The sequence below is a fragment of the Bacillus sp. J33 genome, from assembly GCF_000518885.1.
In the GTDB taxonomy this organism is placed as follows: Bacteria; Bacillota; Bacilli; order Bacillales; family Cytobacillaceae; genus Cytobacillus.
Genome location: NZ_JAEL01000036.1, coordinates 1 through 49160, shown reverse-complemented (window position 1 = coordinate 49160; position 49160 = coordinate 1). Strand labels below are relative to the sequence as shown.

The 49160-nt window shown below is 39.9% G+C and carries 48 protein-coding genes and 3 pseudogenes; 37 read left to right on the top strand and 14 right to left on the bottom strand.

Translation table 11 applies throughout. From position 1 onward, the window contains the following. Window positions 1-570 precede the first annotated feature (570 nt). Complete coding sequence (locus tag L634_RS0112815) at window positions 571-1512, top strand: LysM peptidoglycan-binding domain-containing protein (protein ID WP_026582794.1); 942 nt, start codon at window positions 571-573, stop codon at window positions 1510-1512. 50 nt (window positions 1513-1562) lie between these two features. Here the strand turns inward: L634_RS0112815 and L634_RS0112810 are convergent, their stop codons facing one another. After that, window positions 1563-2339, bottom strand: coding sequence for a hypothetical protein (locus L634_RS0112810; RefSeq protein WP_026582793.1), 777 nt, complete (start codon window positions 2337-2339; stop codon window positions 1563-1565). Between the two features lie 158 nt (window positions 2340-2497). Between L634_RS0112810 and L634_RS33850 the strand changes: the two genes are divergently transcribed. Further along, complete coding sequence (locus L634_RS33850; RefSeq protein WP_198029764.1) at window positions 2498-2650, top strand: hypothetical protein; 153 nt, start codon at window positions 2498-2500, stop codon at window positions 2648-2650. A gap of 328 nt (window positions 2651-2978) precedes the next feature. Here L634_RS33850 and L634_RS0112795 read toward each other — a convergent pair whose 3' ends face one another. Next, complete coding sequence (locus L634_RS0112795; protein WP_026582792.1) at window positions 2979-3881, bottom strand: aldo/keto reductase; 903 nt, start codon at window positions 3879-3881, stop codon at window positions 2979-2981. Between the two features lie 195 nt (window positions 3882-4076). Between L634_RS0112795 and L634_RS33395 the strand changes: the two genes are divergently transcribed. Continuing rightward, entirely contained in the window at window positions 4077-4220 is a 144-nt protein-coding gene (locus L634_RS33395; RefSeq protein ID WP_157452394.1) for a hypothetical protein, read from the top strand. A 33-nt stretch (window positions 4221-4253) separates the two neighbouring features. On the opposite strand, the gene L634_RS0112780 is transcribed toward L634_RS33395, so the two are convergent. Beyond that, entirely contained in the window at window positions 4254-5183 is a 930-nt protein-coding gene (locus L634_RS0112780; protein ID WP_026582791.1) for a 3'-5' exonuclease, read from the bottom strand. Between the two features lie 282 nt (window positions 5184-5465). On the opposite strand from L634_RS0112780, the gene L634_RS0112775 reads away from it, so the two are divergent. The 4 genes from L634_RS0112775 (at window position 5466) to L634_RS0112755 (ending at window position 9266) form a co-directional block, all read left to right on the top strand. Continuing rightward, entirely contained in the window at window positions 5466-6047 is a 582-nt protein-coding gene (locus L634_RS0112775; RefSeq protein ID WP_026582790.1) for a TerD family protein, read from the top strand. A gap of 74 nt (window positions 6048-6121) precedes the next feature. Continuing rightward, window positions 6122-6700: a TerD family protein gene (locus L634_RS0112770; RefSeq protein WP_026582789.1), complete on the top strand. Its 579-nt coding sequence runs from the start codon at window positions 6122-6124 to the stop codon at window positions 6698-6700. Between the two features lie 306 nt (window positions 6701-7006). Beyond that, window positions 7007-7708 (top strand): hypothetical protein, encoded by a 702-nt coding sequence (locus L634_RS0112760; RefSeq protein ID WP_026582788.1) that lies wholly within the window; start codon window positions 7007-7009, stop codon window positions 7706-7708. Window positions 7709-8003: 295 nt separating this feature from the next. Continuing rightward, window positions 8004-9266 (top strand): LysM peptidoglycan-binding domain-containing protein, encoded by a 1263-nt coding sequence (locus L634_RS0112755; RefSeq protein ID WP_026582787.1) that lies wholly within the window; start codon window positions 8004-8006, stop codon window positions 9264-9266. A gap of 7 nt (window positions 9267-9273) precedes the next feature. Here the strand turns inward: L634_RS0112755 and L634_RS33845 are convergent, their stop codons facing one another. After that, complete coding sequence (locus tag L634_RS33845; protein WP_198029762.1) at window positions 9274-9447, bottom strand: hypothetical protein; 174 nt, start codon at window positions 9445-9447, stop codon at window positions 9274-9276. A gap of 217 nt (window positions 9448-9664) precedes the next feature. Here L634_RS33845 and L634_RS0112745 point away from each other — a divergent pair, with 217 nt between their 5' ends. The 5 genes and pseudogenes from L634_RS0112745 (at window position 9665) to L634_RS0112725 (ending at window position 15481) form a co-directional block, all read left to right on the top strand. After that, entirely contained in the window at window positions 9665-11911 is a 2247-nt protein-coding gene (locus L634_RS0112745) for an AAA domain-containing protein (RefSeq protein WP_026582786.1), read from the top strand. A gap of 213 nt (window positions 11912-12124) precedes the next feature. After that, window positions 12125-12344, top strand: a pseudogene (locus L634_RS32680) (ring-cleaving dioxygenase); the annotation flags it as partial. A gap of 131 nt (window positions 12345-12475) precedes the next feature. Next, complete coding sequence (locus tag L634_RS0112735; RefSeq protein ID WP_026582785.1) at window positions 12476-14554, top strand: transglycosylase domain-containing protein; 2079 nt, start codon at window positions 12476-12478, stop codon at window positions 14552-14554. A gap of 172 nt (window positions 14555-14726) precedes the next feature. Then, window positions 14727-14921 (top strand): hypothetical protein, encoded by a 195-nt coding sequence (locus tag L634_RS0112730; protein WP_026582784.1) that lies wholly within the window; start codon window positions 14727-14729, stop codon window positions 14919-14921. A gap of 35 nt (window positions 14922-14956) precedes the next feature. After that, window positions 14957-15481: an HD domain-containing protein gene (locus L634_RS0112725; protein WP_026582783.1), complete on the top strand. Its 525-nt coding sequence runs from the start codon at window positions 14957-14959 to the stop codon at window positions 15479-15481. Between the two features lie 275 nt (window positions 15482-15756). Here the strand turns inward: L634_RS0112725 and L634_RS34655 are convergent, their stop codons facing one another. Together L634_RS34655 and L634_RS31090 are read right to left on the bottom strand one after the other, a co-directional pair. Beyond that, on the bottom strand, window positions 15757-15882 hold the full coding sequence (locus tag L634_RS34655) for a hypothetical protein (protein ID WP_269521545.1): 126 nt from the start codon (window positions 15880-15882) through the stop codon (window positions 15757-15759). 143 nt (window positions 15883-16025) lie between these two features. Then, window positions 16026-16675 (bottom strand): annotated as a pseudogene (locus tag L634_RS31090) (MtnX-like HAD-IB family phosphatase). Window positions 16676-16836: 161 nt separating this feature from the next. Between L634_RS31090 and L634_RS0112710 the strand changes: the two are divergent. From L634_RS0112710 to L634_RS0112685, 6 genes are all read left to right on the top strand, one after another. After that, on the top strand, window positions 16837-17274 hold the full coding sequence (locus L634_RS0112710) for a peptidylprolyl isomerase (RefSeq protein WP_026582782.1): 438 nt from the start codon (window positions 16837-16839) through the stop codon (window positions 17272-17274). Window positions 17275-17382: 108 nt separating this feature from the next. Beyond that, entirely contained in the window at window positions 17383-17574 is a 192-nt protein-coding gene (locus L634_RS0112705; RefSeq protein ID WP_026582781.1) for a YbxH family protein, read from the top strand. A gap of 134 nt (window positions 17575-17708) precedes the next feature. Beyond that, window positions 17709-18221, top strand: a complete 513-nt coding sequence (locus L634_RS0112700; protein ID WP_026582780.1) for a mismatch-specific DNA-glycosylase — start codon at window positions 17709-17711, stop codon at window positions 18219-18221. A gap of 641 nt (window positions 18222-18862) precedes the next feature. Then, a complete protein-coding gene (locus tag L634_RS0112695; RefSeq protein ID WP_026582779.1) occupies window positions 18863-19828 on the top strand; it encodes a S8 family peptidase in 966 nt (321 codons plus the stop codon). After that, window positions 19825-20634, top strand: coding sequence for an endonuclease I family protein (locus L634_RS0112690; protein WP_026582778.1), 810 nt, complete (start codon window positions 19825-19827; stop codon window positions 20632-20634). Before L634_RS0112695 ends, L634_RS0112690 begins: the two co-directional genes overlap by 4 nt. A gap of 76 nt (window positions 20635-20710) precedes the next feature. After that, a complete protein-coding gene (locus L634_RS0112685) occupies window positions 20711-21031 on the top strand; it encodes an MGMT family protein (protein WP_026582777.1) in 321 nt (106 codons plus the stop codon). Between the two features lie 60 nt (window positions 21032-21091). On the opposite strand, the gene L634_RS0112680 is transcribed toward L634_RS0112685, so the two are convergent. Beyond that, window positions 21092-21349: a YpbS family protein gene (locus L634_RS0112680; protein WP_026582776.1), complete on the bottom strand. Its 258-nt coding sequence runs from the start codon at window positions 21347-21349 to the stop codon at window positions 21092-21094. 256 nt (window positions 21350-21605) lie between these two features. Between L634_RS0112680 and dacB the strand changes: the two genes are divergently transcribed. After that, entirely contained in the window at window positions 21606-23090 is a 1485-nt protein-coding gene (dacB, locus tag L634_RS0112670; protein WP_026582775.1) for a D-alanyl-D-alanine carboxypeptidase/D-alanyl-D-alanine endopeptidase, read from the top strand. A gap of 56 nt (window positions 23091-23146) precedes the next feature. Here dacB and L634_RS0112665 read toward each other — a convergent pair whose 3' ends face one another. Continuing rightward, on the bottom strand, window positions 23147-23680 hold the full coding sequence (locus L634_RS0112665; protein WP_026582774.1) for a YceI family protein: 534 nt from the start codon (window positions 23678-23680) through the stop codon (window positions 23147-23149). A gap of 217 nt (window positions 23681-23897) precedes the next feature. Here L634_RS0112665 and L634_RS0112660 point away from each other — a divergent pair, with 217 nt between their 5' ends. Then, window positions 23898-26474 carry a helicase-related protein gene (locus tag L634_RS0112660; RefSeq protein ID WP_026582773.1) on the top strand — a complete coding sequence of 859 codons (2577 nt, stop codon included), beginning with the start codon at window positions 23898-23900 and terminating at the stop codon, window positions 26472-26474. Window positions 26475-26592: 118 nt separating this feature from the next. On the opposite strand, the pseudogene L634_RS31085 reads toward L634_RS0112660, so the two are convergent. Then, window positions 26593-27725 (bottom strand): annotated as a pseudogene (locus L634_RS31085) (zinc-dependent alcohol dehydrogenase). Window positions 27726-27896: 171 nt separating this feature from the next. Between L634_RS31085 and L634_RS0112650 the strand changes: the two are divergent. From L634_RS0112650 to L634_RS0112640, 3 genes are all read left to right on the top strand, one after another. Further along, a complete protein-coding gene (locus tag L634_RS0112650) occupies window positions 27897-28100 on the top strand; it encodes a hypothetical protein (RefSeq protein ID WP_026582772.1) in 204 nt (67 codons plus the stop codon). 18 nt (window positions 28101-28118) lie between these two features. After that, entirely contained in the window at window positions 28119-29111 is a 993-nt protein-coding gene (locus L634_RS0112645) for an LLM class flavin-dependent oxidoreductase (protein WP_026582771.1), read from the top strand. Window positions 29112-29196: 85 nt separating this feature from the next. Further along, a complete protein-coding gene (locus L634_RS0112640; protein WP_026582770.1) occupies window positions 29197-29658 on the top strand; it encodes a CoxG family protein in 462 nt (153 codons plus the stop codon). 48 nt (window positions 29659-29706) lie between these two features. Here L634_RS0112640 and L634_RS0112635 read toward each other — a convergent pair whose 3' ends face one another. Further along, complete coding sequence (locus L634_RS0112635; protein WP_026582769.1) at window positions 29707-30231, bottom strand: ribonuclease H-like YkuK family protein; 525 nt, start codon at window positions 30229-30231, stop codon at window positions 29707-29709. A gap of 207 nt (window positions 30232-30438) precedes the next feature. Here L634_RS0112635 and L634_RS0112630 point away from each other — a divergent pair, with 207 nt between their 5' ends. The 4 genes from L634_RS0112630 to L634_RS0112615 all read left to right on the top strand — a co-directional run bounded on the left by L634_RS0112630 (window position 30439) and on the right by L634_RS0112615 (window position 33885). Next, window positions 30439-30882, top strand: a complete 444-nt coding sequence (locus L634_RS0112630) for a YndM family protein (protein ID WP_026582768.1) — start codon at window positions 30439-30441, stop codon at window positions 30880-30882. A 210-nt stretch (window positions 30883-31092) separates the two neighbouring features. Further along, a complete protein-coding gene (locus L634_RS0112625; RefSeq protein ID WP_026582767.1) occupies window positions 31093-32481 on the top strand; it encodes a DEAD/DEAH box helicase in 1389 nt (462 codons plus the stop codon). A gap of 25 nt (window positions 32482-32506) precedes the next feature. Continuing rightward, entirely contained in the window at window positions 32507-33094 is a 588-nt protein-coding gene (locus tag L634_RS0112620; RefSeq protein ID WP_026582766.1) for a hypothetical protein, read from the top strand. 146 nt (window positions 33095-33240) lie between these two features. Further along, window positions 33241-33885: a spore coat protein gene (locus L634_RS0112615; RefSeq protein WP_026582765.1), complete on the top strand. Its 645-nt coding sequence runs from the start codon at window positions 33241-33243 to the stop codon at window positions 33883-33885. Window positions 33886-33939: 54 nt separating this feature from the next. Here L634_RS0112615 and L634_RS0112610 read toward each other — a convergent pair whose 3' ends face one another. After that, the gene (locus L634_RS0112610) at window positions 33940-34227 is read right to left on the bottom strand and encodes a hypothetical protein (protein ID WP_026582764.1); all 288 of its coding nucleotides are present in this window, start codon (window positions 34225-34227) and stop codon (window positions 33940-33942) included. A 778-nt stretch (window positions 34228-35005) separates the two neighbouring features. Here L634_RS0112610 and L634_RS0112600 point away from each other — a divergent pair. The 3 genes from L634_RS0112600 to L634_RS0112590 all read left to right on the top strand — a co-directional run bounded on the left by L634_RS0112600 (window position 35006) and on the right by L634_RS0112590 (window position 37893). Continuing rightward, complete coding sequence (locus L634_RS0112600; RefSeq protein WP_026582763.1) at window positions 35006-36052, top strand: fatty acid desaturase; 1047 nt, start codon at window positions 35006-35008, stop codon at window positions 36050-36052. A 108-nt stretch (window positions 36053-36160) separates the two neighbouring features. Further along, on the top strand, window positions 36161-37297 hold the full coding sequence (locus L634_RS0112595) for a sensor histidine kinase (protein WP_026582762.1): 1137 nt from the start codon (window positions 36161-36163) through the stop codon (window positions 37295-37297). After that, window positions 37294-37893: a response regulator transcription factor gene (locus tag L634_RS0112590; RefSeq protein WP_026582761.1), complete on the top strand. Its 600-nt coding sequence runs from the start codon at window positions 37294-37296 to the stop codon at window positions 37891-37893. Before L634_RS0112595 ends, L634_RS0112590 begins: the two co-directional genes overlap by 4 nt. A 32-nt stretch (window positions 37894-37925) precedes the next feature. Here the strand turns inward: L634_RS0112590 and L634_RS0112585 are convergent, their stop codons facing one another. Next, a complete protein-coding gene (locus tag L634_RS0112585; protein ID WP_026582760.1) occupies window positions 37926-38237 on the bottom strand; it encodes a hypothetical protein in 312 nt (103 codons plus the stop codon). A 457-nt stretch (window positions 38238-38694) separates the two neighbouring features. On the opposite strand from L634_RS0112585, the gene L634_RS0112580 reads away from it, so the two are divergent. The 3 genes from L634_RS0112580 to L634_RS0112570 all read left to right on the top strand — a co-directional run bounded on the left by L634_RS0112580 (window position 38695) and on the right by L634_RS0112570 (window position 41141). Next, entirely contained in the window at window positions 38695-39792 is a 1098-nt protein-coding gene (locus L634_RS0112580) for a branched-chain amino acid aminotransferase (RefSeq protein WP_026582759.1), read from the top strand. A gap of 109 nt (window positions 39793-39901) precedes the next feature. Next, on the top strand, window positions 39902-40168 hold the full coding sequence (locus L634_RS0112575) for a DUF1292 domain-containing protein (RefSeq protein ID WP_026582758.1): 267 nt from the start codon (window positions 39902-39904) through the stop codon (window positions 40166-40168). A 61-nt stretch (window positions 40169-40229) separates the two neighbouring features. Further along, window positions 40230-41141 (top strand): CBASS cGAMP-activated phospholipase, encoded by a 912-nt coding sequence (locus L634_RS0112570; RefSeq protein WP_034262631.1) that lies wholly within the window; start codon window positions 40230-40232, stop codon window positions 41139-41141. Between the two features lie 108 nt (window positions 41142-41249). Here the strand turns inward: L634_RS0112570 and L634_RS0112565 are convergent, their stop codons facing one another. After that, window positions 41250-42419, bottom strand: a complete 1170-nt coding sequence (locus L634_RS0112565) for a glycosyl hydrolase family 18 protein (RefSeq protein ID WP_026582756.1) — start codon at window positions 42417-42419, stop codon at window positions 41250-41252. Between the two features lie 256 nt (window positions 42420-42675). Between L634_RS0112565 and L634_RS0112560 the strand changes: the two genes are divergently transcribed. Further along, window positions 42676-43707 carry a DUF438 domain-containing protein gene (locus L634_RS0112560; RefSeq protein ID WP_026582755.1) on the top strand — a complete coding sequence of 344 codons (1032 nt, stop codon included), beginning with the start codon at window positions 42676-42678 and terminating at the stop codon, window positions 43705-43707. 35 nt (window positions 43708-43742) lie between these two features. Here L634_RS0112560 and L634_RS0112555 read toward each other — a convergent pair whose 3' ends face one another. Then, on the bottom strand, window positions 43743-44534 hold the full coding sequence (locus tag L634_RS0112555; RefSeq protein ID WP_026582754.1) for a hypothetical protein: 792 nt from the start codon (window positions 44532-44534) through the stop codon (window positions 43743-43745). Window positions 44535-44667: 133 nt separating this feature from the next. Here L634_RS0112555 and pepF point away from each other — a divergent pair, with 133 nt between their 5' ends. The 3 genes from pepF (at window position 44668) to selD (ending at window position 48716) form a co-directional block, all read left to right on the top strand. After that, window positions 44668-46455, top strand: a complete 1788-nt coding sequence (pepF, locus tag L634_RS0112550) for an oligoendopeptidase F (protein ID WP_026582753.1) — start codon at window positions 44668-44670, stop codon at window positions 46453-46455. A 155-nt stretch (window positions 46456-46610) separates the two neighbouring features. Beyond that, window positions 46611-47639, top strand: coding sequence for a glycosyltransferase (locus tag L634_RS0112545; RefSeq protein ID WP_026582752.1), 1029 nt, complete (start codon window positions 46611-46613; stop codon window positions 47637-47639). A 27-nt stretch (window positions 47640-47666) separates the two neighbouring features. Next, the gene (gene selD / locus L634_RS0112540; RefSeq protein ID WP_198029760.1) at window positions 47667-48716 is read left to right on the top strand and encodes a selenide, water dikinase SelD; all 1050 of its coding nucleotides are present in this window, start codon (window positions 47667-47669) and stop codon (window positions 48714-48716) included. Window positions 48717-49160: the final 444 nt, after the last annotated feature.

Below are 49160 nucleotides of genomic sequence, written 5' to 3'. Positions count from 1 at the left end.
TCCTGCGGGAGAAGCGAGTCAGCGGGAGACCCCGCAGGTGCGAATGCACCGAGGAGCGTCGGACCGCCCGCGACAGCTTGAGTCCCTGGAGCGGAAATCAACAGGCCAATTTTTTAGATCATATTTCAATTTAAAATCCTGTTGTTTATGGAGGGATATGTTCATTATACGCCAGGAGAATCGGTCGAATGGGGACCCAGATGAGCGTCAAAAGCGGGGAAAATACATGCGGCAACAGTTGAAATCAACATTGGAAGTTAACATTTTTAAAAAAATCCATTCCAATTTTAACCTCGACTGTTAGATGACTCCTATTTGCCTAGAAATTAAACAATGATCTATTTATTTCTCTATAACCATCAAAAAGCCTGATCTAGAGGTATCCAAAGGAGATTTAATACATTATGCAAAAGGCTGTTGATTGAGTATTCAGTCAGTTCGATATACCGCTGTTATATTCCTGTTATATCCGTAACCTGATTATTAACTCTTTGTTCTTTTATTGAAAAAAAACCATGTTATTATTAATCTCGTTAGCTCAAGACAAGCTATACAGGAGGTTTTAACTACATGAAAAAATCGATTTTATCTTTTGTAGCCGCTGCTGCTATCACAGGGACAGCAGGTGCAAATGTTCAAGCAGAAGAAGTAACAGTTAAAAAGGGAGATACCTTATGGGGCTTTTCCCAGCAATATAATACTCCAGTTGAAATGATTAAAGAATGGAATGGCCTATCTTCTCATATCATCCATCCTGAAGATATACTTAATATCTATCCAGAAAAGAAATACATAGTATCAAAAGGTGATACTTTATGGGATATTGCAAGAGAGCATAATGTAACAGTAGATGCGATCAAGGAATGGAACAAATTAAAGTCTGATTTGATTTTCCCAGATCAGGAATTCACATTATATCCAAACGCTGTCTCTATTACACCAGCTGAAGCAGCTTTACCTGCAGTTTCAAATGATAAGCCAGCTGAGAATGAGGCTCAGCCAGTTGAAGAAACAACGCCTGCTGAGCAACCCAAACCGGCTGCTGAAACAACAGCATCTCAATCGGATTATGCGCCAGCTGCAGAAACTGCTAAACCCGAAACAGAACCTGCACCAGCTGTGGAAACTGCAAAACCTGAAACAGAATCTGCACCGGCTGTGGAAACTGCAAAACCTGAAGAGTCTAAACCGGCTGCTGAAGCAGCAACTGAAGAAACCTCACAGAAAGTTTTTACAATGGAAGCAACTGCATATACGGCTAATTGTGAAGGCTGTTCAGGGATTACAGCTACAGGCATTAATCTGAAGGAAAATCCAAATCAAAAAGTGATCTCTGTTGATCCCAGCGTTATTCCACTAGGAACAAAAGTTCATGTGGAAGGTTATGGAGAAGCGATTGCAGGAGATACTGGCGGTGCCATCAAAGGCAATAAGATTGACATCTTTATACCTTCTAAAGAAGATGCCGTCAACTTTGGCAGACAAACAGTGAAAGTAACAATTCTTGACTAATAGAACATAAGAAAGGAAGGCTCTCTGCTTGGGCCTTCCTTTCTTATTACTCAATAATATTCTGTTTCTTTTTCTTTATCTTCTTCGCTGACAAAAAACCTGTGTACAGGCTTGGCAAGCTGTTTAAAGCTGTTTTCAAACTTTTCCGAAAGATGGGAGGCCCGTTCATAAAGAATAGATTTAAGATTATCTAATTGCCTTGTTATTTTTTCAGTTATTGCTTCCTGCTGGTCCAATCGCTCCATTACAGTATTATGGAACACCTCTTGGACATCCAGCTTTTTCGATATTTCTTCCTTGATTTCCTCTTGGGTTTTAAAATTCGCTGCAGCTTCTTCAGAAAAGGCCTCAAATTTATCAAACTTCCTGGAAAGCGCTTGAGTGGAAGCATCCTGGAATGAAACCTGTTCTAGGATTTTTTGATGGACAGGTCCTTCTTTTTCAATCGTTTCGAGAATCACCTTATTCATTTCTTCTAAGGCTGCCAATCTCTCAAGCAGCATTTCATTTTCCTTATCACGATGATTTATGACATCAAGAAAACGCGCAATAAAAGCATCCTGTTTTTCCAGTTTGGAGACGAGGTTCTCAAATTGATGGTTTTGCATGCCAGCAGCTTTTTTTACAAGCTTATTCATATCCTTAAAGGAATCTTCCAGCTGGCTTCGCATATCTCCATATGATTCTGCCAAATGGCTATTAATTGCTTGCTGTTCCTTAAAGACTTCTTGGAGATAATTAAGCCTGTAAGTCTCCTGATTGGAAACTTTATGTGAATCACCTAGAAAAAGTTTAAGGTTACCTTTTGGATTTGCGGATAAGGACATAGGAACACTCCTCTAATTTCAGTGTTTTTTTATATGCTATGCCTATTTAAAACTTAGCGGATGGGCTATCTCCCAGACTTCCGCAATTTATCAGGTTAAATGTACCAATTAGGCATATAAACTGATCATAAGGAAACGTTAAAGGAGAGGAGGGAGTAATGATGAAAAAAGATACTATAAACGAACCTACAATTGCACCTGGAATGGACGATGAAGAAGAACTGAACCAAAGAGCCTCAGAAGATGAAATAAAAAAAGGAGAATACACTCCTGTGACAAGATTATCACTTGATGAGGTAGATCCAAGCTGACCCCTTTTATTTAAGGGGTCTATAATTTTTCACTGAAAAATGTACTAAAAGGAGATTGCGGCCTCGGATAACAGCTAAGCTCAATACTATTATGAAAAGGCTGAGCTGTTAAAACCCGGTTCTGAAGACATGGCAGAAGCAAGCCGTTAAAAGAGGATATAACGAAGCACAATGACGAAAATCTTTGAAAAAGTGAATCTTCCTGTGCAGACTTCAATAGCGATTGCCAATAATTATAAATTAACAGCTGATTCATTAGAGATCAGCTGCTAATAACTAAAACTGTTGAACTACTCCAGGACACATTTGCTGCCCAGTTTTTACATAATTACGGGATATCATGGCCCATCGAACTTTGCAAAATTTCGAACCATTGGCCTCTGTTAAGTTCATGTTTCAATGCATGAACAGCACGTTGGATTCGATCCATTTTTCCTGATCCAACAATCGGCATAATTCTCGCTGGATGATTTAATAGCCAGGCGTAAAGAACCTCATCGATTTCATTCGCACCGATTTCAGCAGCAATTTTGGAAAGTGTTTTTTTCAAGCGCTCGGATTTTCCATCAACTCCTCTGAAAACTTTCCCTCCGGCCATAGGCGACCAGGCCATAGGAGCAATTCTTTTTTCCTGGCAAAAATTTAACGTTCCGTCATCAAAATTTTCAAGGTTATACGCAGAAAGCTCAATTTGATTTGTAACCAAAGGAATATCCAAATAAGATTGCAGCATTGTAAATTGATGGCTTTTAAAATTTGATACGCCAAAATGCTTTACCTTTCCAGATGCCTTCAATTCAGTAAAAGCTTCAGCAACTTCCTCTGGATCCATAAATGGATCCGGGCGGTGAATAAGCAAGACATCTATGTATTCCGTCTTCAGGTTTTTTAGCGATCTCTCTGCAGAAGAGATAATATGTTTTTTGCTTGTGTTGTAGTGATGTGATTTATTTTCCGGTCTATTAGGCGACTCAAGCACAATACCGCACTTTGTGACAATCTCCATTTTGTCACGAAGTTCCGGCTTGATCTGAAGCGCCTTTCCAAAAAGAGATTCACAAGTATAGCTGCCATAAATATCGGCATGATCAAAAGTAGTGATACCTAGCTCCAGACAATGTTCGATTAATCTAACAACCTCTGCTTCCGAATAATCCCACTCAGCCAATCTCCATAACCCATGAATGATCCTTGAAAACGACAAATCATCTGCCATTTTTACTCTTTCCAAACTGTTCAGCTCCTTGATTTCTTATTGCATTGATATTATCCCTAATAATGCTTGTAAATCCAAATGATTCGGCTTTTACCCATGTAAACTTGTTATACATTGCCTTTTTCAATTCATCGTCCTAACTGGCAATAATATACCATTATATTTTCCATGTCAGACGGTAAATGTATGAATAAGATGGGAGGTTACAGAATGGATAGATTAATGATAAAAATCTTTAATATTCTATTGCTGATCCTGGCTGGTTCTGTTTTAACGAGGAACGGCTATATTAGAAATCAAATAAACTACTGGGCAAGAAGAGCATATTATAACTTCTTAAGGTTAGCTACATAAAAAAGGAGATGACTATATCGGTCATCTCCTTTTTTAAACACATATTTTTTGAAGCGGCTTCAGCATTTGTTCATGCAATATCATAATTTTTGACGTATAAGAGCGATGTTCCTCATAAGAAAATTGCAGCTCATAAGAGAAATCGACCAGTTCCTTTATTTTAGACGTAAGTTCCTCATCAAAAAATCCAGAACGGTTTAGAAGGATGTTTTCATATTTTTCTGCGAGCTTTCTTGTTTTTTTAACCAGTTTCCAGGCGTCTTTCATCCTAACCGCATCCTTCAGTTCAACAAAGAATTCAAGTAAATCGCTCTTTAATATCTTTTTAAGATCATGATTGATAATTTCAATGGCCGGAAGTTCGCTCTCTTTAAAAATGAATTGCTGCAGCATAATTAAATCTGTTTTAAAAATTTGCTCTTCAAATGCCTGATATATTCTAAATGTATTATAAGCATCATACATAGGGTGGTGAGGCTCTCCTATGAATTCCAAACCATAAAATGCAAGAGCTTTTTCTACAGATGGAGCTGTCCGTGCAGCCCTTTTTGTAAAAATTGCTTGAAAATCAACATATCTTTTTGCGAATTTTTCAATGGTGGCCTCTGGCAGGTGGTGCCTGGCTGCGTCAGCTTTTAAGCGCAAGAGATCGCTCGGGGACCACGATAGGAAACGAGTTTTTTTGATACCGCCAACCCAATATAGAAATTCCTTGAATACTTCAGGAAAGTCATCTGCTTTTGTTAGGTCCGAATCCTTTATTCCAGTCAATTCTCTACAAAACGCACTAAGAGGGGATTGGTCCTGAGGACGGATGTACCGGTCAAACCCAGTGACTTTCCCTGTTTCAAGTTCATATTTAACTGCCCCAAGGCGGATTGCTTCCATATCTTCAAAAAGCATTCCTCCTTTGCTGCAAAGCATTTCAAAATCAAAGAAAACCAGCTGTTTTAACTCTGCCATTCATCCATCACCCCTTTTTCTTAATCCAACAAGCTATTATATAGGAAAATTAGATTAAGATAAAGAAGCATATTTATCCAGATATCTGGAATTTGGATTATACCTATGCAGTTGTGTCTTTTATGAAAACAAACAACTTTTTTACCAGCTTAATGCCATATCAGTTTACGATTCCTTATTAAACGTTTACACTTAAAGAGTACATACATTGCAACCGCTTTATATCCTAAAGCATTGTGCAGCTGAATGGTCTTATTATTAAAATGAAAGGATGAATCAATAATGGGGATTTCTTTATCAAAAGGACAGAAAATTGATTTAACAAAAACCAATCCTGGATTGTCAAAAGTTATTGTCGGACTAGGCTGGGATACAAATAAATATGATGGCGGCCTTGATTTTGACCTTGATGCATCTGTGTTTTTACTTGATGCAAACGGCAAATGCGATTCAGACAAAGACTTTATTTTCTATAACCAGCTCGAAGGCGGCAACGGCTCAGTTGTACACACAGGCGATAACCGTACTGGCGAAGGGGACGGAGACGATGAGCAAGTAAAAGTAAACCTGACTGCTGTTCCTGCGAATGTTGAAAAAATATCTTTTGTCATTACGATTCATGATGCTGAAAGCCGCGGCCAAAACTTTGGCCAAGTTTCAAACGCATTCGCACGAATCGTAAATGAAGAGACAAATGAAGAAATCATCCGCTATGACCTTGGGGAAGACTTCTCCATTGAGACGGCTATCGTTGTGGGAGAATTATACCGCCATAATGGCGAATGGAAATTCTCTGCTGTCGGTTCAGGATACCAGGGCGGATTGGCCAGAATTGCAACTGACTTTGGTTTGCAGGTAGGTTAAATTTTCATGGCCAGGAAGAGCAGATGCTTTTTCTGGTTTTTTAAATAATGGCGTTTTTAAAAGGAGGGGCAAAATTGGGAATTCAATTATCTAAGGGACAACGAATTGACCTGACAAAATCCAATCCTGGATTGACAAAAGCAATTATCGGATTAGGCTGGGATACAAATAAATATAGCGGCGGACATGACTTTGATTTGGACGCTTCCGCCTTTCTTGCTAATGAAAACAGCAAATGCGTCAATGACCATGATTTCATTTTTTACAATAACCTGCAGCATCCAAGCGGTGCTGTCGTACATACTGGTGACAACCGCACTGGTGAAGGAGATGGTGATGATGAGCAGCTTATTGTGGATTTCACCAAGATCCCTGCACATGTTCATCGAATTGGAATAACTGTAACCATCCATGATGCTGAACTAAGACAGCAGAATTTCGGACAGGTTTCCAATGCTTTTGTAAGGCTTGTGGATGAGTCGAACAATCAGGAGTTATTGCGTTTTGATTTAGGTGAAGATTTCTCCATCGAAACAGCAGTTGTTTTCTGCGAATTATACCGCCACGGCAATGACTGGAAGTTTAATGCAATCGGAAGCGGTTTTTCAGGCGGTCTTGCTGCCCTTTGCCGAAACTATGGTTTGCAGGTTTAGTGAACCCATTTAGGAACCCATTTAGGCACCCAATTAGGTTGGGTGTTTTTTTGATGAAAAAGCCCAGGGGCATAAATCTGCCTTTTACCTCCCTTGAAATAACAAATTGACCGGCAAGCTGCAATAATCATCTTGGGTGCCATTAAAATACCCAATGGATTGGTCACCGGCACTCATTTCTCCTTTAATCCCTTGAAACGGGAAATTGGCTTCCCAATGAAAGTATTTCTGGTTAATACTCCCATACTTAAATAGATGTGAAAGGGAACAATAGGCTTGAATAACCTTGAGAGGAAGGGATGCAGCATGTCACTTGAATGGTTTGACAGAGTAAGCGGTGAGTTACAGGATCATTTGGAATCAATTTGCAGTAAATATGATCAGATTGGCCATATGTCCATTGACCGGGGTGCAAAGCATCCCAGAATGGAGTTTTTTATTGAAACAGAGGATAATGACAGGGAGTATTTTTGTACTCTTTTCTTTGATCCCCATAATGAAGAGTTCTATGTAGAGGACTTTGATTTTGAGCTTGGCCATACATCCAAAACCATGCTATTTGACATCGAGGACATCATTGATACCGTTCATGAAAGCCTCCATGATTATATGAATGGCGATGATGATGAATATTATGAGTTTGAAACCGAAGAAGAGGACGAGGCAATGTATGCCTCTGAAGATGAAGACTATGATGTAGCAGATGAGTATGAATATGCTGAAGACGAAGATGGAGATATTTTTGAAGAAGTAGATGTTGAATGGGAAACACCTGAGGTAACTGCCTTTTTCAAAGAGGATGAAGTCGAAGTTTCCTACCAGTTTGGGGTTGTTCAAGAAACTGGTGACGGTGTGCTTCGTCGGGTTAACCGCATTTGGACTGAAGATGAAGATATGATTAAAGACGAAGACCATTTTATCTTCAGCAAAGAGGAAGCAAGTACAATCATTGCCATGATAGCAAGCCACATGGATTCCTTGAGCGGGCATGAGGCTGATTACCATTAAGAAATGAATAAATGAAAACTGTTTTGACGTAACGTCGCCATACTTTTAAAAGAAGTGGTATCATATGTCATTTTTGATACCACTTCTTTTATGTTTTCTTTAACCAATATTCTCGTAACTCATATTACGCCACCAAGTTTAATAAAGAATACAGCAATACCCACAATCCAGATAGCGTGAAACCCAAACCCTCAACAAACTCCTGCACTGCGATTAAGATGCTTTCTATATTTAGTACTATTCACGCTTGCCTCCCCCATAAACTAATTAGAGGATAGGAGGGAAGAGGTGAATTATGGGAATTCATGTCGTTCAAGCTGGAGATAGCCTATGGGCAATCTCACAAAAATATAATGTTTCCATCCAACGGATTATTTCGGCTAACGGATTGGAAAATAAAGGCAGAATTATTCCTGGATTAGCTCTTTTCATTCCTGAAGGGGGGCCTGTAATTAGAACTTATATCGTTAAACCAGGTGATACTCTTTGGAGAATATCTCAGCGCTACCAAACTACTGTAAAGGCAATTCTTTCAGCTAACCCGGACATAAGGCCGGAATGGCTTTATGCAGGACAGAAGCTTGCGATTCCTACACTAAATAAACTTAGCATGGTAACTTTGGGATTCGTTGTCCCGTATTCACCCGAAGCTTTTATCCCTATTTTTCGGCAGACTGCAAGAAACCTGACATACATTGGGATATCATCCTATTCCTTGACAAAGGAAGGCTATGCCTATATAGAGCTGGAGGATACCGCGATAATTGCAGAAAGCAAACTTCTTAATGTTATTCCGCTCTTGATGATCCGCAATCTTGAGGGAGGGGAATTCAGCGCTGAATTAATTGGGGGAGTGCTTGAGAATCCAGTTTATAGGAGGAATTTAATTGTAAGTTTGATGAATTTTGTTAATCAGAAAGGGTATGGTGGCGTCAGCCTGGATTTTGAGTTCATTCCTCCGCCTAGGCGCCAGGATTTTAACTTATTTTTACAGGAACTTAAAAGTGCCTTAGGATCAAAAATTCTTCATGTCAATGTGCATGCCAAAACAGAAGATATTCCAACAAATCGAATAATTGGGGCATATGATTATAAAACAATAGGGGAAATTGCCGATATCGTAGCAGTTATGACAATGGATTACGGGTATCCGACTGGTCCGCCGAATCCAGTGGCACCTTTATGGTGGGTAGAAGAAGTGATTAAATATTCCATCAGACAAATCCGGCCGGAAAAACTTCAGATTGCTTTGCCGTTATACGGCTATGATTGGAGGACTGCAGATCATATAACTCGTGCACACTCCATGCAAGTCATACAAAATATAGCACTAAATACAGGAGCAATTATCCAATATGATACAAATGCATCCTCTCCATGGTTTACATACTGGAGAGGGGCAGAAGAGCATCTTGTATGGTTTGAAGATATCCGCAGTATAATAGAAAAATACAAGTTAATTGATCAGTATAACCTTTTGGGGATGACTTACTGGCAATTAAGCTTACGTTTTCCGCAGAACTGGGCTTTTATGGAAGAAAATTTTTCGATTGTTTAGATCAGCTTTAAATATTCTCCATCATTTCTTCTTCAAAATAAAACATTTTTGGATATTCTTTAATTGTATAAGTGTACTTTTTCATTTTCGCCACATAGCATGATTTGTTGATGGTTACCTTTTCTCCAGTATCAATTATGATAACAATATCATTAGGCTCGAACTTATTTCTCCGCTTCATATTGATCACCGCTTTCATTATCTTTTAAAGTATTATTAACACATTATCTCATATTTCAAGGGAATTAACCTCTGTTTCCATAAAAACAGTTTTTGTGCCAGCATCCTACTTGTATAAATGAGGTGGGAGGGGGGACATCTTCCATCTTTTCTTTTGCATTCTGGCATGTAAATGATATATTAGTCTAATTGAATACCTATGGAACAGGAAGATTAAAATGACTTCAACACTCACTTATATAAGAGATTGGCAAAAAGCGATTTTGGCTGAAATCCTTCACTTAAAAAAATATGGAAGCTCCCGTTACATCCTGTTACATGGACGGCTAATTTCAAAGTCTGAAACCTATACATACTTCTTTGAATCCCCTGCACAAATCAAGGTTCCAACTGGCTCTGCTGTAAAAGTTGAATGGGGAACAAAGAAGGCAGAGGGCCGTATTCTTTCAGCAGAAGGGAATAATGTTATCCTGGCGTTGAATGAGGATTTAGGAACCGAATTATCGGAAGCTTATTTGCAGCATGATCCTTGGGAGCTCTTAGATCAGCTTTACCAGCGGTTAGGTGAAATAAAGGAAAGCAAAAGAAAAAGAGCCAGGATAAAAAAACTGATGGAGCCCTCCATGGCAGCGAAGCACCCAATTGATAAAATAAAAAATGGAACCCATGAGCTGATCTTGCGCTCAAAATATAATCCAGTCACTTATGTTTGGGGGCCTCCCGGTACAGGCAAGACCTACACACTTGCAAGGGTTGCCGCCAATAAATACTTTAAGGGGCAAAGCGTTTTAATCCTTGCCCATAGTAATCAAGCTATTGATGTACTGATGGCTGAAACAGCATCCTTTGCATCCGGCAAACGAAAAATGACAGATGGCGATCTGCTTCGGTACGGTTCACAGATTGGGCCTGCATTATTAAACCACCAATCTTTGACATCGGACTATCTATTGGAAAAACAACACTCAAACCTTTCGGAACAAAAAGCAGCACTAATTGAGGAACGCCGTTTGCTAAAACAGGATTTATCCCGTTCATTCAGTAAACGGGACTCTGACCAGCTAATTGAGATCGAGAAAAAATTATCAGGAACTCTTGAAAAAATCAGGCAAAAAGAAATAGAGTTTGTTAAAAATGCTTCTGTTATTGGAACCACACTGGCAAAAGCAGCGGGTGACCCAGCAATCTATGAAAAGAATTTTGATCTGGTTATTATTGATGAAGCAAGTATGGCTTATGTCCCGCAGGCAGCTTTTGCGGCTTCGCTAGGCAAAAGAGTGATCATCTGCGGGGATTTCAAACAGCTTCCGCCTATTGCTTCATCACGGCATAAAATGGCTGACAAATGGCTTAGAGAGGATATATTTCATCATTCAGGAGTGTCTGGTGCTGTAAATGAAGGATATTTGCATCCGCATCTTTTTCTATTAAAAGAACAGCGCAGAATGCACCCTGATATATCAGCTTTTTCCAATAAATATATATACCATTCCTTAGTAGGTGATCATTCAGATGTATTTGCGGCCAGATCATCGATTGCATCTTATGCTCCCTTTCCAGGCAGAGCCTCAACCCTATTAAATACAGCTGGCTCAGGAGAATATGGCATAAAAGATGGGAACACGAATTCAAGAATCAATCTATGGAATCTGCTGCTCGCTTTTCAGCTGATACATGAATCGTTTTTAGCAGGGTCAAGGTCAATTGGCTATGTAACTCCCTACCGGTCGCAGGCTGTATTAATGGAGCAGCTTCTTGCTGAATTGTATGAAAAAGAACGTTCAGTTGCCGATATTATTGCTGCTACTGTCCATCGATTTCAAGGCAGTGAAAGGGAAGTAATGATCTTTGATACGGCTGATGCCTTTCCGCACGAAAGAGCTGGAATGCTATTGATTGGAAAAGACAGCGAAAGGCTTTTAAATGTAGCTATTACAAGGACCAAAGGAAAGTTCATTCATATTTGTGATCTAGACTTTATCGGTAAGCATGTGTACAAAAACAAAACATGGCGGCAGCTCGCTGACCATCAGCTTAAAAATGGACAGGCCGTTCATCCCGATCAAATTGGAAGGTGGGTCAAACATCAGCACCCACATCTCCAATGGATGCATGCACGGAAATTGGAAAAAGCCTTAGAAGATCTTTCAATTGCCAAAAAAGAGGTTATTATTTCATTGCCGCAGTCAGAAAAGCTAAGTAAAGAATGGATAAATGCACTGTCAAAGAGGCCTGGTCAAGCAAAGCTGACCTTGCTTGCAAATAAATCCCTGCCATTTATTAACCCGGATGAAGTTGTGCCTGACAGTTTCTCATTTCCATTCATTTTAATTGATAATCAAATACTGTGGCTTGGCATACCTGCAGAAGCACATAAAAATGCTAAGCCGCCGTTCGTAGCGGCAAGAGTCAACTCATCTGTTATAGGCACTTATCTTAGCTCCCAAATTAGACAGAGAAAATAAAAAAGACGCCAAAAAGGCGTCTTTTTCTACGTATTGCGGCGACACGACTGCACTCCACATTGTGCATTTCCATTTAAGGCTGTCTGCCGTCTTATGCAATTAGCTCATCGCTTTCCTAATATAACACTAATGTATAAGGGAAGCAAGGTTTTATTTTTTCGCAGACTGATTCCATTGCATTCCCTCCCGAAATATTTCAAAATATAATTCAAAGTAGAAAGATACTATTTCAAATCCTTGTATTTCCGTGGGCCAAATGGTATCCTATTTGAGCTCGCCACAGACTGACCTGCTTCCTGAGATGGATGAAGCCTTCGCGCATTTGGGAGAAAAGCTTGCACTGCTGCCTTATTTGGAAGACCAGCTTGAGCTGATAGAAGCAAAAATCAAACCGCTGAATACTGAAATTCGACAGAATCGCGATAAGGGATGAACACATTGTTCGTCCCTTTCTATATAAAGGAAACCATACTATTGAAACTTTTTATAGAGTTTGTTCGTTTAATATATAATAAGAGGAATAACGATTATAGAAACATAACTTGAAATGAAGAAGGAGTCATCATGGATAAATTTCAAAGTTTCAAGGAAGCTTTTGTGAGGTTTTGGAGAAAGAAACACCTAACGCAAATTCTGCTTCTTTTATTGCTGACCATAATACTTTTAACCATCCTATTTTTTGCATTCCTTGCTGCAACAGCAAATGTTGAGACATTAAAGGAGGGGTTAAAGCAATCCACCGTTATTTATGATAAAGATGGCGATGCAGCTGCCAGACTTGCTTCTAACAGGGCTGAGGGTGCAAATATAGAAGAATTGCCGGATTATGTAGCCAATGCAGTTGTTGCCATCGAAGACGAGCGTTTTTATAAACATAACGGTTTTGATATAAAGGGAATTGCACGCGCATTTTTCAGTAATTTATTTGCTGGAAGAATTACCGGGGGAGGCAGCACCATTACCCAGCAGCTTGCCAAAAATGCCTTGCTTTCACCTGAGCAAACGTATAAACGGAAAGCTGAAGAATTATTCCTTGCAGTAGAAATTGAAAAAAATTATAAAAAAGATGAAATCCTGCAAATGTATTTAAATCAGGTATATTTCGGAAGCGGCGCTTGGGGAATAGACCAAGCAGCCAATAAGTACTTTAGCAAAACGCCAAATGAACTAACGATTAGTGAAAGCGCACTGCTTGCAGGGCTTCTCCAATCTCCATCTGCACTTGATCCCTATAATCATTACGAAAGGGCAATGAAACGAAGGAACGTTGTCCTGGCCAAAATGAAAGAGCACAAGATGATTACAGATCAGGAGTACGAGAATGCAGTAAATGAACAAATACAGCTGAAAGAAGGTACGAGAAGCAAACAGGAAAGGAAGTATCCATACTATGTAGATGCCGTACTTGATGAAGCAATAAGTAAATATGGATTAACACAAGAAGAGATTTTTACAAGAGGCTATAAAATTTATACAGAAATGGACCAAAACCTGCAATCAAGCCTGGAAAATGTATATGAAAAGGATTCTATTTTCCCACCAGGCATGAATGGGGAAATCGTTCAAAGCGGCGCAGTTCTTCTTGACCCGGCTACAGGCGGAGTCAGAGGTCTCGTCGGCGGAAGAGGTGAACATGTCTTCAGAGGGTTTAATCGAGCCACACATATAAAAGCCCAGCCTGGATCGACATTAAAGCCTTTGGCCGTTTACACACCAGCATTGGAAGAGGGGTATTCGCCAACGTCCATGCTAAAGGATGAACCTGTGACATACGGAGATTACACACCAGCAAATGCATCTGGTCAATATGCAGGTGAAGTGTCCATGTATAAAGCTGTAGAGGATTCCATCAATGTTCCAGCCGTATGGCTCCTAAATGAAATAGGCCTCGATAAAGGTCTCGATGCCCTTGAACGGTTCGGAATCCCGCTTGAGAAAGAGGATGAATATTTAGGGATTGCACTTGGAGGCATGAGGAAAGGAGTGTCACCGCTGAAGCTGGCAGAGGCTTATGCTGCTTTTCCAAATGGAGGGAAACGTCATGATGCCCACTTAATTACGAAAATAGTTGGGCCAACTGGAAGCATCATAGCTGAACGGGACAAAAGAACCGTCAAGGTAACAACTAAAACTGTATCTAACCAAATGACTTCGATGCTTCTAAATGTAGTGGAATCCGGCACTGGAAGTGCAACAAAAATAGAAGGCCTCCCGATAGCCGGAAAAACAGGGTCCACTCAGCTTCCCTACAAAGACATTAACGGGACGAAGGATCAATGGTTTGTAGGCTATACACCGAACCTGGTAGGGGCAGTTTGGCTTGGCTACGACCGGACTGACAGGGAACATTATCTGTCAAAAAGCAGTTCCGAAACTGCCGTACCTGTCTTTAGAGCAATAATGGAAGTAAGCCAGCCATACATTCAAGATGAAGAATTTGCGACTAAATCTGTAAATGAAAAGCTGGCCAAGAAAGAACTGACAGAAGAAATTGGGCAGAGTATTAAGGAACAAGCTGACAAAATTGAAGGAAGGCTAAGAGAAGATCTTCCGATTTGGAAGGAGAAATTGAAAGATGGCAAGCAGGAGCTTGAAGAGTTCGGTAGATTTCTAAAAGAAAAGTGGGACCAGTACCGTAATTAGGAATAGGAGGAGAATGGCTAATCCGGCCATTCTCCTTTTTACTGGGGAACTTTATACTGGAATAATTCAGCAAAACAGTGTAATCTAAATACTTATAGCACCCGCTAACTAATCGACAGCATTCGCTAGCAATAAGCTAGCAGTTAGATATTTTTCGCCAGGAGGATTTCAAATGAGTGGAGAAACCCGTATACAGCTTAATGTCCGCATATCTAAAGACACTTCAAATAAGCTTGATGAAATTGTTGAATACTATCAGGAAAACACGAAATTAGGCAGAATTTATAAAGGCGATGTTTTAACCGATATCATAGAAAAATCATATGAAGTAATGAACAAGCAGAAAAGGCTGAATAAAAAGTTCTAGCAGCATTTTAATTATGGCGGAATGGAGGGAATTACGTGAGAGATGTAAAATTAACGGATATATATCAGCACAGGATTGCCCAAAAATATATTACTCGTTCTGGCATCGCTCATGCAATTGCAGTTGCCTATCATGCATTCCGATTAGCCAAAGAACAAGGGGAAAATGTGGATTCCGCGGCAAAAGCGGGATTTATGCATGACATTGGCCATTATACCTGGTATAAAAATGGAAAATGGGATTATGATTTGTACAGGCAAAATGATATACATGCTATTAAAGGGGCAGAACGGGCACATAAACTTTTAATTCGGCTTGGCGAAAACCCAGTAAAGGCAAAAGAGATTGCCTTAGCCATCCTCTTCCATACAGATTCTTTTCTGCCAGGGGGGGAGGTTGTTAGGACGCCATTGCAAACCATTGTTAAATTAGCAGATGAAAAGGATGAAGAACCCGGAGGAGCACATCATTACCGTGACCTTGATTTTGATAAGGCAATGAAAAGTCTTAAAATCCTTGATGACTGGATTGATGATTACATGAAGAAAAAAGGAGAATAATACCGCTTTCTGTCATGTTATGCGCTTCCCCAGGAAATCAGATGTTTATTTTTCTTATTGGGAAAGAAGGGAAGTGCATAGCTGAAGCCGAACTATTTTATATAGTTAAAATTTCGAACCTATTTTTGTAGGATGGTGATGAGAAAGTGCGTGCAAGAAGCCGAAAGCAGCAAACATTTAATGTGGAAGATTTTAAATTTGGGCTAACAACTGTTTTCCTGCATCTATCATTTTATACTCTAGTCATTTTTATACTTATACTATTTATAGAGCTATTAAGTTAATAGTACCATAATTCCATTGAATACTTTCGGCTTTGTTACATTCGCCTGTTGATTTCCGCTGAAAGCGCCCAGCCCCCAATAAGCTTTAACACAGCCTGCTTTTAATAAAGGCAGCAAATTAAGGGGCTTCCTTCTTTCATATCATTGCTTTCTCCATGGCTTATGCATTGTAATTATAATGTATACCTTTCAGGCTTTTTGAAGGGGAGCATTTAAATAGTTTTACGAAATCAGCCTTCATAAAGCCAAAAGGGGTCCATCTAGGAGATGACCCCTTTATTCATTAAATACTTCTTTACTTCTTCAAAATCTTCTACCGGAATGAATGGGATATTTTTTTTCGCAAAAGATCCTGAAGCCCATTTTTAGCAAAAGTAACATCCGCATACACGGCAGGGTGTGAATCCGGTTCACTGTCTCCTATAAAAAATACCTTCTCATATTCCTCTTTAAGATCTTGAATGACTCTTGATTTATCAATTCCATACCTTTCCGAGTAATGCCGGTGGCTCTTGTCAATATTCATATGGACATTTTTCTCATGATAATAGCCTTCATTAGAATACACCTTTACATCTTTGACTCCATATTTCGATAAGATGTGGTGAATATAATAATCTGTTCCGGCACTCAAGATAAAGAAATCCCCGCCATTTTCCCGTACATGTTTAATAAATTTAGGAACATATTCGTCAATAGGGATCGAAAGGATATCTTCAATAATCTGCTCTTCCTCTTGATGTATAGATGTAAAAACAGAGCTTAGAAAATCAATATCTTTCATGTCTCCAGCTTTCCATTGTTTCATAAGCTCCCGGCCTTCAGGAAAATATTTATCCATCATTATTAAGTAGAAATCTTTTTTTGAAATGGTTCCATCGAAATCTGATACAAATGCCCACTTTTTCACAATCATTACCTCCAGTCAGCGTTTCTTATTGAAAATGTAAGCTTTATTAGAAATACCCTTTCTTTTTTATGTTCAATCAACAAAAAATACGCCTTTTAATTTTATTCTCGGGGTGATTAATGGTATTATTAATTTGATTTTTACATAAGGAGATGATTAGCATGGCAGAAAAAGGATACATATTAATGAAAAATGGTGAAAAGGTTGAATTTGAATTATATCCAGAAGCAGCTCCTGGAACAGTAGAAAATTTTAAAAAGCTTGCAAACGAAGGTTTTTATAATGGACTTACTTTCCACCGAGTAATCCCAGGTTTTGTCAGTCAAGGCGGATGCCCGAACGGAACAGGTACAGGCGGCCCTGGCTATACAATTAAATGCGAAACAGAGGGCAACCCTCATAAGCATGAAGAAGGCTCTCTTTCCATGGCACATGCCGGCCGTGATACAGGCGGAAGCCAGTTCTTTATTGTTCACGAGCCACAGCCTCATCTAAATGGCGTTCATACTGTTTTCGGAAAAGTAACTTCCGGCATGGATACAGTAAAAGCTATGAGAAATGGCGATGTAATGGAGAAAGTAGAAGTTCTTGAAGGATAATAATTCTGCAAAAAGAGCCGCAAAGGCTCTTTTTTGTTTTATTGTAAATAGCTTTTTTTGTAATTTCTCATACTAAAGATAAGCTTAAACTAAAGGAGTTGTCAAACATTGGGCGCCATTGAAAGAAGCGGATATCGGTTTGAACCGGAATTTAGTGTCATCAGTCAAAACGGGGCTATCCATGTTTATCAAAATGGAAAGTTCGTAGAGGAAATTAAATTTGAGTTTTCCGGCAAATTTCCCGAAAACGACCAAATCGAGGAAATCGTTGAAAGCTATTGCAACAGGCATGGTCTGTAATTCCTTCTATATTATGGCGTCCTTATATTTGGGAAGGGCGCCTAACCCCCAAACAGCCGCACAATACTTTTTATTTTCAGTTGCCTTTTTATTATGTAAAATGAGCAGTATCCGCCAATGAAAGGGTGAATAGAATGGAGCCTATTAAAGACCATTTAAAGGAAAACCTGGATTTGCTGTTTGTCGGCTTCAATCCGAGCATTCGATCTGGTGAGACCGGCCACCACTTTGCCAATCCCAATAACCGCTTTTGGAAAATCCTCCATGAATCAGGGTTAACACCAAGAAAATATGATCCCACTGAAGACTACAAATTACTGGAATTAGGTTATGGCATGACTAATATTGTGCCAAGACCTACAAAAGCTGCAGATGAAATAACGAAAGAAGAATATAAAAAAGGCAGAGAAGAGCTTATCAAAAAAATCAGTGATCTAAAACCAAAGGTTGTTTGCTTTGTGGGAAAAGGTGTTTACCAGGAGTATAGCCGCAGAAAAAAACTTCCTTGGGGAATTCAGGACGAACCGGTCGTCCCAGGCACCATCGATTTTGTAGCACCATCTTCATCTGGGCTAGTTAGAATGAAAATCGATGAAATTATTCAGATCTATGCTGAGATCCCCCAAATTTTAAAATCTTTGCGGTGAGAAGTATTCTTGCGTGAATCTTAAAACCCCACTAGTATTGATTAACGACCCTATTCCAAATTATGATGTAGTTTTGGGCGTTAATACTGCAGATTAACTACCATTTTGCGAACTAAGAAGAGATTTGGGCGTTAATGCACGCGATTAACTACCATTTTCAAACCAAGCAGAGATTTTGGGCGATATTACGCCCGATTAACAACCATTTTCCGAACTAAGCAGAGATTTTGGGCGATATTACGCCCGATTAACAACCATTTTCCGAACCAAGCAGAGATTTTGGGCGATATTACGCCCGATTAACTACCATTTTTCTTACTAAGCATAACTTTTGGGCGTTAATGCCCACGATTTTCTGCAATTTTTCAAACTAAACATTGATTTTGGCCATTAATACGCTCAATTAACTCCCATTTTTCGTACTAAGAAAGCTCCCGAAAGCTATTCATATATGAATTTACAAAGAGACCGCTTACCCAATAATTTTCTCCTATAGGGCAAATTGCACAAATTCTTCCTTTTTCCCAATTTAAGTCTAGTAAATTCACTACTAACGATACTGTTATGAAAAATTCAGAATTGTTAAAATGAAATTAACACCAAGAACCAGCTTCAATTTAATCTCTTAAGGAGGGAAAAAAATGGAGCAAAATGTTCGTGTTATACCTTACAAATTTATTCAGGAGAATGTGGATGTAAACGAAGTTCCCAAAGGCATTGAATTAATTCAGGCGCCGAAGATTTGGAGCGAAACAAAAGGAAAAGGCATGACAATTGCTGTGCTGGATACCGGATGCGATGTCAATCATCCTGATTTGCAGGATCGGATTATTGGCGGCCGCAATTTTACAGACGATGACAACAGCAATCCTGATATTTATAAGGATTACAACGGGCATGGCACACATGTTTCAGGCACCATTGCAGCGCAGGAAAATGAGACAGGTGTAGTGGGTGTAGCTCCCGAAGCTAATCTGCTTGTTGTAAAGGTTCTTAACAAAAATGGTTCTGGCCAATATGAATGGATTATCAATGGACTCAATTATGCAATTGAACAGAATGTTGATGTGATCTCTATGTCCCTTGGCGGCCCGGCTGATGTTCCTGAGCTGCATGATGCTATTAAAGAAGCGGTAAAAAATAACATTCTTGTCGTATGTGCTGCAGGAAATGAAGGGGATGGGGATGAATCAACAGATGAGTTTGCTTACCCTGGCTCCTATAATGAGGTTATCAGTGTAGGTGCAATTAACCTTGATAGAGATTCTTCCGAATTTACAAATTCCCATAATGAAATAGACGTCGTCGCACCTGGGGAAGACATTTTATCTACCTATCTTAATGGAAAATATGCAACACTAAGCGGAACTTCCATGTCTGCTCCACATGTTTCCGGGGCCTTGGCACTTATTAAAGATTTTGCCAACAGGCATTTTGAAAGAGAGCTTTCAGAGCCTGAATTATACGCGCAGTTGATCAGAAGGACTGTTCCACTCGGCAATTCACCTAAGCTTGAAGGAAATGGGCTTGTCTATTTAACAGTTCCTGAGCATCTGGCCGAAATCCTTGACCAAAACTTTAAAACCATGGTTACGAACGCAATATGACCAAAACAACCGCCATTTCAGAAGCATGGAAGACAGCTAAGGCTAATTATATTGATCGTGTTAAGGACGAGCCCTATTACGATCCAGAGATAGATTTAAGAAAGCAAAAGGAATACTACAGCAAGCTTGATTTTGACAGAAGCGATATCCCGGAGCAAATCCATCAGCTGCTTGTTCGCACGCACACCAATCAATTGGACTATTCGCCGCATCAATACCTATATCCATGGGTTGATTTGCAGGAAAATGGCAAGCTAAAGAGTTTATATTCCGGTGCCGGGATGGATCCGCTCAAAGCAATAGACCAGGACCTTCAGCTCTTGCAAAAGATTCAGGAGGAAGGTTATATCAGCAATGGACTGATTGTTTTTAATACCGAGCATGTCGTTCCCCAATCATGGTTTGAAGGAAAAGAGCCGATGAAAGGGGACCTTCACCATCTTTTTGCATGTGAGCCGGCATGCAACAGCATGAGAAGCAACTTCCCTTACCATGATTTTGAAACTTATGTTCCAGAGTTGGAGACAGAGGGCATCAGGAACGGCTGCGGCATGGCAGAGGATGAGAAATTTGAACCTGAATATGGAAAGGGAATCGCTGCGAGAGCTGTATTCTATTTTGCAATGAGATATAAAAAGTTTATGAATATGGAAGATAGAATGGATATGCATCTTTTGCTTAAGTGGCATGATGAAAACCCTGTTACTTTATATGAAAAGCATAGAAACGCTGCGATTCATGAGCTGCAGGGAAACCGCAACCCATTTATTGATTATCCTCAACATGCAAAAGAAATGCTCGGCTAATCAGAAAAACCGCCTGAAATTTAGGCGGTTTTTCGCTTATAATATCATATGTATAAAGAGACAGAGGAGCGTTAATATGCAGCTGTTTACCAAAAAAGCGATTGATATTATTAAAAGCATCCCTCCAGGAAAAGTAATGACGTATGGACAAATCGCAAAACTTGCAGGAAGTCCCCGCGGCGCAAGACAGGTGGTGCGGATCCTTCACTCCCTAAGCGAAAAGCATCAGCTGCCATGGCACCGGGTAGTGAATGGAAAAGGGGAGATTGGCTTTAAAGATGACATTTCTTTTAACCATCAAAAAGAACTGCTAGAAGAAGAAGAAATTTATGTATCTCCAAAAGGGAGACTAGATTTGAATGATTTTTTATATGATCCTTTAATAGAGTTTGACTAGTCATCGACAAAAAAACGTGTATTCACAATAAAATACACGTTTTCCTCTAATTAAAAAGAACTATTTTGTTCTTGATGCAAATTCCTCAATCATTTCATTTGTAACGAACTTTCGGGAGGGTACAATGCCCTGTTTGGAAAGCTCATTTATTTCCGCAGTCACTTCATTTATCTTTTCCGCAGTAAAAGGCAGGCCTCTTCTGCATAGGTCCAAAGCTTGTTCAATATAATATTCACGCTGCTGATCAAGAGCAGCAAACCTTGTGATAATTTTATTTTGTTTTCCTACATGTTCTGATATTGCTTTATGTACACTCAAATTCTTCCACCCCTTAAAAATTCTTAATCCTATCATACCATTTTTTATAAAAAGCTTAAGATTATTTATTCTTAATTCAATAATATTTTCACCAGGATATAAACAGGTAAAAATAACCATTCCTCATAACTTCGAAAGAGAAGAATAAAATAGAGAAGTAGATAAAAAATGAATCTATTTCCTCATACTGGAAATAAAGGGAACTCACCTTTCAAAAAAGAAAAGGTAGGAAACACTTATGAAAGGTGGCTTAAACATGAAAAAAGCAATAAAGTTAAGTTTTAGTATCTGGCTGATTCTTGTACTTGCTTTTGTTCCTCTCTCACAAACAGAATCACCATTTGTAAATGCAACGGAAGAAGGAAGCGAACTTGTCCAGCAGCTAAACCAACTCCTAAACAATGACCCACTTTTACAGGGGGCACTGGCTGGTGTAAGTATTCGAAGTGCAGAAACTGGCAAATTGATTTACGAACATATTGGGGATATTCGATTAAGGCCTGCCTCCAATATGAAGCTTCTGACAGCTGCTGCAGCACTTGATACTTTAGGTGAGGATTATAGATTCACAACTGAACTTCTTCATACAGGATCATTGAATGGAGAGACTCTTCAAGGCGACCTTATTTTAAAGGGGAAGGGTGATCCCACGCTTTTAAAAAAGGATTTTGATGCATTTGCAGCAAAAGTAAAAGAATCAGGCATCAAAGTGATTCATGGCAACCTGATTGGTGATGACACATGGTATGATAAGGAACGCTACTCTACAGATTTATCTTGGAGCGATAAATCATGGTATTACGGTGCACAGGTGTCGGCATTGACTGCTTCCCCGAACGAGGATTATGATGCAGGAACTGTTATTATAGAGGTATATCCTGGCGAAGAAGCTGGACAAGAACCAGTAGTAAAAATGGTTCCAGAAACGGATTACATAAAAATTGTTAACAAGGCAAAAACCGTAGCAAATGGAGAAAAGAAAGATATCCATATTGAACGTGACCATGGAACGAATACTGTTGTAATAGAAGGAGAAATCCCGTTGGATGGGAGCCGCTCCAGGGAATGGATCGCTGTTTGGGAACCGACAGGCTATGCACTGGATCTCTTTAAACGATCCCTTGCTGAACAAGGCATCAAACTGCAAGGAAAGGTTATTGCGTCTCCTTCGCCTGCAGGAGCCAAAATACTTGGAAAGCACCAATCAATGCCGCTTTCTGAATTGCTCATTCCGTTTATGAAATTAAGCAACAATGGACATGCCGAAACATTAATCAAGGAAATGGGTAAATTCGAGAAAGGGGAAGGCAGCTGGGAAAAGGGGCTTGAGGTTTTAGAAGATAAAGTGAAGACTCTTGGCATAAATACAGACACTTTGGTTCTCCGTGACGGATCCGGAATTTCACATGTGAACTTAATTCCGGCAAATGAAATCTCAAAATTGCTTTTTGAAGTGCAGGATGAAAAATGGTTCCCTTCCTATTTAAATTCATTGCCGATTGCAGGGAATACGAACCGGATGGAGGGAGGAACCTTAAGGAACCGCATGAAGAACTCCAATGCCGAAGGAAATGTTAAAGCTAAAACAGGCTCCATTTCGACAGTGAGTTCTTTATCCGGATATGTTTCAACCACTAATGGGGAAGACCTGATATTTTCCATTGTACTGAACAATTTAACCAGCGGTTCTGATGGAAAAGTGATCGAAGATACAATTGCAAAACTATTAGCCGACCAATAAAGAAGAAACTTAAAAGGGCAGGAATTCATCATTTTGGATTCCTGCCCTTCCCACAATTACTCAGCTTTTGCTGCTTGGACTTGAAGGTCAATTTTCACTTTATCGCCAACAAGGACACCGCCGGTTTCAAGGGCTGAGTTCCATGTTAGCCCATAGTCGCTGCGCTTAATTGCGCCAGCTGCACTGAAGCCAACTTTTTCATTTCCCCATGGATCCTTCCCTGATCCTTCATAAGTTACGGTAAAAGTTTCAGATTTTGTTACTCCATGTATCGTTAAATCTCCTGTAACGTCATATTCATCGTCGCCTTTGCTGACAATGCTTGTTGATTTAAAAGTCATTTGAGGATGATTTTCAACATCGAAGAAGTCTGCAGATCGAAGGTGATTATCACGATCTTCATTTCGTGTGTCAATGCTTGAAAGTGCAACATTAAATTGGATGTCTGCTGTCGTTAAATCTGCAGGATCTGCCTCGATTTCAGCATCAAAGCTATTAAAGCTGCCTTTCACGTTTGCAATCATCATATGCTTGATTGAAAAATCTACACTGCTGTGTGCCGGATCAACAGCCCATTTTGTTTTTGCCATTTTTTTCTCCTCCAATTGTTTGAATTCATTTGTTTTTAATTCGAGATATTTTAATTCTAAATAAATTATATGGCCGTTTCAGTTTTCTGTCAATGATATTTTTTCAAAAGATGGTAAAATGAAGACTACTTAATTTTGCAATTGGATACATAAGCTAATACATAATGATCACATCACAAACCGAGAAAAATTGTGAATGTTTAAAGGGGAACGGACCATGAATCAACTTGACCAAACATACAATAATGCTGAAGAGCATACAAAAATAAAAATCCTTGAAGATGTTGACCGATACTTGGGCGCCAAAGAAGCAATGCCGACTTTTCAGGAATATCTTTCTGAAAGATTTCATTATATCGATCAAATCTGGGTAAATGTCTGGCTGAATAAAATCACGACAAAAATATCCAAGCACGAAAAAAAGAAATTTCTAAACGAAAAAGGCTATGAAACAGAAAATGTTGACAGGAAATTAATTAATCACTTATTCAGAACTGAAATGAGGGATTATCAGCCCTTTAAAACCTCAGAGTGGCTTAATGATATGTTCGAAGGCAATAACGAGAAATGGGCAGAACGTTATAAGGAAGCCAGGGCTCATTATCTTCAAAAAGCTGAAGAGGAAAGACTGCAGCGGAAAAAGTACCTCATCCGGGAATCAATTGAGGAACAGGTCGATAAAATCATTGAGGATGATTATAGCATCCTTTATCTCTATATAAGACATATGACATCGAAACAGCTGAATTCCGATTTAAAAAGCAAGACAAAGTATGATAAGGTCGATACATTTGCGCTGGAAGAAAAACTGGAGGAAGCAGGGGGGTTTAATCCCAGCGACTATGAAACGATGGCAGATTTTTTTGAGGAATTAACAGGAAATATTCATAAAACACTCTACTGGGGCAAAGGCTATTTTGAATACGAGACTTTTTACTATGTGTATAGAAACTATATCTCTGGATATCTTTCTGATACTCTGCAAGCACTTGTCCTGCAAAACCTTCCTCAGCACTTGTTTGATGAATATGAAGAAGCCTATCAAAAGCCGCTAACAGGCAAATCCGTTAAGAAACTGATTGCCCATACCCTTCAGGAAATTAATGATAACTTCTTTGAAAGCATTCAGGAAGAATATGTTGAAGACTTGCTTAAACTTGTAAATATTCCATTTGATCCTTCTGTACATAAAGAGTTGTTAGAGAAGGATCTGGCAGAGAGGGAGCGAAAAAAAGCAGAAGAACTTGCAGAACTGCAGCGAAAAAGAGAAGAAGAAGCCCGTATGCTTGAATATATTTTTGGACAGGAATACAGTCCATCGCTGGAAAGGGCAAAGCGGTATGTACTCCACATAGGGGAAACGAATACAGGCAAAACCCATCATGCCCTTGAAGGTATGAAATCCGCGAGGAGCGGCATGTATTTGGCCCCGCTAAGGCTGCTTGCCCTGGAAGTGTATGATAAATTAAACCGCGACGGAGTTCTTTGTTCTTTAAAAACGGGAGAGGAAGAGAAGATTGTTACAGGATCAGCCCACCTCTCCTGTACTGTGGAAATGTTTCATGAAAAAGATTATTTTGATGTCATTGTTATTGATGAGGCCCAGATGATCACAGATAAAGACCGCGGTTTTTCATGGTATAAAGCCATAACCAAAGCTAATGCCAATGAAGTGCATATTATTGGCAGCCGCAGCGCAAAAAGCATGATGCTTCAGCTTCTTGGTGATGCAGATATTGATTTAAATGAGTATAGCCGCGATATTCCACTGGAAGTAGAAGCAAAAGAATTTAAGTTTACACATGTAAAAAAAGGGGATGCACTAATCTGTTTTTCCAGAAAAAGAGTGCTTGAAACAGCATCGAGACTTCAGCAGGAAGGCCACTCTGTTAGTATGATATATGGATCCATGCCGCCGGAGACAAGAAAAAAGCAGGTACAGCGTTTTATTAATGGGGAAACTTCCGTCATCGTTTCCACTGATGCCATTGGAATGGGGCTTAATCTGCCAATCCGCAGGATTGTCTTATTGGAAAATGAAAAATTTGACGGGACAAAGAGACGACTGCTTACTTCACAAGAGGTTAAGCAAATTGCCGGAAGAGCAGGAAGAAAAGGGCTATACAATATCGGAAAGGTAGCATTTACGAAGGATATTAAAAGAATGAAGGCTTTACTTGAAATGGAAGATGAGCCTGTCCATAGCTTTGCCATTGCCCCAACGAACACCGTATTTGAAAGGTTTCAAAGATATTATCGAGATCTTGGCACTTTTTTTGAACTCTGGGACAAGTTTGAAAGCCCGAAAGGCACAAAAAAAGCAGCTTTAACAGAAGAGAGAGATTTATATGAACGGATACGCGGGACTGAAATCGAAGCTAAGCTTGGCATAATGGACCTTTATGGTTTTCTCCATCTGCCGTTTTCAAAAAAAGAGCATGACCTTGTCCGACAATGGGAAGAGACCATGTATGCCATTATTGATGGAGACGAACTGCCAGAACCGCGAATTAAAAACAGAAACTTGGAGGAATTGGAGCTCACATACAAATCTATCGGCCTTCATCTGCTTTTCCTTTACCGGCTTGACCAACGAACCGAAGCATTATATTGGGAGCGGGTAAGGGAAGAAATTAGCGACCATGTTCATGAAAAACTAAAAACAGACATTAAGGAGCTTTCAAGAAAATGCAGAAGATGCGGGAAAAAGCTGTCATGGGAACACGAGTTTCAAATCTGTGATGAATGCCATTCTTTCCGCTCCAGGAGAAGACACAATTATTATAGAAGATAATTAACCTGTATGATTTGATGGGATCAGGATGTTATTTGGCTGACATGTAAGTATTAGTTGAGAGATGGGACAAAAGCAATTAAAAAGCCTGCTGTTCATTCCCAGCAGGCTTTTATTGCTAAGGCTTTAAAACCACCTTAATGCACTCATCTTCATGGTCATTAAAGATTTTATAACCATGACTTGCATCTTCTAAGTTGATCTTATGTGTTATAATGTCCTTCGGATCAAATTCTTTATTGACAATTTTCTTATATAGCATCGGCATAAAGGGGATGACTGGTGCCTGTCCCATTTTCAGTGTAATATTTCTTGTAAAAAAAGCCCCGAGCGGAAACATATTATAGTTTGCTCCATAAACACCCGTAATTTGTACAGTTCCTGTTTTTTTGACAGCCTTTGTGGCTATTTGAATTGGCCCGAGTGTCCCTCCTTGAAGCTTTAATTTTTGTTCAATAAATTCAAGGGGAGACTTTTTGCCGTCCATGCCTACACAATCAATTACGACATCAGCACCGCCATGAGTTATTTCCTTTAAATGCTCCCCCATATCCGGATACTTAGTGAACTCATATACTTCCACCTTATTCGCTACCTTGGCATGATTCATCCGGTAATCGATGTAATCAACTGCAATAACCCGCTCGGCTCCTTCCATCCAGGCAAATTTTTGTGCCATTAGTCCAACAGGCCCACAGCCCAGAACAATAACTGTGTCACCCTTTTTTACCCCTGCATTTACGACACTCCAATAAGCAGTAGGGAGAACGTGGATAAAAATAAAAGGGATTCATCTTCAAGTTCGCATGATTCCGGAACCAGAAAGGGCGTATAATTTCCAAAAGGTACTTTTAAATATTCTGCCTGCCCGCCAGGGTAATTCCCAAACTTTTCGGTGTAACCGAAATATCCTCCAGAATCATAATGAGGATTGGAGTTGTCACATTGGCTGGTTTGATCCTGCCTGCAATAGACGCATTGGCCGCAAGAAACATTGAAAGGAATTACAACTCTGTCGCCTTTTTTAACTTTTGTCACTTCAGGTCCGGCCTCTTCTACAATTCCCATCGGTTCATGGCCAATAATATAACCTTCCGGAAGGGGCATATTCCCCTGGTACAAGTGTAAATCGGAACCGCAAATAGCTGTAGATGTAATCCTTACGATAATATCATCTTTCTTTTCAAGCTTAGGGTCATCTACATTCGTTACAGCTACACGATTCGGCCCCTGATAAGTTACCGCCTTCATATTTACCACTCCTTTTAGCTCTCTTGGACTTGCAAAGTATCAATAGAATGAAAAAGGGTTTCTTGTTTGCTATACTTTTTGAAAGTACAAAAAAATCAAAACGGCAATAGTATAAGTTTCGCTCATTTTCCGTTATTTATCCGAATGGCAGTTTAATTGGAGGGAATAAAGATGTTTATTGTTAAACTTTATAATCAAAGTGCAGAAGTTCTCCATATTGGCCGGTTCGACACTTTAGAGGATGCAAGAGCGGGAGCAGAAAGAGGATTAAAATACAGCAGCACAGCGATTGTATATAAAGGTGAGATACCTGTAATGCTTTTTGATAACGTTTCTTATTCTCATGGCTTCCCGCTTGGCACCGGAAAATATTAATTGAAAGAAGGACAAAACTTGAAATTAAGTATTTTAGATCAGGCCCCCATTTCAGCAGGATCTTCATCACAGGAAGCATTGGAAGCTTCTGTACAACTTGCACAATCAGCAGAAAAAATGGGTTATACAAGGTATTGGATTGCAGAACATCATGATTTACCAGGTTTGGCATGCTCCTCACCTGAAATTATGCTAAGTTATATCGGTGCAAAAACAAATAAAATCCGGATCGGAGCGGGTGCCATATTGCTCCCGTATTATCAGCCATATAAGGTTGCGGAGCAATTCAATCTGCTGGCTACATTATTTCCCGGTCGAATTGACCTTGGAATTGGCCGGGCACCAGGCGGATCAGCAGAAGCTGCCATGGCCCTTTCCGAAAATTTTTTGGAAGGAGTTCGGGAAATGCCCAAAAAGGCGGGGGAGCTGCTTCACTTTTTAAATGGGGACTTTTCTGAAAGTCATATGTATTCCAAAATAACCGCCTCACCGGTACCCGAAATTGGCCCTGAACCTTGGATATTGGGAACCAGCAGGAAAAGTGCCTTAATGGCAGCTGAGAATGGCACAGCTTATGCATTTGGCCAATTCATGAGTGATAAAGATGGAGCGGAAATCATAAGGCAGTATAGGAAGGAATTCAAGGGTAGAGGAAAACTCGATAAACCCAAAGTACTATTAACAGTTTCAGCTATATGCGCAGAAACCACTGAACAAGCGAAAGACCTGGCTCTCAGCAGCCTGCTTTGGAGGATTATGGAAGAAAAAGGTGAGGGAATTCAAGGAATCCCTTCCATTGAAGACTCAAAAAAACATTTTCAAAATATACATCAAGACCCTTTTATAAAAAAGCCTAACCTCATTCTCGGCAATCCAAAGGACGTTGCCAATGAGCTAAGAAAAATAAAGGAAAAATACCAAGCGGATGAAATAATGATTGTTACAATTGTGCACAGTTATGAAGACCGAAGGAAATCTTATGAACTGATAGCTAAAGAATTTCTAAAATAAATGCTAAATGTACGAATCTCACCCCATTTTTTTGAATACATATTCATGGAAACCATCTATGAAATCTTCAAAAGGGGCGAAAAAAATGCCAAATTCTGCACATCAGTCAGAAGTAAATGTACCAATTCGTGCTATATGGAATTTTGTCAGTGATATTGGAAACTGGGCGCCATTAGTTCCCGGCTATATTTCACATAGGGTACTTAGTGAAAAAGAATCAACATGGAGCTTTAAAAGCGATATGGGAATTTTGAAGAAAAAGATTGAATTGAAGGTGGATATCACGAGCTGGCAGGAGCCGAATAAAGTGACATTTAATTTAACAGGGCTTAATGAGAAGTTTACTGGGCATGGATATTTTCTGGCCAGCCAGGGCAAAGATAATAAAAATATGATGACAGGCTCCCTGGATATAAAAGCCGAAGGAATGATGGCTAAAGTAGCAAATTCATTGCTTAATACATCTCTGCCAGAACTTACTGCTGAGCTTACTGAGGCGGTCGCAGCTAAGGTGGAACAGGAATATAAGCAGCATGCGGGTGTATAGTTTTTCCTGCAAGGAAAAGAACTCATTTTGAGTTCTTTTTTTATCCCCTTATTTAGTATATCGATTGGCATAGCTGGAGGCGACAAACGCTTCCGGCTTTATTTTGGGCTCCAAGCCAATGGATTCTATCCTGGACACCATTTCTGTTACAAACTCCCTCGTCTTATTCCTTTTTCCGGATCCGATATCCATATGCCCCTCCATTGAAAAGGAGCCGCCTTTATAAAGAAATGGCAGAACGATTTCAAACATTTTATCTTTGCGGTCATCTGTAAATAAGGACACCACTTCTTCTGTCAGCGAGGTTTCATATGAGATTCTCTCATGAAGATGCTTCATTTTCCTCGGGATAATTGTTTTTCTAATACATGCCCAAGCGCCTTTCCGCTCATTTTGAATGACAATTCCGGTAATGAACACAGTCCGATTGCAATGAACCTGGGAATCTGTCCCAATCATCAGGCGGAAATTCCCATCGGGATTACGCTTCATAAAAAGTAAGATACGGTTGAAAACCTGTTCAAACGTTAAGTTTCGCTCTTGGAGATTTTGAAATTTATATTCAGCACTCACCTATTATCACCACATTAAGTATTTTGTTTTGGAAATACTGTTCTTCCACAACCTTTAACTTAAGAACTTACATTTTATTATCATTATATTGAGAGCTTTCGAACAAGTTGTTTATTTTTTTGAGAAAATGGTTTTAAGCCATGAAAAAATGATGGATGAATGGGAATTCGAAGGTTGTGAAAACTACAGAATAAAGGAGTGAATTATATGAACAAAACGATAATTTTCATACTTAAATTTGCAGCAAGCCTGATTGCATTTGCCATTGCACTTGATCTATTTTTTGATGCAGCTTTCGCCGATATCGTTTCATTTAGCCTTCTAGTAACAATTATGTCTTATTTGCTGGGCGATCGGATCATTCTTCCGCGGCTGGGAAACCGGAATGCCCTCATTTCTGACTTTTTCCTAGTTTATGCGTCTGTATGGGTTTTTGGAAGTGTGCTTCTAAATAGTTATTTGCAGATTGCATGGGGAAGTTTCATTGCAGCAGGGATTATCACACTTGCCGAAGTATTTGTTCATACCTATATGCTAAACAGGATGGAAATCGCCCAGGACAATAGGCGGAGCGAGTCCGGCATGAACCCGCGACTGGCATACGGAATGGAAATGGCGGAAGAGAAGGAACCAACTAAAGATTGGGAATGAATATGAAATTCGTAAAACCCGATGCAGACTATTTTCAGCTGTGTTGGGTTTTTTCAATTCATTGAGCCAAGAGGTGCAGACAAATTTTTCATTAACTTTAAAGAATGCTTGCTATTTTACGGCCAAACACACAAAATTAATAAGGGCATACTATTTACATGAAGAAGATTACAGCAATATCTGATTTGGGAAAAGAAAGTAGGGTTTTATTTGCAGGAATTTTTAACACTAGGTATTTCAAAAAAGTACACTGATGCATTGCTTAGCCACGGCATAGGCAGGCCAACACCCATTCAGGAGCAGGCAATCCCCGCTGTGATGGGGGGAAGGGATATCATTGCACAAGCCCAGACAGGAACAGGCAAAACGTTTGCTTTTATCCTTCCGATTCTGGAGAAGATTGACCCGGCTGCGCCTCATATCCAGGCTCTAATTGTAACTCCTACGAGGGAATTGGCTATACAGATTACTGACGAAGTTTTAAAACTTGCTTCAGAAGATGATCATATAGATGTTTTAGCAGTATATGGAGGGCAGGATGTGGACAAGCAGCTCAAAAAGCTAAAGAGAAATGTCCAAATTGTAGTGGGAACTCCAGGCCGGCTTCTTGACCATATAAAAAGAGAAACAATTGATTTATCTCAAGTGGATTATTTGGTATTGGATGAAGCAGACCAAATGCTTCACATAGGCTTTCTCGATGAAGTAGAGAAAATTATTAAAGAAACACCTGCCCAAAGGCAGACTCTGTTATTCTCTGCAACCATTCCGGGAGAGATTCGAACACTGGCAAACACACACATGAAAGAGCCGCAGTATATACAAATTGAAAAAACGCAGGGACCTGCCCAGTCAGTCAAGCAAATTGCAATACATACCATTGATCGGGCCAAGCAGGCTGCCCTAACACAAATGATACAAACTCATAGACCTTATTTAGCGGTCATTTTTTGCCGGACAAAAAGAAGGGTAACCAAACTATACGAGGTGCTTAAATCCAAAGGATTTCAATGTGATCAGCTGCACGGGGATCTATCACAGGCAAAGCGTGAACAAGTGATGAAACGGTTCAGAGACGCTGAAATACAGCTATTAGTTGCTACAGATGTAGCTGCGAGAGGGCTTGATGTTGAGGGGGTAACACATGTATTCAATTACGATATTCCCCTGGACCCTGAAAGCTATGTGCACCGCATTGGAAGAACAGGGCGGGCAGGGACAAAAGGTATAGCAATTACCTTTTATTCATCCGCAGACAAGCCTCTTCTTGATGCAATCGAAAAAGGGCTTAACATCAAAATTCCAAAGCAAAACCTTGGCAATATCAAAGAAGATAAAAAGCCTGCCAGTGCATCAGAAAAAAGCAGCCAATCACAAAATCGCCAGCCTTCGTCCAGAAGAAAGAAAAATGAAAGCAAAGAAGATGCAGCCCAAAAAGGCAAAGGCGGCAAACGAACCGATAAAAAGACCAGAAGAGGAGTAAGCAATAAAACAGAAACAATTAATGCACCTCGTTCAGGACGGAGGAAATCACAAGGAAAAAAGAAAATTTCTGCACCTAATTCTTTAAAAGGCAATTCAAAAAGGCGCGGAAGGTAAAAAATGCTTAAAGGAGGAAAAGACCGTGTTGAGAGAACGGATTGAAAAACACCTGAAAGAAAAGAGCAAGGATATATTTAAGGAAGAAAAAGAATATGCCCAAAAGCACCAGCTATTGTCAAATGCTGATGCCTTAGAAATTAAGAATCCTCCTGCCCGCTTTGCAGATGCTTATATCGAGAGAGGGGACAAGGAAACCGAAGAAGTTCTCAGCAGGGAAACGGCTGACTTTTTAAATCAGCCAATTGATTACTTTGTACAAAACATGAAGGAATTTATATACCTTGAATCTGAATGGTTCGATATTATTGGCGCAGACGCCATCTCATTTGAATTCGATGACCTCTTCCGTACCTATGATGTTATGCTTGGACTTAAGCTTCCTAAAAAGAAAGAAGCAGCTATTAGGTCCTATTTAGATAAAACATTACAAGGAGATTCAGCTACATATGATCTAATGTTTAATCAGCAAGATGGGTTATGGGAACTCAATTTCGCTTTGGATCATTTAGAGGGATTTCAAGAAGGTATGACCATCAGTGACGCATACAGTTTAATTTACAGGTATCTGTTCCTTCTAATAGAAACAATTGATGAAGTGGCTGAGAGTTAAAAGGACAAAATTTAAGAGTTGATTATTGAATGACTTAGCGGTTCAAATATGAACTGCTTTTTTTATTTATTTTTTTAAATCATGGATATTTCTTTTTAAAAATCTGCATGATAAAAATTGTTAATAAAAAAAAGGAGGAATTTAGTATGGAAAACCAACCTAACCAAATGCATCAAAATATGCATACAGGAAACATTCCGCAGCAGCTAAATCATGGTGCCCATGAAGTGCTTGATGTTCATGAGGTATTATCAGGGACAATCGGCAATTTGAACACGTACACTTTATTGCGGCAGCATGTACAGGATCAGGAACTGCTAAATATAATGGACCGCCAATACCAATTCATGCAGGAGGAGTACAATATTACGCTGGAATGCTTCCAGACAGGGAAAGATCCTTCTAAACCAACACAAAGCTATAAAATGAACCAGGATAATGATTTTATTTACGGGTTAAAGCCTTCTCAGCCAAAAAAGCCAATTCAATCTGCAGCTGAAATGAATGAAGAAACAGTTTCCGGCTGCCTGATGGGGGCTTTAAAGTCAGCTGCTTCGATGAAAACGATGGCTGCCCTTGAGACCACGAACCCAGTTGTTCGCAGAGTCCTGGCCGATTCAGTGCCAAATTGCATCGAAATGGCCTATGAACTCTCCATATACCAAAATAAAAATCATTATTATCAAGTGCCTCAGTTTACACAGCAGGATATGCAGCAAATGTTAAATGCGTATGCTCCTGCCCAAGGACAAATGCAAATGCAAATGCCAAACAATAATATTCCGCATTAAAAGAGATCCCCTTGGTTCATATTCGCCAAGGGGATCTTACTTTTTTCTGACTGCTTACTTAACATTATCGTTTACGATTGGAGAGCCAGTAGAGGTATGCTGATTCATCCAATTTAGTGATATTCTGGAAACTGTCTGCCAATTTGGAACCTGATCTTTATTTTGTTCAGCCCAACTCATCGCAAATTGGGAATCAATTCCTTTTTCCTCACATTGGTTTAAAAATTCCTGTACTGTTGATTCATTGAAGTTTTCCCAGCTGCCGCAAGTCTTTTGCCAAATCTGCTCAACAGAAGATTGCATTGTTGAATCGGCACCTGTTTTGCTATTTTGGTTTTGCATAAATCACACTCCTTTTTCAATTGACTATATGAAGGCTCTGTTCATTTTGGCATCCTGTTGATTGGAATGGAAAAGCGCGGATCCCCTTGAAGCGGCCTTGGCATTTCCTTTGTGCTGTGTTTATTCGAGCAGCTGATTCAGTGTCCTGCGTAAGGTTTCCTGTCAAAAGTAAGGCCGTTAACACGTTCACATAGGGGAGATCGGACCTCCCGCGGTAATCGATAGACTGAAGAGGAAACCAACAGGCAAATAAACAAAGCCTTATTCAATCTCAATTTCATTATGTCCTAAGTGATTTGAAGCCATGTATACGGCAATAAACTGCTGCTAAATAATACAATTTTTTTTACACTGTTTTCGTAAAGCTTGTTGCTTTTCAGGGCTAATTAAGATTAACCAGCTGAGTTGATTGAAGCGGAGGGCACCTGATTCCTCGAAAATGCAATTTCTTACGACGAGGTAATCTGTCAGGGATGCTTTTCCAATGTCCTTCTCAGAAGAGGGAGATCCCGCGGGCAAAGCCGAGGTTGCTCACATCCCTCCCCAGGGAAAGCTTGAGTGCCCCGTGCTGAAATCAGCGGACAGAACTTATATGCAAAAACAACAAATTAAAATAAGAGAGGAAATCCCTGGGTTAATATCCTGTTTATAGTACCTGATCCTAATTTTAGTGGCCAACCATGACATTTATCATGGTCTGAACATGACACCTATGTCTACAAAGCCTTCTGAAAACCCTTTATCATTAAGTTAACGTCATGATGAAGGGAATTAAAAAATGACTTCTAAACAAAAACAACTCAACTTAAAAAAACAGATGGCACCTTATGAAAAATCAGATTTAAAACGAAGCATCACACAATTAATCAATACTCTCGGACCTTTTTTAATGCTGTGGTTTCTTGCTTATAAAAGCTTGAGCATTTCTTACATGCTGACACTTGGCATATCCGTCATTGCAGCAGGGTTTCTGGTCAGAATTTTTATCATTTTCCATGATTGCTGCCACCACTCCTTTTTCAAAAACCGTACAGCAAATAAAATTGTCGGTACGATTACAGGGATTATCACCATCTTTCCTTATCACCAATGGCAGCATGACCACAACGTACACCATGCAACAAGCGGAAATTTGGACAAGCGCGGGACAGGAGATATTTGGACTTTGACTGTTAAGGAATATCAGGAAGCTTCATTTGCTGCCCGTGCAGCATACCGTATTTACCGCAATCCACTCATAATGTTTGGATTAGGTCCGATTTATGTTTTTCTTCTAAAGAACCGTTTCAACCGGAAAGGCGCTAGAAAAAATGAGCGTATGAATACGTATCTGACAAACGCAACAATTGCTGGTTTATATGCGCTCATGTGCTTGGCAATTGGCTGGGAAGCTTTTCTGATGGTCCAGGGCCCAATCTTTTTAATTTCAGGAGCAGCTGGAATTTGGCTGTTTTATGTACAGCATACATTTGAGGATTCTTATTTTGAAGAAGATGATAAGTGGGAATATGTGAAAGCGGCCGTGGAAGGCAGCTCGTTCTATAAACTTCCAAAAGTGCTGCAATGGCTCACAGGAAACATCGGGTTTCACCATATTCACCATTTAAGCCCGCGTGTACCTAACTATAACCTGGAAGATGCACATTATAATACGGCTGAGCTTCAAAATGTGCCTACAATTACACTTTCAACAAGCTTACAGTCACTGCGCTTCCGTTTATGGGATGAAGAACTGCAGAATTTTACGGGCTACAAGGCTGCTAAAAAAGCTGGCCTCAGCAAAAAGCAAAGCAGTGCAGCCAAAGCTGCCTCTGTAAAGCCTTGACGACATCCTTGGCATAAAACTCCAATATCCTTATTAAAGAACAGCTCCTTTGTGGTATGATGGCAAAGGAGCTGTTTTTATTACAAAAAATAAATGAGGTTTTCATAGATGTTTAAAAAGTACTATACCACCTTAAAAAGCTCAGGAATCTCTCCTTATATTTGGAGTGTCTTTAGCATTTTGCCATTTTATTTCATATTCAGATCCACGTCTAAAATCGAAATTGCTGTGGGAATTGCACTGACGATCCTATTTTTTGTTTCCCTGCGTTTTGCATTCATTTCTCGGCAATGGCCAGTCTATCTTTGGACTGGCATTTTAATCAGCATTTCCATTACCATGGCCATTCTTTTTCAATTTGTTTATTTCGCGTTCTATATCGCCTATTATAATGGACATATAAAAAACAGAATTGCTTTTTTGACCCTTTATGTTATCCATTTGGTCGCTACTACGATTTCAATCAATTATAACTTTGTCACCCAGGTTCCTTTATTTTTGGAGCAAATACCCTTCATTATTATTATCTGGATTAGTGTTATTTTGCTGCCTTTTAACATACACAATAGGAAAAAGCAGGAACAGCTTGAGGAACAGCTGGAAGATGCCAATAAAAGGATTGCAGACCTTGTAAAGCAGGAGGAGAGGCAGCGGATTGCCCGCGATCTCCATGATACGCTTGGCCAGAAGCTATCTCTTATCGGCTTAAAAAGCGACCTTGCAAGGAAGCTGATAGGCAAGGATCCTAACCAGGCAAAGGAGGAGCTTATAGACGTTCAGCAGACAGCAAGAACCGCTTTAAACGAGGTAAGAAAAATGGTGTCGCAGATGAGGGGCATCAGGCTTAAAGATGAAATTATTCTTGTTAAGCAAATTTTGAAGGCAGCTTCAATCGAGTTCATTGGTGAAGAAGATGTAAAATTAACCAATGTTTCTCTCTTTCTTGAAAATATTTTAAGCATGTGCATGAAAGAAGCAGTGACGAATGTGGTGAAGCATAGCAAAGCCACAGAATGCCACATCAGCATAGAACAAACCTGGAACGAAGTAAGAATTACTGTTCAGGACAATGGCATCGGCATGGACCCTGCAGAAGACATTGGAAAGGGCTCAGGTTTGCTCGGTTTAAGTGAACGCCTCGATTTTGTGAACGGAAGCCTTGAAATTACCTCAAATAATGGGACAACGATTATAATGAAAGTGCCAACAGTCGTTAAGCAAACGGATAAGGAGGAGCGGCCATGATACGGATTGTCATAGCTGAAGATCAGCGAATGATGCTTGGGGCATTGGGATCCCTGTTAAACCTTGAAGATGATATGGAGGTTGTTGGAAAGGCATCTAATGGGAAAGAGGCCATTTCCCTTGTCAAAAGCCTTCAGCCCGATATATGCATTATGGATATCGAGATGCCGGAAAAAAGCGGACTGGAAGCTGCAGAGGAATTGAAAGGCTTGGGCTGCAAAGTTATCATACTAACCACCTTTGCAAGGTCCGGTTATTTTCAGCGGGCTCTGAAGGCTGGTGTTAGAGGCTATTTATTAAAGGATAGCCCAAGTGATGAGCTGGCAAGTTCCATTAGGAGTGTTATGGGTGGAAGGCGCATCTATGCACCTGAATTAATGGATGATGTATATGGGGAAGAAAACCCTTTGACAGACCGTGAAAAAGAGGTGCTGGAGCTCATAGCTGATGGCAAAAACACTAAGGAAATCGCCGACAAGCTCAGCATCAAAACAGGAACTGTCCGAAACTATATATCTGCTATTCTCGATAAGCTTGAAGTGACAAACAGGATTGAAGCCATTACCCAGTCCAAGGAGAAGGGCTGGTTTAAATAAGAAAAGAAAATGAAAAAGGACGGCAGCCAAAACTAGGCTTTGCCGTCCTTTTTCATTTTCTTCAGTTCTTCCATCACAGCAAAAGAAAGATCGTCATTTCCGAACATAGAAAGGACCCCCAGCAGAGTCTGGTCAGGCACATCGCCCGCTTCTTCTTTAGGGACTGTCAGGGCTATTGCTTCTTGCAAAGCCTGGTTCTTTGCCTGGCCTGGATAGGCTTTTAAATAGACTTCTTCGGGATCTAAATCATGATTTATGCACCACTGGGCAAAAACAAGAATCATCATTTTTTCTTCGCCCCGATAGTTTTCGATAATCTTTTCTTCTAACTCTTTTTGATTCATCATAATTCTCCTTATGTCTTTATATATTTATTATAAATTTAATCCACCGCTTTTTCACTGTGTAAATTCAATTAAATTCCGAACTGAATTTTCACGTTTTCCGGTTAATTCTAAATTTATTGTCAATTCTTATTGACATTTAATCATGAGGGTATCATAATATTAGAAAAACTTATAAAAAACTTTAACGGATAACTGCGCTACTGCCTTGAAGTAGAAAAGAGCGAAAGGCAAACCTTTTCATTCCTAAGAGAAAACAGCATTAAAGTCCTATGACTAGCAAAAAGCCATTGCTGGATTTTGAAACTGTTTAACATCCATATTGGTTGTTGCCGGGAAGCAAGCCCTTTCGTCCATGCTCGGAGGATGACTGGGCGTTTTTATTTACCCTCTTAAAGAGCAGCAGGAACAGCAGGTATTAGGTTTTTAAATCATCTACAGACGGGGAGTAATGAAAATGACAGAATTTAAAATTGAAATCAATCGCACACCAGAGAAAAAACAAAAACCTCAATTTGACAGCTTAGAGTTCGGCAAAAACTTTACAGACCATATGTTTGTTATGGATTATACAGCCGGAGAGGGCTGGCATGATCCAAGAATCATTCCTTATCAGCCGCTATCACTTGATCCGGCAGCAATGATTTTCCATTATGGCCAAAGCGTATTCGAGGGTTTAAAGGCTTATCTTACAAAAGATAACGAAGTATTATTATTCAGACCCGAAAAGAACATGGAGAGGCTTAATAAATCAAATTCGAGATTATGCATTCCGGAAATTGATGAGGAGCTTGCCCTTTATGCATTAAAAGAGCTGATTGCAGTTGACCGTGATTGGATTCCAAATGTAGAGGGAACCTCACTATATATTCGCCCGTTTGTAATTTCAACTGAACCATATTTGGGCGTTGCACCATCAAAAAGATATAAATTTATCATTATCCTATCTCCTGTTGGCGCCTACTATAAAGAAGGCATTAACCCTGTAAAAATCGCCGTCCAAAGTGAATATGTCCGTGCGGTTAGAGGGGGAACAGGAACAGCCAAGACTGGCGGAAACTATGCAGCCAGTTTAAAAGCACAAGAGCTGGCGAGCTTATCTGGATACTCCCAAGTTCTATGGCTTGACGGAAAAGAAAATAAGTATATTGAAGAAGTAGGAAGCATGAACATCTTCTTTAAAATCAACGGGGAAGTTGTGACACCTGAATTGAACGGAAGCATTCTAGAAGGGATTACCCGCAATTCTGTACTTGAGCTGCTGAAGCATTGGAATATCCCGGTATCTGAGCGAAGAATATCTATTGAGGAGATCTATCAGGCACATGCTGAAGGCCTTTTGGAGGAAGCCTTCGGTACAGGTACTGCCGCTGTAATCTCTCCAATTGGCGAGTTTTTCTGGAACGATAGAAAGATTGTAGTCAATAAAGGGGCCACAGGTTCATTATCAAAGAAAATTTACGATACATTAACAGGGATCCAAAAGGGAACTGAACCGGATCCATTTGGCTGGAGTGTAAAAGTGGGTAAAAAAGAAGCTGCTGCTGTAAAATAAATAAAAATAAAAGGATCGGCAAAAGGCCGATCCTTTTATTTTTCAGGCATGAAATCCTTCGAAATTGGGAATACAAAGTACAGACCCCTATTTGGAGAGGAGATTAAAAATGGATAAGATTGAAGTCGGCGAAATTTTTACGATTAGTGATGAAAACGGGCAGGACATGGAAGTGGAAGTACTTGCATCTGCAGAAGTAGATGGCAGCAGCTATGCAGCTGTCAGTTTTGTCGAAGATTTGGAAGAGGACACCGAAGAAGATATTGATGTTTTCTTCTTAAAGCTTGATGAAGATGGTGATTTTACTCCTATTGAGAGTGATGAAGAGTTTAATAAGGTCTCTGCCGTTTTCGATGAAATGATGGATCAAGAATAGAAGAGAAGGGGGGTTCCTTCTCTTTTTTATGTACAAAACGGATGGAAAAATAGGTGAAAGTATGAAAATATTATGCATTGATGGCGGGGGTATAAGGGGGGTTTTTGCAGTAAGTATTTTAAAAGCCCTTGAGGATGAATATAAACAGCCTGCTGGGGGCTTTTTTGATATGATCGCAGGAACCAGTACAGGATCGATCATAGCATCTTCATTAATCATGGGAAAGCAAATGAACGAAGTTTTAAGCGGCTATAAAGCTTATGGAAAAAAAATCTTTGTAAAGCAGGCAAAGGTCGGTCTCTTTAAAAGCGTATACAGTGATAAATATTTGCGGCGCTTTTTTCGGAAAGCATTTGGGGAGACAGAACTGTCCGAAATAAAAAAGCCGCTATTAATTCCCGCTGTAGACGTTACTCATGGCAAACCATTTGTACATCGTTCCAATTATGGCCACCCTGGAAATGATAGCCTCTCCATGAAGCTGTGGGATGCCGTTCTTTCTTCCTGTTCAGCACCTGTTTATTTTCCTCCCAACAATATCAGCAACAGCTACTTATCCATTGATGGCGGGCTTTGGGCTAATAATCCATCGCTTGTGTGCATCACAGAAGCCATGCATCATTTTAATGAAGAGCTGCAAAATATCAAAATCCTTTCCCTTGGTACCGGGCTTCAAAAAATTGATTTTACCATCGATCAAGATAAATACTGGGGAGTAAAGCATTGGCTGCCTTTCAAGCTGCCATCCATGAAAGTTACTCCGAAGCTGTTGGACCTTGCCCTCCATTTATCGTCAGAATCTGTTACATATCATTGCCAGCATCTATTGGAAGGAAATTATTTGCGCCTAAATGAAGAGCTGGGAGAAGAAATGCCCTTTGATGACACTACATTTGTTGATGAACTGACTATGCTTGGAAAAAAGGTTTATGAGGATAGGCGCGAAGAAATAAAGGAGTTTTTGCTTACATAGGTAGACTTGCCGGACTATTTGCGTGAATTGATCAAGGTAATTGAGAGCAGATAATAGACAAAAGGAGCAAGGGGTTTCCCTGGGCTCCTTTTTATTGTACGTCTGCCTTTACTCAGAATTTTTAATAGAATAATACTTTATGTGGTCAATTTCTGTGTTTTTAAGAACACCAGCCATTGCTCCTGCAAGGCTATATGAACCTTTAGCATCCAGGCCCACTTCCCAGATCATCATGCCGCCAAATCCGTTATTTAAAGCCAGATTCGTTTTCTTTTTCATAGTGGCTTCACCATTATAGTAGTATGTGGTCCCGTTCATGCTGATTTTGTCCCTGCCGGCATTTTCCGGATTTCGGTTAATAATCGCTTCATATGATACCTGCTTTATTGCCGGGTCTTCAGGCTGTGCATACAATGGGACACCAAGAACGAGCTTATCCTTTGATATATTGTGTGAATCAAATAGATTTGCCCAATAGTTTACGATGTTCTCTGCAAAAGAATATGGCGACAGGTTGGAGGCATTATACCCGCCGTCCCACTGGCCATCATAAGCCATGACATTAACATAATCAACATTCTTGAACATGGAAGGTTCGTATATGACAAATCCAGTCTCAGTACCTGTTACACTATGAATCTTTGCATGGACAGCAACAGAAAGTTCTTTTTCATTTGCTTGCAGTACATTGCTTAGATCGTGAATAAAAGCAGAAAGGTATTTTGCATCCATCTCTGAACGGGGATGTTCAAAATCAATATCAATGCCATCAAGATTTTCCCTTTGGACGACACCGGCAAGTTCATTCACCAGCTTGTTCCTTGAAGAAGCATTTGCTATTGCTGTCTTAAAATATTCATATGATTCTCCGCCATGAATATGGAACCAGCCGCCTACTGCCAGGATCGCTTTGATTTCATGTTTATGTGCATTAGTGACCATTTGGCGAAGATTAGCCATCGCAGTATCGCCATTAAAAGATAGGCTGCCGTCCTTTTCCGGGTGGGCAAACGAAAAGATAACATGGGTCAAATTTGAATAATCTACATCATTCGGATCTCGATAGTCCTGTACATATCCAATCAGCACCTTTGAAGGCAGGTCCGGTAATTCAGGGGCATTCTTTTTAACAGGGCTTTTCGCAGATTGCGCTGCTGTCTTTGCGAGTTTTATAGAATGGGGCTGAATATTGCTTTTTGCATAAAAAATGCCAGCAGCAAAACCGCCTATAAAAATGACGGCAATTAATATGACGACTTGGTATTTTTTCTTCTTCATTAAAATTAACCTCCGACCTTCAATCCCTTAAAAGTGTATCAAAAAAGGAAGGAGGCAGGAGATGGTAATATCTTGCTTACATACCATCACAGCAGCTAATGTCCATACTCTACATAGAACCTGCAAAACAGTGAACGAATATATTCCCAGCATATGATGTTCATCACATATCAAACTTTTCTCCTATGTTACATTGCTAATAAGAAGTATTTTCGAACCTTATTCTTTCATGTTTGGTTTATAGGAGGTATGGACATTGAGCGAAATGATAAATAACCGTGAGCACCAAATTAAACACAGCAAACAGATTCAGATCAACGGAGACAATTCTGCACTTGCCAAACCAGAAGAACAGCCAGGCCATCCCGTACACACCTTTATCCGGGAAAACAGGGAAATTGATAAGCATCTGCGCGAAAACTTGAAGGTCCATCTGGAAGCATTTATTAATAATGATAACGAGATGAATGTATATAAACTTCTGGAAGATTGCACTCTATTGCTTGACCTTGATAAGCATTACAGCCGCAAGGAGAATTTGCTATTTCCTTACTTGGAGAAGTATGGAATATACGGCCCAACAAACAATATGTGGAGAATTGATGACTTTATCAGGGACGGCATTAAAGAAGCCAAACGGCTGCTGGCAAATTACGATGGAGACAAGCAGCAGGTAATTAATGAAGTGCAGTTTATCTTTAATGAAGTTCGTGCCATGATATACAGGGAGGAACATATACTTTTCCCCATGGCGTTAAAAAACTTGACTGAAGATGAATGGGTAAAAATTGCACATGAAAGTGATGAAATTGGATTTTGCCTGACAGGCCCTGAAGCAGAATGGAAGCCCGAGCGGAAGGCCATCGGCGATAAGGCGATTTCTGAAGGATACATCAAAATGGAGACAGGCATTTTATCATTAGGGCAATTGGAACTTCTTATGAATCACCTGCCTGTCGATATCACCTTTATTGATCACGAAGATGTAGTCCGCTATTTCTCACATGGAAAGGAAAGAATTTTCGCCAGGACCAAAGCTGTTATCGGGCGTACTGTGCAAAACTGCCATCCGCCACGGAGTGTACATGTAGTAGAAGAATTGCTGGAGGATTTTAAATCAGGCCGTAAAGATTCCGAGGATTTTTGGATCAAATTTAAGGATAAGTATATTTATATTCGGTATTTTGCTGTCAGGGACGAAAACGGTAAATACGTTGGCACCCTGGAATTCACGCAAAATATAGGCCCTATCCAGGAAATTGACGGGGAGAAAAGGATCCTATCCTAGCATCCAAAAAGCTAAAGAGCTCTTGATGAGCTTCTTTAGCTTTTTTTGATTTTCGATGGGTTATTGATTTTATATGAAACAGGCACTTCTATAATAAATTGTGCATCACAGTCTTTCCCTTTGGGCAGTTTCTTTTTGACGATTTTTCCATCAAATTCAAGACTGTCACCTGGCTCCAAATCATACTTCTTCAGCGTTTTCGAGTGGGAACACCACGCAAGGCCTACTTCAATAGGGTCTTCCTGCTGAATGGCGACCTCCTCAAGAACCACTACTTCATCATTATCTTCATTAAAATGGTTCCAGCTTAAAGCAATTTGCTTAACTTTCGCAGTAAAATGAACCTTTTCTGCAGGAAGATCCAATGCCGGCTGCTTTTCTTTCTTTGCATTTTTGGCAGCAGGCTTTTTCTTTGTTTTGGTATCTTCAGCATCCTTAGGGAGAGCGGCTGGTTTATTTTCTTTATTTTTGGAAGAAACCGATGCTGGTTCACCCATATCAGCAATCATTGCTTTACCATAGCTCGGAGACTGCATTTCTTTTAAATAAGCTGGGTGTATGCAGCTTAGATTGCCGTCCTGGAATTCAATTACAATCGTATGAAAGTCGCCAGAATCTCCGTAAGCTTGATAACCTTTAATCTTAACAAGACGCTGATGGGTTTTTTCTTTATACCAGAATTCCTTCTTTACTTCTCTTGCAGCCGATAATCCCCATCCCCGAACCATCTCTTCATAATGGGCATCATCTTTAAAGGTTTCGTATTCACCTTTCGGAGGAAAATATGAAGTGTTTGCATCTTCAACATGAGGCAGAATAATAGCCAATCCGTCCACATCCTTTCATTCATATTTTAAAGGCCATTTTAGATAAAATCAAAAAAGATGAAGGTTTTTGCAGATAACTTTTGAATATAATTAATAATAGAATGACAGCTTTTTCTGTAAAGGAGTTAAAAAGATGATTACATACAAAAACAGAAATGAAGTACCGGAGAGTGAAAAGTGGGATCTAAACGATATATATCCCAGTTTGGAGAAATGGAAGGAAGACTATCGGCAGATTGAAACTATAGCTGAAAAGCTAAAGGAATTTGATGGACAAATCACAGATGGGGCATCTTTGTACAAGTATCTTGTGCAAAAAGAGAAGCTTTCCTACTTATTTAATAAGCTTTATGCCTATGCCATGCTGAAAACGGATGAAGATACGAGGGTGACCGAATCACAATCTTATGTAGATAGAGCAAAGCAGCTAAGCGTGAAAATCAGTGCATCCACTTCTTTTTTTATGCCTTTTCTCTTAAGCCTGGAAGAGGATGCGTTAAAAGGCTATATTGCTGAAGAAGAAGGATTGAAATACTTTGAGGAAGACCTGCTTGAATCCTTCCGCTACAAACCGCATGTCCTTAATAAAGATAAAGAAGAAATCCTATCACAACTGGGGGAGGCTCTATCAGCACCAAGCCACACCTTTGGCATGATCAATAATGCAGATATTAAATTTGGTGAAGTAACCGGTGATGATGGAGAAAGAGTTGAGCTGACCCGCGGCATGTATGCCAAAATCATGGAAGATGAAGACCGCTCAAAGAGGAAGGAAGCATATAAGGCTTATTACCAGCCTTATATACAGCTAAAAAACTCCATTGCATCTACTTTGTCGGCAGCTATCAAAAATAATGTGACGATGGCAAAAATCCGAAATTATCCTTCCGCACTTGAAAAGGGATTATTCGGAGACAAAGTGCCAAAAGAAGTATATGAAAACTTAATTGAAACAACAAAGAACAATATCGGGCCTATGCATCAATATACTAAAATCCGCAAGGAAAAGCTTGGCCTTGAGGAGCTGCGCCAATATGATCTGAATGTCCCTTTAGTAAGAGGCGCAAAGCCGGCCATAACTTACGAAGAAGCCTATGAGACTATGTGCAGGGCCTTATCTCCATTAGGAGAGGATTATATCAGTATCTTAAAGGAATTTAAAACGAAACGCTACATTGATGTCCGCGAAACGCCTGGGAAACGGTCAGGCGCTTATAATTTAGGAATTTATGGTGTTCACCCTTATATATTGCTGAATCATCGTGATGACCTTGACAGCTTATTTACGCTTGCACACGAATGCGGCCATGGCGTACACAGCAAATTGAGCTCACAGCATCAGCCGCAAATCACCGCCCGCTATAGCATCTTTGTGGCTGAAGTGGCTTCAACAGTAAACGAAGTATTATTGATCAATTATTTATTAAACAATGAAAAGGACGAAGATGTGCGGAAACATCTCCTAAACCACTTTATTGATCAATTTAAGGGGACTTTTTTCACGCAAGTCATGTTTGCCGAGTTTGAAATGAAAACACATGAAATGGCGGAAAAAGGACAGCCTCTTAATGCAGATGTATTCAATCAAATTTATGAGCGCTTGTTCCGGGAATATAATGGGGAAGAAATCGTTTTTGATGAAGAAGTAAAATTTGGCTGGTCAAGAATCCCTCACTTCTATAGACCATTCTATGTATACAAATACGCAACAGGATTTGCATCAGCCATTCATCTGGCAACTAAACTTCTTGACGGCGATAAAGCAACGCTTGAAAGCTACCTCGAGTTTTTAAAAAGCGGAAGCTCGGATTATCCGCTAGATTTATTAAAGAAAACAGGAGTCGATCTGACAACATCATATCCAATTGAAAACTCACTGAAAAAGTTTCGTGAGCTTGTAGAGGAATTTGGAAATCTATAAACATGGTAACAGGCTGCTTCCAAAATGACTGGTGGCAGCTTTTTGGTTTCTGAGGGAAACAAATAATGGACAGAAGGAAATATTCCTGCAATAATTGATGCAGACTTTTAATAGAGAGACTTTATAATTGAATTATTATGGCAAAGGATGAAATCATGAAAGTACTTCTGGCAAGCCCGAACTTTCACCAGGCTAGAGGCAATACCGTTACCGTCCAACGGATTTCCAACGGACTTGAAAAGCTCGGCAATGAGACAGAAATTATTAATATGACTGAAAACAGCAGACTGGAAAACTTGCCGCAAGCTGATATCGTACATGGTTTCCATGCTTACCGGTTTGGAAAGTTTATTGAAAAACTCGTTAAGAAACCGGAAACCTACATGGTTACAATGACAGGAACAGACTTAAACGTGGATCTTTTTAATAAGGCAAAAAGACCGGATATTATCCAAACACTAACCCATGCATCAGCCATCCATGTTTTCGATGAAGAAGCCAAACAGGTACTGTCCAAAGAGATTCCTGAAATAAATGAGAAAATTTTTGTTATTCCACAGGGCACTGTAAAATTTCCTGATACTTCATTCGATTTCAGAAAGGAGCCTGACACCTTTTTATTCGTTTTGCCAGCAGGCATCCGCAAGGTGAAAAATGTGCCATTCGCCATCAAGCAGCTCAAAGATCTCCATAAAAGGCAAAAAAAAATTCGATTGTGGGTGGTTGGCCCTATTATCGAAGAAGATGAGGGTCTATACGTTTCAAAGCTGGCAGAAAAGAATAAAGAATGGGTTCAATACCTTGGACAAGTGCCTCATGAGTCGATGGGAGGGATCTATAAGCAGGCAGATGCTGTTTTAAATACATCCCATTCAGAAGGCCAGCCTGCTGCGATTTTGGAAGCAATGGATTACAGCCTTCCCGTGCTGGCGTCCAATAATTTAGGCAACAGAAATATTATTGCACATAATGAAACCGGCCTAATCTATACTAATCCGGTTGAATTTCTTGATTATGCAGAGAAACTAGTGAATAATAACGAATTGAGGATAAAAATTGGACATGCTGCTAAATTCTATGTAGAGTGCAGCCATTCTTCAGAATATGAAGCAAAGACATTGCAAAAAATCTATAAGTCCATTTTAAAAAAGTCCCGAAGGATTCCGAATTCTTCAAATGAGTAAATACTAAATCAGCAAGGGGAGAAAAATATGTCTAGAGAAGAAATTGTTAAATTAACTTCTTTATCTACGAAAGGCGGCTGAGGATGCAAAATTGGTCCTGAGGACCTGGCGCAGGTTCTGCGTCATTTGCCAAAGTCTGTACCTGACCCAAACCTGCTTGTAGGATTGGATACTTCAGATGATGCAGGCGTTTATAAAATTAATGAAGATACTGCACTTGTGCAAACACTTGATTTCTTCACTCCAATCGTTGATGACCCGTATATGTTTGGGCAAATAGCTGCCGCGAATTCCTTGAGCGATATTTATGCAATGGGCGGAAAGCCAATTACAGTTATGAATATTGTCGGTTTCCCAATTAATAAATTGGATAAAAGCATTCTTGCAGACATTTTAGCCGGTGCATCCGATAAGGTTAAAGAATCAGGTGCTGTGTTAGTCGGAGGACACTCCATTGATGACCAGGAACCAAAGTTCGGCTTATCCGTTACTGGAACAGTCCACCCAGAGCGTGTAAGAACAAATTCAGGAGCCAAACCTGGTGATAGACTCATTTTAACTAAGCCAATCGGCGTTGGGATCCTTACACAAGCTATTAAAAGAGATATGCTTGATCAGGAAAGCATTGACCGTGTTATGAAGGTAATGGCTGCACTAAATAAAGAAGCAGCCGAAGCAATGGATAACTATAATGTGAATGCCTGCACAGATATTACTGGCTTTGGATTGCTTGGACATGCCATGGAGATAGCGGAAGGCAGCTGTACAGGCATTACAATCGACAGCAACGCAGTTCCTATCCTGCCAAAGACACGTGAGCTTGCAGAGCAGAACATCATTCCTGGCGGCTCTAAGAAGAACCATAAGTGGCTGTCCGGACGTATTCACTATGAGAATATCGATGAAGCAGACCAATGGATCCTGTGCGATGCAATAACATCAGGAGGCCTGCTTATCACTGTTCCGGAAGCAGAAGCAGAAGCACTCCTCAAAGAGCTTCACGAAAAAGGCGTACAGTCAGCTGCCATTATTGGAAAAGTGACAGACGAACAGCCTGGATGCATTACGGTTATCTGATAAAAAGGACTCGCAAAGGGTCCTTTTTATCATAACTTTAACATCATAAAGGTCATAATTGTTTGTTGTTTTCAGGATTACTAAGGTTAATCAACTGGCAGAATTTATAAATAAACAACAATTTATGATAAAATGGCCTAATTTTTAAAATGAAGGTAGTGTCAAAAGATTTATGAAAACTACCTAAAGGGTTAGTTTCTCTCCTATTTACTGGATGGAGATGCGCCGCAATCGCTCTTGACAAACACGCCAATGGTTTGAGGATTGTTTAACAAGGGCGAAGGGAACAAAAGAAGGCATACCAAATAAGCCCTTGGTTGTTTCCATTTTAAACCATTGGCAAGTTCGGTTTGTCAAGAGTTCGCTCCGCCGATTGCTGAATTAGCTTAAGGGCTCAGCTAAACAAAAAGTTAGGCTTGTCTTTGTTCTACTATCCATTGTTGT

Bases quoted from the DNA above. Each gene is read 5' to 3' on its own strand.
- L634_RS0112815 (WP_026582794.1), top strand. From the start codon at position 571: ATGAAAAAATCGATTTTATCTTTTGTAGCCGCTGCTGCTATCACAGGG.
- L634_RS0112810 (WP_026582793.1), bottom strand. From the start codon at position 2,339: ATGTCCTTATCCGCAAATCCAAAAGGTAACCTTAAACTTTTTCTAGGT.
- L634_RS33850 (WP_198029764.1), top strand. From the start codon at position 2,498: ATGATGAAAAAAGATACTATAAACGAACCTACAATTGCACCTGGAATG.
- L634_RS33395 (WP_157452394.1), top strand. From the start codon at position 4,077: ATGGATAGATTAATGATAAAAATCTTTAATATTCTATTGCTGATCCTG.
- L634_RS0112780 (WP_026582791.1), bottom strand. From the start codon at position 5,183: ATGGCAGAGTTAAAACAGCTGGTTTTCTTTGATTTTGAAATGCTTTGC.
- L634_RS0112775 (WP_026582790.1), top strand. From the start codon at position 5,466: ATGGGGATTTCTTTATCAAAAGGACAGAAAATTGATTTAACAAAAACC.
- L634_RS0112760 (WP_026582788.1), top strand. From the start codon at position 7,007: ATGTCACTTGAATGGTTTGACAGAGTAAGCGGTGAGTTACAGGATCAT.
- L634_RS0112755 (WP_026582787.1), top strand. From the start codon at position 8,004: ATGGGAATTCATGTCGTTCAAGCTGGAGATAGCCTATGGGCAATCTCA.
- L634_RS33845 (WP_198029762.1), bottom strand. From the start codon at position 9,447: ATGAAGCGGAGAAATAAGTTCGAGCCTAATGATATTGTTATCATAATT.
- L634_RS0112745 (WP_026582786.1), top strand. From the start codon at position 9,665: ATGACTTCAACACTCACTTATATAAGAGATTGGCAAAAAGCGATTTTG.
- L634_RS0112735 (WP_026582785.1), top strand. From the start codon at position 12,476: ATGGATAAATTTCAAAGTTTCAAGGAAGCTTTTGTGAGGTTTTGGAGA.
- L634_RS0112730 (WP_026582784.1), top strand. From the start codon at position 14,727: ATGAGTGGAGAAACCCGTATACAGCTTAATGTCCGCATATCTAAAGAC.
- L634_RS0112710 (WP_026582782.1), top strand. From the start codon at position 16,837: ATGGCAGAAAAAGGATACATATTAATGAAAAATGGTGAAAAGGTTGAA.
- L634_RS0112700 (WP_026582780.1), top strand. From the start codon at position 17,709: ATGGAGCCTATTAAAGACCATTTAAAGGAAAACCTGGATTTGCTGTTT.
- L634_RS0112695 (WP_026582779.1), top strand. From the start codon at position 18,863: ATGGAGCAAAATGTTCGTGTTATACCTTACAAATTTATTCAGGAGAAT.
- L634_RS0112690 (WP_026582778.1), top strand. From the start codon at position 19,825: ATGACCAAAACAACCGCCATTTCAGAAGCATGGAAGACAGCTAAGGCT.
- L634_RS0112685 (WP_026582777.1), top strand. From the start codon at position 20,711: ATGCAGCTGTTTACCAAAAAAGCGATTGATATTATTAAAAGCATCCCT.
- dacB (WP_026582775.1), top strand. From the start codon at position 21,606: ATGAAAAAAGCAATAAAGTTAAGTTTTAGTATCTGGCTGATTCTTGTA.
- L634_RS0112665 (WP_026582774.1), bottom strand. From the start codon at position 23,680: ATGGCAAAAACAAAATGGGCTGTTGATCCGGCACACAGCAGTGTAGAT.
- L634_RS0112660 (WP_026582773.1), top strand. From the start codon at position 23,898: ATGAATCAACTTGACCAAACATACAATAATGCTGAAGAGCATACAAAA.
- L634_RS0112650 (WP_026582772.1), top strand. From the start codon at position 27,897: ATGTTTATTGTTAAACTTTATAATCAAAGTGCAGAAGTTCTCCATATT.
- L634_RS0112640 (WP_026582770.1), top strand. From the start codon at position 29,197: ATGCCAAATTCTGCACATCAGTCAGAAGTAAATGTACCAATTCGTGCT.
- L634_RS0112630 (WP_026582768.1), top strand. From the start codon at position 30,439: ATGAACAAAACGATAATTTTCATACTTAAATTTGCAGCAAGCCTGATT.
- L634_RS0112615 (WP_026582765.1), top strand. From the start codon at position 33,241: ATGGAAAACCAACCTAACCAAATGCATCAAAATATGCATACAGGAAAC.
- L634_RS0112610 (WP_026582764.1), bottom strand. From the start codon at position 34,227: ATGCAAAACCAAAATAGCAAAACAGGTGCCGATTCAACAATGCAATCT.
- L634_RS0112600 (WP_026582763.1), top strand. From the start codon at position 35,006: ATGACTTCTAAACAAAAACAACTCAACTTAAAAAAACAGATGGCACCT.
- L634_RS0112595 (WP_026582762.1), top strand. From the start codon at position 36,161: ATGTTTAAAAAGTACTATACCACCTTAAAAAGCTCAGGAATCTCTCCT.
- L634_RS0112590 (WP_026582761.1), top strand. From the start codon at position 37,294: ATGATACGGATTGTCATAGCTGAAGATCAGCGAATGATGCTTGGGGCA.
- L634_RS0112585 (WP_026582760.1), bottom strand. From the start codon at position 38,237: ATGAATCAAAAAGAGTTAGAAGAAAAGATTATCGAAAACTATCGGGGC.
- L634_RS0112580 (WP_026582759.1), top strand. From the start codon at position 38,695: ATGACAGAATTTAAAATTGAAATCAATCGCACACCAGAGAAAAAACAA.
- L634_RS0112575 (WP_026582758.1), top strand. From the start codon at position 39,902: ATGGATAAGATTGAAGTCGGCGAAATTTTTACGATTAGTGATGAAAAC.
- L634_RS0112570 (WP_034262631.1), top strand. From the start codon at position 40,230: ATGAAAATATTATGCATTGATGGCGGGGGTATAAGGGGGGTTTTTGCA.
- L634_RS0112565 (WP_026582756.1), bottom strand. From the start codon at position 42,419: ATGAAGAAGAAAAAATACCAAGTCGTCATATTAATTGCCGTCATTTTT.
- pepF (WP_026582753.1), top strand. From the start codon at position 44,668: ATGATTACATACAAAAACAGAAATGAAGTACCGGAGAGTGAAAAGTGG.
- L634_RS0112545 (WP_026582752.1), top strand. From the start codon at position 46,611: ATGAAAGTACTTCTGGCAAGCCCGAACTTTCACCAGGCTAGAGGCAAT.